The 57,671-nt window shown below is 69.2% G+C and carries 48 protein-coding genes (2 of these 48 running past the window's edge); 32 read left to right on the top strand and 16 right to left on the bottom strand.

The annotated features are described in order from the left end of the window. The 3 genes from ACFOSH_RS16770 to ACFOSH_RS16780 form a co-directional block, all read left to right on the top strand. Positions 1–1,647: the 3' portion of an ABC transporter family substrate-binding protein gene (locus ACFOSH_RS16770; protein WP_378239839.1), read on the top strand. Its footprint begins 159 nt before the window's first position; 1,647 of the gene's 1,806 nt are visible here — the last part of the coding sequence; its start codon lies beyond the left edge, outside the window; the stop codon is at positions 1,645–1,647. 181 nt (positions 1,648–1,828) lie between these two features. Then, complete coding sequence (locus ACFOSH_RS16775; RefSeq protein WP_378239971.1) at positions 1,829–2,845, top strand: ABC transporter permease; 1,017 nt, start codon at positions 1,829–1,831, stop codon at positions 2,843–2,845. Beyond that, positions 2,838–3,773: an ABC transporter permease gene (locus ACFOSH_RS16780; RefSeq protein ID WP_378239840.1), complete on the top strand. Its 936-nt coding sequence runs from the start codon at positions 2,838–2,840 to the stop codon at positions 3,771–3,773. The genes ACFOSH_RS16775 and ACFOSH_RS16780 overlap by 8 nt, the downstream gene beginning before the upstream one ends. 291 nt (positions 3,774–4,064) lie before the next feature. On the opposite strand, the gene ACFOSH_RS16785 is transcribed toward ACFOSH_RS16780, so the two are convergent. Beyond that, complete coding sequence (locus tag ACFOSH_RS16785; protein ID WP_378239841.1) at positions 4,065–5,846, bottom strand: ABC transporter ATP-binding protein; 1,782 nt, start codon at positions 5,844–5,846, stop codon at positions 4,065–4,067. A 158-nt stretch (positions 5,847–6,004) separates the two neighbouring features. Between ACFOSH_RS16785 and mshB the strand changes: the two genes are divergently transcribed. From mshB to ACFOSH_RS16800, 3 genes are read left to right on the top strand one after another with little or no spacing between them, the layout of a single operon-like run. After that, positions 6,005–6,847: an N-acetyl-1-D-myo-inositol-2-amino-2-deoxy-alpha-D-glucopyranoside deacetylase gene (mshB, locus tag ACFOSH_RS16790; RefSeq protein ID WP_378239842.1), complete on the top strand. Its 843-nt coding sequence runs from the start codon at positions 6,005–6,007 to the stop codon at positions 6,845–6,847. Then, on the top strand, positions 6,844–7,260 hold the full coding sequence (locus ACFOSH_RS16795) for a hypothetical protein (protein WP_378239844.1): 417 nt from the start codon (positions 6,844–6,846) through the stop codon (positions 7,258–7,260). Before mshB ends, ACFOSH_RS16795 begins: the two co-directional genes overlap by 4 nt. Then, positions 7,253–8,044 (top strand): hypothetical protein, encoded by a 792-nt coding sequence (locus tag ACFOSH_RS16800; protein WP_378239845.1) that lies wholly within the window; start codon positions 7,253–7,255, stop codon positions 8,042–8,044. Before ACFOSH_RS16795 ends, ACFOSH_RS16800 begins: the two co-directional genes overlap by 8 nt. Before the next feature lie 9 nt (positions 8,045–8,053). On the opposite strand, the gene ACFOSH_RS16805 is transcribed toward ACFOSH_RS16800, so the two are convergent. Next, positions 8,054–8,815, bottom strand: coding sequence for a site-2 protease family protein (locus ACFOSH_RS16805; RefSeq protein ID WP_378239972.1), 762 nt, complete (start codon positions 8,813–8,815; stop codon positions 8,054–8,056). Positions 8,816–8,986: 171 nt separating this feature from the next. Here ACFOSH_RS16805 and ACFOSH_RS16810 point away from each other — a divergent pair, with 171 nt between their 5' ends. Both ACFOSH_RS16810 and ACFOSH_RS16815 read left to right on the top strand, forming a co-directional pair. Continuing rightward, positions 8,987–9,370 (top strand): WhiB family transcriptional regulator, encoded by a 384-nt coding sequence (locus tag ACFOSH_RS16810; protein WP_007028952.1) that lies wholly within the window; start codon positions 8,987–8,989, stop codon positions 9,368–9,370. A 151-nt stretch (positions 9,371–9,521) separates the two neighbouring features. After that, positions 9,522–12,815 (top strand): glycosyltransferase, encoded by a 3,294-nt coding sequence (locus ACFOSH_RS16815; RefSeq protein ID WP_378239846.1) that lies wholly within the window; start codon positions 9,522–9,524, stop codon positions 12,813–12,815. A gap of 423 nt (positions 12,816–13,238) precedes the next feature. Here ACFOSH_RS16815 and ACFOSH_RS16820 read toward each other — a convergent pair whose 3' ends face one another. Continuing rightward, a complete protein-coding gene (locus ACFOSH_RS16820) occupies positions 13,239–13,670 on the bottom strand; it encodes a metallopeptidase family protein (RefSeq protein WP_016337110.1) in 432 nt (143 codons plus the stop codon). Positions 13,671–13,786: 116 nt separating this feature from the next. Here ACFOSH_RS16820 and ACFOSH_RS16825 point away from each other — a divergent pair, with 116 nt between their 5' ends. From ACFOSH_RS16825 to ACFOSH_RS16850, 6 genes are all read left to right on the top strand, one after another. Further along, positions 13,787–14,140 carry a DUF3499 domain-containing protein gene (locus tag ACFOSH_RS16825; protein WP_083255246.1) on the top strand — a complete coding sequence of 118 codons (354 nt, stop codon included), beginning with the start codon at positions 13,787–13,789 and terminating at the stop codon, positions 14,138–14,140. Between the two features lie 72 nt (positions 14,141–14,212). Continuing rightward, the gene (locus ACFOSH_RS16830) at positions 14,213–15,568 is read left to right on the top strand and encodes a phosphomannomutase/phosphoglucomutase (protein WP_378239847.1); all 1,356 of its coding nucleotides are present in this window, start codon (positions 14,213–14,215) and stop codon (positions 15,566–15,568) included. A gap of 52 nt (positions 15,569–15,620) precedes the next feature. After that, the gene (locus ACFOSH_RS16835) at positions 15,621–15,842 is read left to right on the top strand and encodes a Trm112 family protein (protein ID WP_005150815.1); all 222 of its coding nucleotides are present in this window, start codon (positions 15,621–15,623) and stop codon (positions 15,840–15,842) included. Beyond that, positions 15,826–16,917, top strand: a complete 1,092-nt coding sequence (locus tag ACFOSH_RS16840) for a hypothetical protein (protein WP_378239848.1) — start codon at positions 15,826–15,828, stop codon at positions 16,915–16,917. Before ACFOSH_RS16835 ends, ACFOSH_RS16840 begins: the two co-directional genes overlap by 17 nt. A 70-nt stretch (positions 16,918–16,987) precedes the next feature. Continuing rightward, positions 16,988–18,211 (top strand): mannose-6-phosphate isomerase, class I, encoded by a 1,224-nt coding sequence (gene manA, locus ACFOSH_RS16845; RefSeq protein WP_378239973.1) that lies wholly within the window; start codon positions 16,988–16,990, stop codon positions 18,209–18,211. A 211-nt stretch (positions 18,212–18,422) separates the two neighbouring features. Continuing rightward, positions 18,423–18,932, top strand: coding sequence for a hypothetical protein (locus ACFOSH_RS16850; protein WP_378239849.1), 510 nt, complete (start codon positions 18,423–18,425; stop codon positions 18,930–18,932). Positions 18,933–18,992: 60 nt separating this feature from the next. Here ACFOSH_RS16850 and ACFOSH_RS16855 read toward each other — a convergent pair whose 3' ends face one another. Further along, a complete protein-coding gene (locus ACFOSH_RS16855; protein ID WP_378239850.1) occupies positions 18,993–21,998 on the bottom strand; it encodes an AfsR/SARP family transcriptional regulator in 3,006 nt (1,001 codons plus the stop codon). A 156-nt stretch (positions 21,999–22,154) separates the two neighbouring features. Here ACFOSH_RS16855 and ACFOSH_RS16860 point away from each other — a divergent pair, with 156 nt between their 5' ends. The 3 genes from ACFOSH_RS16860 (at position 22,155) to ACFOSH_RS16870 (ending at position 25,977) form a co-directional block, all read left to right on the top strand. Beyond that, positions 22,155–23,069: a cation diffusion facilitator family transporter gene (locus ACFOSH_RS16860; protein WP_378239851.1), complete on the top strand. Its 915-nt coding sequence runs from the start codon at positions 22,155–22,157 to the stop codon at positions 23,067–23,069. 462 nt (positions 23,070–23,531) lie between these two features. After that, positions 23,532–25,052 (top strand): amino acid permease, encoded by a 1,521-nt coding sequence (locus ACFOSH_RS16865; protein WP_378239852.1) that lies wholly within the window; start codon positions 23,532–23,534, stop codon positions 25,050–25,052. 223 nt (positions 25,053–25,275) lie between these two features. Next, positions 25,276–25,977, top strand: coding sequence for an LPXTG cell wall anchor domain-containing protein (locus tag ACFOSH_RS16870; protein WP_378239853.1), 702 nt, complete (start codon positions 25,276–25,278; stop codon positions 25,975–25,977). Positions 25,978–26,022: 45 nt separating this feature from the next. Here the strand turns inward: ACFOSH_RS16870 and ACFOSH_RS16875 are convergent, their stop codons facing one another. Beyond that, positions 26,023–28,317: a hypothetical protein gene (locus ACFOSH_RS16875; protein ID WP_378239974.1), complete on the bottom strand. Its 2,295-nt coding sequence runs from the start codon at positions 28,315–28,317 to the stop codon at positions 26,023–26,025. A 92-nt stretch (positions 28,318–28,409) separates the two neighbouring features. Here ACFOSH_RS16875 and ahcY point away from each other — a divergent pair, with 92 nt between their 5' ends. Then, the gene (ahcY, locus tag ACFOSH_RS16880; protein ID WP_378239854.1) at positions 28,410–29,924 is read left to right on the top strand and encodes an adenosylhomocysteinase; all 1,515 of its coding nucleotides are present in this window, start codon (positions 28,410–28,412) and stop codon (positions 29,922–29,924) included. Between the two features lie 67 nt (positions 29,925–29,991). On the opposite strand, the gene ACFOSH_RS16885 is transcribed toward ahcY, so the two are convergent. After that, the gene (locus ACFOSH_RS16885; protein WP_378239975.1) at positions 29,992–30,975 is read right to left on the bottom strand and encodes a hypothetical protein; all 984 of its coding nucleotides are present in this window, start codon (positions 30,973–30,975) and stop codon (positions 29,992–29,994) included. 340 nt (positions 30,976–31,315) lie between these two features. Here ACFOSH_RS16885 and ACFOSH_RS16890 point away from each other — a divergent pair, with 340 nt between their 5' ends. The 3 genes from ACFOSH_RS16890 (at position 31,316) to ACFOSH_RS16900 (ending at position 33,365) form a co-directional block, all read left to right on the top strand. Further along, a complete protein-coding gene (locus ACFOSH_RS16890; RefSeq protein WP_378239976.1) occupies positions 31,316–31,885 on the top strand; it encodes a papain-like cysteine protease family protein in 570 nt (189 codons plus the stop codon). After that, positions 31,882–32,649: a hypothetical protein gene (locus tag ACFOSH_RS16895; RefSeq protein ID WP_378239855.1), complete on the top strand. Its 768-nt coding sequence runs from the start codon at positions 31,882–31,884 to the stop codon at positions 32,647–32,649. The genes ACFOSH_RS16890 and ACFOSH_RS16895 overlap by 4 nt, the downstream gene beginning before the upstream one ends. Positions 32,650–32,732: 83 nt before the next feature. Then, positions 32,733–33,365: a dTMP kinase gene (locus ACFOSH_RS16900; protein WP_378239977.1), complete on the top strand. Its 633-nt coding sequence runs from the start codon at positions 32,733–32,735 to the stop codon at positions 33,363–33,365. Here the strand turns inward: ACFOSH_RS16900 and ACFOSH_RS16905 are convergent. The 4 genes from ACFOSH_RS16905 to ACFOSH_RS16920 all read right to left on the bottom strand — a co-directional run bounded on the left by ACFOSH_RS16905 (position 33,362) and on the right by ACFOSH_RS16920 (position 39,101). Continuing rightward, a complete protein-coding gene (locus ACFOSH_RS16905; RefSeq protein ID WP_378239856.1) occupies positions 33,362–34,483 on the bottom strand; it encodes an aromatic ring-hydroxylating oxygenase subunit alpha in 1,122 nt (373 codons plus the stop codon). The two genes, ACFOSH_RS16900 and ACFOSH_RS16905, sit on opposite strands and share 4 nt — an antisense overlap. Further along, the gene (gene solA / locus ACFOSH_RS16910; RefSeq protein ID WP_378239857.1) at positions 34,480–35,625 is read right to left on the bottom strand and encodes an N-methyl-L-tryptophan oxidase; all 1,146 of its coding nucleotides are present in this window, start codon (positions 35,623–35,625) and stop codon (positions 34,480–34,482) included. The genes ACFOSH_RS16905 and solA overlap by 4 nt, the downstream gene beginning before the upstream one ends. After that, positions 35,622–38,048 (bottom strand): GcvT family protein, encoded by a 2,427-nt coding sequence (locus ACFOSH_RS16915; protein WP_378239858.1) that lies wholly within the window; start codon positions 38,046–38,048, stop codon positions 35,622–35,624. Before ACFOSH_RS16915 ends, solA begins: the two co-directional genes overlap by 4 nt. 267 nt (positions 38,049–38,315) lie before the next feature. Further along, positions 38,316–39,101 carry an IclR family transcriptional regulator gene (locus ACFOSH_RS16920; RefSeq protein WP_378239860.1) on the bottom strand — a complete coding sequence of 262 codons (786 nt, stop codon included), beginning with the start codon at positions 39,099–39,101 and terminating at the stop codon, positions 38,316–38,318. A gap of 153 nt (positions 39,102–39,254) precedes the next feature. Between ACFOSH_RS16920 and ACFOSH_RS16925 the strand changes: the two genes are divergently transcribed. The 8 genes from ACFOSH_RS16925 to secA all read left to right on the top strand — a co-directional run bounded on the left by ACFOSH_RS16925 (position 39,255) and on the right by secA (position 50,491). Next, positions 39,255–39,572 (top strand): bifunctional 3-phenylpropionate/cinnamic acid dioxygenase ferredoxin subunit, encoded by a 318-nt coding sequence (locus ACFOSH_RS16925; RefSeq protein WP_378239861.1) that lies wholly within the window; start codon positions 39,255–39,257, stop codon positions 39,570–39,572. After that, positions 39,569–40,705, top strand: a complete 1,137-nt coding sequence (locus ACFOSH_RS16930) for an NAD(P)/FAD-dependent oxidoreductase (RefSeq protein WP_378239862.1) — start codon at positions 39,569–39,571, stop codon at positions 40,703–40,705. The genes ACFOSH_RS16925 and ACFOSH_RS16930 overlap by 4 nt, the downstream gene beginning before the upstream one ends. 111 nt (positions 40,706–40,816) lie before the next feature. Then, complete coding sequence (mtrA, locus tag ACFOSH_RS16935) at positions 40,817–41,494, top strand: MtrAB system response regulator MtrA (protein ID WP_005150760.1); 678 nt, start codon at positions 40,817–40,819, stop codon at positions 41,492–41,494. Positions 41,495–41,501: 7 nt separating this feature from the next. Next, on the top strand, positions 41,502–43,220 hold the full coding sequence (gene mtrB / locus ACFOSH_RS16940; protein WP_378239863.1) for an MtrAB system histidine kinase MtrB: 1,719 nt from the start codon (positions 41,502–41,504) through the stop codon (positions 43,218–43,220). Next, complete coding sequence (locus ACFOSH_RS16945; RefSeq protein ID WP_378239864.1) at positions 43,217–44,944, top strand: LpqB family beta-propeller domain-containing protein; 1,728 nt, start codon at positions 43,217–43,219, stop codon at positions 44,942–44,944. Before mtrB ends, ACFOSH_RS16945 begins: the two co-directional genes overlap by 4 nt. Positions 44,945–45,539: 595 nt before the next feature. Then, positions 45,540–46,178 (top strand): ComF family protein, encoded by a 639-nt coding sequence (locus ACFOSH_RS16950; protein WP_378239865.1) that lies wholly within the window; start codon positions 45,540–45,542, stop codon positions 46,176–46,178. A 543-nt stretch (positions 46,179–46,721) separates the two neighbouring features. After that, positions 46,722–47,411: a ribosome hibernation-promoting factor, HPF/YfiA family gene (gene hpf / locus ACFOSH_RS16955; RefSeq protein WP_378239866.1), complete on the top strand. Its 690-nt coding sequence runs from the start codon at positions 46,722–46,724 to the stop codon at positions 47,409–47,411. A gap of 248 nt (positions 47,412–47,659) precedes the next feature. Further along, positions 47,660–50,491 (top strand): preprotein translocase subunit SecA, encoded by a 2,832-nt coding sequence (secA, locus tag ACFOSH_RS16960; RefSeq protein WP_378239867.1) that lies wholly within the window; start codon positions 47,660–47,662, stop codon positions 50,489–50,491. Positions 50,492–50,542: 51 nt separating this feature from the next. Here secA and ACFOSH_RS16965 read toward each other — a convergent pair whose 3' ends face one another. Further along, positions 50,543–51,043 carry an Rv3235 family protein gene (locus ACFOSH_RS16965; protein ID WP_378239868.1) on the bottom strand — a complete coding sequence of 167 codons (501 nt, stop codon included), beginning with the start codon at positions 51,041–51,043 and terminating at the stop codon, positions 50,543–50,545. A 112-nt stretch (positions 51,044–51,155) separates the two neighbouring features. On the opposite strand from ACFOSH_RS16965, the gene ACFOSH_RS16970 reads away from it, so the two are divergent. Further along, complete coding sequence (locus ACFOSH_RS16970) at positions 51,156–51,560, top strand: HAD-IA family hydrolase (RefSeq protein ID WP_378239869.1); 405 nt, start codon at positions 51,156–51,158, stop codon at positions 51,558–51,560. On the opposite strand, the gene ACFOSH_RS16975 is transcribed toward ACFOSH_RS16970, so the two are convergent. After that, complete coding sequence (locus tag ACFOSH_RS16975; protein ID WP_378239870.1) at positions 51,535–52,320, bottom strand: TrmH family RNA methyltransferase; 786 nt, start codon at positions 52,318–52,320, stop codon at positions 51,535–51,537. The two genes, ACFOSH_RS16970 and ACFOSH_RS16975, sit on opposite strands and share 26 nt — an antisense overlap. Positions 52,321–52,354: 34 nt before the next feature. On the opposite strand from ACFOSH_RS16975, the gene ACFOSH_RS16980 reads away from it, so the two are divergent. Both ACFOSH_RS16980 and ACFOSH_RS16985 read left to right on the top strand, forming a co-directional pair. Next, on the top strand, positions 52,355–53,761 hold the full coding sequence (locus ACFOSH_RS16980) for a WS/DGAT/MGAT family O-acyltransferase (protein ID WP_378239871.1): 1,407 nt from the start codon (positions 52,355–52,357) through the stop codon (positions 53,759–53,761). Further along, positions 53,758–54,249, top strand: a complete 492-nt coding sequence (locus ACFOSH_RS16985; RefSeq protein WP_378239872.1) for a DUF6912 family protein — start codon at positions 53,758–53,760, stop codon at positions 54,247–54,249. The genes ACFOSH_RS16980 and ACFOSH_RS16985 overlap by 4 nt, the downstream gene beginning before the upstream one ends. Positions 54,250–54,258: 9 nt before the next feature. Here ACFOSH_RS16985 and ACFOSH_RS16990 read toward each other — a convergent pair whose 3' ends face one another. The 4 genes from ACFOSH_RS16990 to ACFOSH_RS17005 all read right to left on the bottom strand — a co-directional run. Continuing rightward, the gene (locus ACFOSH_RS16990; protein ID WP_378239873.1) at positions 54,259–55,143 is read right to left on the bottom strand and encodes an NAD-dependent epimerase/dehydratase family protein; all 885 of its coding nucleotides are present in this window, start codon (positions 55,141–55,143) and stop codon (positions 54,259–54,261) included. A 61-nt stretch (positions 55,144–55,204) separates the two neighbouring features. Beyond that, positions 55,205–55,999 carry a hypothetical protein gene (locus ACFOSH_RS16995; protein WP_378239874.1) on the bottom strand — a complete coding sequence of 265 codons (795 nt, stop codon included), beginning with the start codon at positions 55,997–55,999 and terminating at the stop codon, positions 55,205–55,207. 72 nt (positions 56,000–56,071) lie between these two features. Further along, the gene (locus ACFOSH_RS17000) at positions 56,072–56,749 is read right to left on the bottom strand and encodes a hypothetical protein (RefSeq protein WP_378239875.1); all 678 of its coding nucleotides are present in this window, start codon (positions 56,747–56,749) and stop codon (positions 56,072–56,074) included. Positions 56,750–56,905: 156 nt separating this feature from the next. Continuing rightward, positions 56,906–57,671 carry the 3' portion of a hypothetical protein gene (locus ACFOSH_RS17005; RefSeq protein WP_378239876.1) on the bottom strand. The gene runs 107 nt beyond the window's last position, so only the last 766 of its 873 coding nucleotides appear in the window; the start codon falls outside the window, past its right edge — the gene reads right to left on this strand; its stop codon occupies positions 56,906–56,908.

The raw sequence follows: 57,671 nt of genomic DNA on the forward strand, positions 1-57,671 counted from the left end.
TTCAAGCTCGCGGACACCAAGGGGTACGAGGGCACCGTCACGGTGGGTATCGACGACGGGTACTCGGGCTACAACAACGACACGCCCGACACCAACACGTCGTACAACACCTACATCCTGACGGCCGTGCTCGCCGGCGCCGATGTGCTCGACGGCAACAACAAGGTGCTGCTGAACAACGACGTCTTCGACAGCTGGGAGGTCACCTCCAAGTCGCCGCAGACGGTCGTCTACAAGATCAAGCCGAACGTGAAGTGGTCCGACAACGAGGCGTTCGACTGCGACGACATGTACCTGTCGTGGCTGGCGCACTCCGGCAAGGCGAAGACCGCCGACGGCAAGCAGGCCTTCCTCGCCGCTTCGACGACCGGCTACCAGCTGATCGACCAGGCGACCTGCAAGGACGACCTGACCTTCGAGACCAAGTACACCGAGCCGTACCTGGACTACAAGGGTCTGTTCAACTCGACCGCGATCATGCCGGCGCACATCGTCGAGAAGCGGTCGAACATCCCCGACATCACCAAGCTGACGCCGACCAGCGACGCTGCTCAGCTCAAGGCGGCCGGTGACTTCTGGACCAACGGCTTCAAGGCCTTCAAGGCCGAGGACATGCCGGCTTCGGGCCCGTACAAGATCACCGCGTTCGACGCCAACCAGAAGGCCGTCACGCTCGAGAAGAACCCGAACTGGATCGGTGGCAAGGGTGGCCCCTCCAAGATCGTCGTGAAGGCGATGGAGGACACCAAGGCCATGGCGACCGCGCTGCAGAACGGCGAGATCGACGTCGCCGCTTCGACCCAGCCCGACGCCACCGCCGCCGGCACCATGAAGGGCCTTTCCGCCCAGGGTGTCACCTACGGTTCGGCCTCGCAGCTGACCTTCGAGCACATCGACCTGAACTACAAGCGCATGTTCAAGGACAAGAACCTGCGTAAGGCGTTCTTCGAGGTCGTCAACCGCCAGGAGATCACCGACAAGCTCCTGAAGGAGGTCCAGGCCGACGCGACCCCGCTGAACAGCATCGTGTTCATGCCGGGCGAGCAGGGCTTCAAGGACCTGTACAGCAGCAAGGCCGGTCTGGGCGCCCAGGCCGCGGCCAAGACGCTGACCGACAACGGCTGGGTCAAGGGTGGCGACGGTATCTTCGCCAAGGACGGCCAGCGCGCGTCGTTCAAGATCTCGCACAACCAGAACACCCGCCGTCAGCAGACCGTCGAGATCATCATCTCGCAGGCCAAGGCCGCCGGTATCGAGATCACGGACGACCAGGACGCCAACTTCCTGAAGGGTGGCCGTCTCGCGGCCAGCGACTACGACGCCGCGCTCTTCGGCTGGTCCGCCGCTCCGTTCAAGGCCGAGCAGAAGTCGATCTACATCACCCGTGTCGACGACAGCAGCCAGAACTACCAGGGCCTGTCGAACCCGACGATCGACTCGTCCTTCGAGGCGGCCGTGAAGGCCACCGACGAGGCCGTGCAGCTGGAGAGCTACCAGAAGGCGGACCAGGCGATCGCGGACGAGTACGCGACGCTGCCGCTGTTCCAGACCCCGTCCATGTGGGCGTTCAAGGGCATCGACCGCACTTACATGCAGTCGTACAACGGTGTCCTGTGGAACGCCGGTGAGTGGGAGCAGAAGAAGTAGGGCTTCCGCCCCGCTTTTTCACCACTCGCTTACGCGATCCTGGTGGTAGGGGGCCCGGCCACAAGCCGGGCCCCCGTACCCGCCGGAAGTAGCTGTTGACCGTAGGGTTACCGCCACTACGGTGGACAACCGGGCAGCGGTCCAGCACTTCGGCGACCAGGCCCGGATGAGGAGCAGTTCGTTGAACCTGGTGATCTACATTCTTCGCCGTCTGGCGATATCGATTCCCGTCCTGTTGGTCGGGACTTTCCTGTGTTTCGTCATGGTCGCCGGCACCGGTGACCCGCTCGCCGAGATGAAGAGCAACCCGGCCATGAGCAAGGAAGCCATCGCCCAGATGGCCTCGCAGCTCGGGCTGGACCAGAGCATCGTGCCCCGGTACTTCACTTGGCTCGGCAACTTCGTCACCGGCGACTGGGGCGTTTCCATCGCACAGGGCAACGCGCAGGCCCCGGTGTTCCCGAAGGTCATGGCCGCGTTCGAGGTCACCTTGAAGCTCGTCGTCGGAGCCGAGATCCTCGCGCTCATCCTCGGCGTCCTCGTCGGTGTGATCGCGGCGGTCAAGCAGTACTCGATCATCGACTACATCGCCACCACGCTGGCGTTCCTGCTGTTCTCGATGCCGATCTTCTGTGTCGCCATCGTGCTCAAGCGGTACGCGATCGAGTTCAATGGCTGGGTACGGGATCTGGGACTGTCCGATGTGCTCGGTAATCCCTGGATCCGCACCACGAGTCCGGAATCGCTGAATCTGGACGGACCAGGCGGCTTCCTGGCGAGTTATATCGGCGCGTATCTGCTGCCGACGTTGTCCATCATGGCGATCAGCTTCGCCGCCTACAGCCGGTTCCAGCGCGCTTCGATGCTGGAGACGCTGAACGCGGACTACGTGCGGACGGCGCGCGCCAAGGGACTCGCCAACAGCCGGGTCATCTTCCGCCACGCCTTCCGGAACGCGCTCATCCCGGTGACCACCCTGTTCTCCGTCAACTTCGGTGCCGTGCTCTCGGGCGCGATCATCACCGAGACGGTGTTCAACTGGAATGGCATGGGCAAGCTGCTCGTCGAAGCCGTGACCAAGAGCGACACGCAGGTGATGATGGGGTGGCTGGTACTCATCGCCAGCAGCATCATCGTCGCCAACCTGATCGCCGACCTGATGTACGGCATCCTGGACCCGAGGATTCGCGTTGGCTGACTTGAACTCCCTCATCGAGGCGGACGACTCCGCGGCCGCCGCCGCGGGCAAGACACCCGCGGAGGCGATGCCCGAGCCGCAGAGCCAGGGCAAGCTGGTCCTGCGCAAGTTCCTGCGGCACAAGCTGGCGATGATCTGCACGGGTATCCTGCTGCTGCTCGTGCTCACCGTGCTGATCATGCCGATCTTCTGGCCCTACAGCTACGAAGACAGTTCCTTCCCCTCCTTCGCCAAACCCAGCGGGGAATACCCGCTCGGCACGACGCAGGTCGGCAAGGAAATGGTGTCGCAGATCCTGCGCGGCACCCAGTACTCGCTGCTGATCGCGCTCATCGTGTCGCTCGTCGCCACCACCATCGGAACCGTTTTCGGGGCCATGGCGGGGTACCTGCGCGGCTTCACCGACTCGGCGATCTCGCGCGTGACGGACCTGTTCCTGATCGTCCCGCAGATCGCCGCCGCCGCCATCCTGGCGAAGGTGTTCGGTGGCGGTACCTGGTACATCGTCGCGATGGTGCTGGCGGCCTTCGGCTGGATGCCGATCGCCCGTATCGCCAGGGCCGAGTCGATGTCGCTGTCCCAGCGCGAGTTCGTGGACGCCGCCCGCGCGTCCGGTGCCGGGACGCTCCACATCGTGTTCAAGCACCTGGTGCCGAACATGGTCGGCCTCATCACGGTCAACGCGACCCTCGCGATCGCGCAGGCCGTGCTGATCGAGGCGGCGCTGTCCTTCATCGGGCTCGGGGTGCAGCTACCGGACACCTCGCTCGGTCGCGTGATCCTCGAGAACTACGCGCAGCTGCAGGCGCGGCCGGCGTTGTTCTTCGGCCCGTTCGTCGTGCTGGTGCTGATCTCGCTGACGATCAACTTCATCGGTGACGGTCTGCGGGACGCTTTCGACCCGCGGCAGCGGAAGATGAAGGCGTAGTTCATCTCCGCGCGCTGACGTAAACGCGCCGAAGGGGCGTCGACCCGCTTCAACCTCAGGTTGAGCGGGGAGGCGCCCCTTCATCGCGTTTACGTGGGCCTCCGGCCCAAAAGAGGGCGCGCGGGGTGAAGTCTCCGGTCGGGCGCTGGCGCGCCCTTCCCGAAGACGCTGAGGTGCTGTCAGCCTCGGTCCCGGGACACTCGCGCAGGTTCCCCGACCGGTTAACGCACGAAAAGGCCCCCTTCGCGGCGTCCAGCGCGGCGAAGGGGGCCTTTTCCGTACCTCTGAGGGTCAGTCGGCCACCGGGGCGAGCTTGCCCGCCTGCCAGGCCGCACGCCGCTCGGCCTGCAGCACCGGGTCCGCGACCGGGGCGGCCGACAGCAGCCGCCGGGTGTAGTCCTCGCGCGGCGAGTGCAGCACCTGGTCACGCGTGCCGACCTCGACCAGCTTGCCGTGCTGCATCACCGCGACACGGTCGGCGAGCAGGTCGACGACGGCGAGGTCGTGGCTGATGAACAGGCAGGCGAACTGCAGCGAGCGCTGCAGGTCCAGGAACAGGTCCAGCACGCGGGCCTGCACCGACACGTCTAGCGCCGAGGTGGGCTCGTCCGCGATCAGCAGCGCCGGGTCGAGCGAGAGCGCCCGCGCGATGGCGACGCGCTGGCGCTGGCCGCCGGACAGCTCGTGCGGGTACCGGTTGCGGTAGTGGCCGCCGAGCTCGACCTTGTCCAAAAGGGACGCGACGCGCTCGTTCAGCGCCTTGCCCGACAGGAACTTGTGCAGCACCATCGGCTCGGCGATCGACTCGCCGATGGTCATCTTCGGGTCCAGCGTGGACGCCGGGTCCTGGAACACGATCGAGAAGAAGCGGCGCAGCGGGCGCAGGTCCTTGTTCGACATGTTCGTGATGTCCTGGCCCGCGATCGACACGGTGCCCGAGGTCGGGGTCAGCAGGCGGATCGCGCAGCGGCCGACGGTCGACTTGCCGGAACCGGATTCACCGACCAGCCCGACGATCTCGCCCTTGGCGATGCTCAGCGAGACGTCGTCCACCGCGCGGTTCTTCGCCTGGCCGCGACGGCCGGGGTATTCCAGCACGAGGTTCTTGATCTCGAGCGCGGGCGCGTTCTCCTCGATCACGGCCGCGAGTTCGCTGTCTTCGAGGCGGATGTCCTCGGCGATCTTCGTGGCCTCGTCGCTGTCGGCGGAGATGCCGGCGTCGTCGAGCAGGCGGCGTCCTTCGGGGCGCTGGCCGAGCACCGGCACCGCGGCGAGCAGCTTGCGGGTGTAGTCCACCTGCGGCGACGCGAACAGGTCGCGCACCGGCGCCTCTTCGACGATGTTGCCCTGGTACATGACGACCACGCGGTCGGCGAGGTCGGCGACGACGCCCATGTCGTGCGTGATCAGCACGATGGCGGTGTTCAGGGTGTCGCGCAGCTTCCGCAGCAGGCCGAGGATCTCCGCCTGCACGGTGACGTCGAGAGCCGTGGTCGGCTCGTCGGCGATGATCACCTTCGGGTCGCACGAGATCGCCATCGCGATGACGACACGCTGGCGGAGACCGCCCGAGAGCTGGTGCGGGTACTGCTTGAAGCGCAGCGGCGGGTTCGGGATGCCGACCATCTCCAGCAGCTCGATGGCGCGCTTGTCGGCGGCTTCCTTCGAGATGTCCTGGTGCGAGCGGAGCGCCTCGCGCAGCTGCCAGCCCACGGTGTAGACCGGGTTCAGCGCGGTCATCGGCTCCTGGAAGATCATCGCGACCTGGTTGCCGCGGATCTTCTGGAGATCCTTCTCCTTGAGGTCGGCCAGGTTGCGGTCGCCGAGGCGGAGTTCACCCGCGATCCGGCTCGTCTTCGGGAGCAGCCCGAGCACCGACATCGAGGTCACCGACTTGCCGGAACCGGACTCGCCGACCACCGCGACGATCTCGCCAGGCTTGACGTCGAATCCGATGCCCTTGACGGCGTCGACCACGCCGTCGTCGGTCGGGAACGAGATGCTCAGGTCGGAGATGGACAGAACCGAACCCGACACGCCGCCGAGGTCCGACGATGCTGCTTCAGTGCTCACCAAGATGCCCTTCGTGGGGGTACATATGGTCACGGCGCACAGGCCGCGACTCGCGCGAGGATAACCGAGAGTCGCCCGACTAAGGTCGGTGCTCTCCGGCTTCCGTTCCCGACACCCTATAAAGGAAAGCCCGCCGTGTTCGAATTAGTCTTCAAGCCGTGATCTCAGACCGGCCGAAATTGCTCCTCGTCCACGCCCATCCGGACGACGAGAGCATCACCACCGGCGGCACCATCGCGCGCTACACGTCCGAAGGTGCCGACGTGACCGTTGTCACGTGCACTCTCGGTGAGGAAGGCGAGATCATCCCGCCCGCCCTCGGCGGGCTCGGTTCGTGGGCTTCCGATCAGCTCGGCGGCTATCGCGCGGGCGAGCTGGCGTCGGCGCTGGCCGCGCTCGGGGTCACCCGGCACCGGTATCTCGGGGGCATCGGCCGCTGGCGTGATTCGGGGATGGCAGGGACGCCGTCCGCGGCGCATCCGCGCGCGTTCTCCGGCGGCGACCTCGACGAGCAGGCCGCTCAGCTCGCGGAGATCCTGGACGAGGTCCGCCCTCAGGTCGTCGTCACTTATGACGCTTTCGGGGGGTACGGTCACCCCGACCACATCCGCGCGCACGAGATCACCATGGCCGCGGCGCCGAAGGCCGCGTCGGTCGAGCGGGTCTTCCATACTGTTTCTTCTCGCGACGCCGTCGAGGCCGGGCTCGCCGCACTTCGCGGGGTGTCGACGTTCCGGGTTCCCGAGGACGGCGAACTCCCGGTGACGCCGGACGAGACCATCACGACCGTTCTCGACGTCAGCGCGCACAACCCGGCGAAGGCGGCCGCGCTGCGGGCGCACGAGACCCAGGTCAGCGTGCCCGCGCCGCCGCATCTCGCGGACCACTTCGCGCTGAGCAACGACGTCGCGCAGCCGATCACCTCGAACGAGTACTTCGTGCTCGTCCACGGGACGGCCGAGGGCGCCGGGGCGGACCTGTTCGGGGGACTCGCGAAGTGACCGCGCCGCTCACTTCGCGGCAGCGTTTGCTGCTGGCCCTGCTGTGCTTCGACGCGTTCTTGCTCGGGTTGCTCGAACTGTTCTTCTTGCCGCTCCGCCTCGATGGGATCGTGCTGCCGAAACTCGGGGATCTCCCGATGCCGGCGACCGTGGTGCTCGCGGTGATCACGACGCCACTGTTGGTGAGGACGACCGCCAAAGTGGTCCGGCCCTCCTTTTCGGTGATTCCGCTCCTCGTCTGGGTACTCGTCGTACTCGGGATGGGTGTGACCGGGCCCGGTGGTGATCTGGTGCTGGTACAGGACTGGCGGGCGCTGCTGCTGATCGGCGGCGGGGCCCTGCCGGGAGCACTGGCGCTGGGCGGCGGTCTGGGCACAGCGGCGAAGGTCGCGAAGGGAGGCAGCGGTGGGTGAAGCGATTTCGGACCGTCAGGTCGTGGCGGTGCTACGGCCGTTCGTCCGCGCCTGCGGGCCGATGGTCGACGCGCTGCGCGACGCGGATCCGTTCGGCCTGCAGGCCAGGGGACGTCGCCACGAAGATCTGGACGGCGTCGAGCCGGGGCTGAAGGACAAGCTGCTCGACGGGATCACCTCGGTCAAGGTGCCCGGCACCGCGGCCTGGGCGGAGATGTCGAACTACCAGCGGACCCATTGGTGGGTGAACCGGGTCGGCCGGGTCACCGCGCTGGTCACCGCGATCCCCGGGATCGGCGGCGCGCTCGCCGACCGGCTGCCCGTGCAGGACGCGCTCGGCTCGGCGTCGCAGGGGGTGCTGCTGTGCGCGATCGCGGGGGAGTACGGCGTGACCGATGTCGGCGCCCGGGTCCGGCTGATCGCGTGGGTGCTCTTCGAACGCGACATCGATCCGGTGATCGCGGCGGGCAAGCACGCCGAACATGACGAAGCCGCCGAAGATGATGAAGCGGCGAAGCTCACCGAAGAACTCGACGACGCGAAGAAGAAGCACGGCAAGGTGACCCTGAAGGCGGCCGCGGGCACGCTGTGGCGGCTCGGCAGGGGACTGCTGGGCATCGTCGAAGAACTGGAGAAGCGCCCTCGGGGCCGGCTTTTCCACCGGGCGCTCGGGAAGCTGCCGGTGGTCGGCATGGCGGGCGACTACCTCGGCGAGCGATCCGGCCTCAAACGCGTCTGGAAGCGCGCGCACGAGTGGTTCACCGAGCACCCCGGCGGCCAGTGACCGGCGAGGTCACTTCCAGAACATGAACGCGTCCTGTCCGTACTGGGCCGCGAGCTTGAAACCGCCGACGGAGTCGAAGATCGCGTAGGACCCCTGCCACAGCAACCGGCTCGCGTCGTCCACGAGGAACAGCACGGCGAACAGCACGAGCGGCGCCCAGGGCCGGGCCTTCGCGCCGAACTCGCGCGCGCCGGGCGAAAGGTACGGCTCGATCGCGCCCCAGCCGTCGAGACCGGGGATCGGCAGGATGTTCAGGATGAACGTGACGATCTGAAGCAGCGCCAGGAACGACAGGCCGATCACGAGTCCGTTCGTCATCGGCACCAGCGCGACGACGAGGGTCAGCACCACACCGACGGCGAGGTTGCTCAGCGGCCCGGCGAGCGACACCCATGACTGGACACCGCGGGACCGCAGGCGCCCGTGTTCGATCCACACCGCGCCGCCCGGCAGCGGGATGCCGCCGATGATGAGGAACACCAACGGCAGGATGATGGACAGTGCCGGATCCGTGTATTTCCGGACGTCCATGGACAGGTAACCCTTGTGGGCGACGCTGTGGTCGCCGCCGCGGAACGCCACGATCGCGTGCCCGAACTCGTGCAGCGTCAGTGACGCCACCCAGCCGCCGGCGACGAGCAGGACCACGCCGGTGATGATCAGCGGGTCGTACTTCTGGCTGGAAATCGTGGTCGCGTCACCGAAAGCCGCCAGTACACCGCCCAGGACGGTGACGGCGAGGATGCCGAGGAAGATCGGGCTTGGCCGCACTGCTGATCTCTGCACCCCACCAGTCTTCCGTATGCCCGATGTGAAGTTCTCGGCGTGTCCCCTTGCGCGATGCGGCCCGAGTATCCCCCGAACTCGCTACTCCGCTTGACCTGACCGCACTACACGGGTGTAATCACAGTGATGTCATTCGTCGCTGGAAGGGGGCGGCGGATGGTGTTTCAACACCGCCAGCCTGGGGAGTGCGTGGACAGCGAGGAGGCGGACGTGCGGTTGGAAGCAGATGGAAGGGAATGGGGGCAAGTCGTGGGTTGGGGTGAGGTCCCGGAGCAGCAACTGGGCGATCTCACCGAGCTTTTCGACGATGCCTCCGCGGAAGAGCAGGACTGGCAGGAACGGGCCCTCTGCGCGCAGACGGACCCGGAGGCGTTCTTCCCTGAGAAGGGCGGCTCCACCCGCGAAGCCAAGCGGATCTGCCTCGGTTGCGAGGTCAAGGACGAGTGCCTCGAGTACGCCCTCGCGCATGACGAGCGGTTCGGTATTTGGGGCGGGCTCTCCGAACGTGAGCGTAGGAAACTGAAAAAGCGAGCTGTGTGACGGCGATCTCCGGCACCCCCAGTGCGCCGGAGATCGCTTCCTGCCCGGTTCCACCCAGCGTTTGTTCTCATACTGTGGGGCCACCAACGGGTGACAGGGTCGCGTCGTAGGGTGGCGGCACTCGACTTCGCCGCCACCTCTGGAGTGCCCGTTGTCCCGCACCGCCGCGTCATCTGTGCCGCGCACGGCTCCCGTTCTGGCCATTGTGGTCTGTCACGACGGCGAGAACTGGTTGCCACTGGCGCTTTCCGCGCTGCGGCGCAGCGGTGTCCGGCCGCGGCACGTGCTCGCCGTCGACACCGGGTCCACCGACCGGACGGCCAAGATCCTCGCCGACGCGGCGGCTGCCGAGGGAGTCGCCGGCGAAGCGCCGGTCCTTGACGGAATTCTCACACTTTCGAGTGACATCGGTTTCGGCGCCGCCGTCGGCGAGGCCGCCCAATACGCCGTCGAACGCTGGGGTGATCCCGGCGGCTGGCTCTGGCTGCTGCACGACGACTGCGCGCCGGAACCCGACTGTCTCGAAAACCTGTTGGCAGCGGCGGAAAACGAGCCCTCGGCGACAGTGCTCGGTCCGCTCGCGGTGGACTGGAGCGACCCGCGGCTCATCGTCGAAGCCGGGTTGTCGACCGACGCCATCGGCCATCGGCAGCAGATCTCACCCGACGAGACCGACACCGCGGTGCTCGCCGTGCCGAGCGCCGGATCACTGGTGCGGCGCGAAGTCTGGCACGACCTCGGCGGCTACGACCCCGGTTTTCCCTTGCTGCGCGAGGATCTCGACTTCGGCTGGCGCGCCAACGCCGCGGGCGGCCGCGTGCTTTCGGTGCCGTCGGCCCGGCTCCGGCACGCTCGCGCGCTCAGCACCGGGCAGCGGGAACCGGACGCGCTCGGCCTTTCCCTCGCGACGGCGAACCGCGCGCACGGGCTCCGGGTGTTCCTCGTCAACTGTTCCCCGCTGTCCTTCTGGTTCGGTCTGGTCCGGATCCCGTTCTTCGCGCTGTTCCGCGCGCTCGCGTTCCTGCTGCTGCGACGCACTGGCGAGGCGGGCGCGGAACTCGCGGCGGCCTGGTTCCTGCTGCGCGGTCGTGGCGGGCTGCGCGCTGCCCGCGCCGAACGCCGGAAGACCGACCGGCCGGGCGACGTCCGAGGACTGTTCACCGGGCGGATGACGCGGGTGCGCAACGCGGTCCGCGCCGGTGTCGTCGGCCTCGTCCGGCGCGGCGTCGAACGGGACTTCGCGCTCGGGACCGTTCCGGAGAGCGCGGATCAGGAAGGGGCCTGGATCCCGCCGGAGGCGTTGCAGGCCGGACAAGATCGCCCGGTGGGTCCCGGCGCGCTGCCCGCCGGGGCGATGCGCGGGGTCGGCTCGCGGGGGACGGGGCTGCGGCGGCCCAGCGCGATCGTCGCGGTCGCCGTCCCCGAGAAGCCCGCTGCGAGCGGCCCGAAACCGTCGCCGGTGCCGCGCGACGGCGGGCGGCGGCCGGAACCGGAACTCGTGTTCGTCGAGGTCGACCGGAAACGGGTGCTCGGCGCGACCGTGTTCGCCCCACCGGTGCTCATGCTCGTCGTCCTGACCGCGCTCGCCTTCGCCGTCAACGGATCCCGGCTCGGGCTGGACCTCTTCGGCGGGAAACTGCTGCCGATCGGCGGGCTCGGCGAGGTCTGGTCGTCGTACCTGGCGCCGTGGCACGCGATCGCGGGCGGGACGGCGAGTCCCGCGCCCGCGACGTTGCCGGTGCTGGGCACCCTCGGTGCGATCTTCGCCCCGATCGGCGGCCCCGCGGCGCTGGTCGCGATCCTGCTCATCGGTGACATCCCGCTCGCCGCCCTGAGCGCGTACGCGGCCACTCGGCACCTTCGCGTGCGTCGCTGGGTGCGTGCCGTCGTCGCGGCGGCTTACGGCGTGCTCCCGGCGGCCACCGCTTCGGTCGCGCAGGGGCGGCTCGACGTCGTCGTCGTGCACCTGCTGCTGCCGCCGGTGATCGCGGGCATCGTGGGGCTGCTGGTCCGCGCGGACTCGCGATGGCTGCACGTTTCCGCGCTGAGCGCGATCGGGCTGGCGCTGATCGGCGCGTTCTCGCCGCTGGCGCACGCGCTGGCGCTGGTCGGACTGGTGATCGGGTTCGTGGTGCTGCCGTCGCCGACGGGGCTCGCGCGGCGGATCGCGTCGGTCGGCATCGTGGTCTTCCTGCCGCTGGCGCTGCTGCTGCCGTGGCCGAGTGTGCTGCTGAGGCATCCGGAACTGCTGCTGCACGGGCTCGGCGGCGGTGCGACGGCCGCGTCCGGGGCCGATCTCGCCGGACTGGACCCGGGCGGACCCGGCGCGTGGCCGATCGGGGTGGCGCTGGTCGCGGCCGCGATCGTCGCGCTGGTGGTGCGGCCGTCGAAGGGCGCGGGCGCCGGTGTCGCGGTCGTCGTGCTGGGGGTGCTCGGGCTCGTGGCGGTGCGGTTCGTGGCGGTGACGCCGATGTCGGGCGGCGCGCACGCGACCGGGTACGCCGGGGTGCCGCTGCTGGTGATCGGCGCGGGCCTGCTGTGGACGGTGCTGGCCACCTGGCAGCGGGGTGGGTCCGGTGTCGACCCCGCGCCGTGGCTGGCGAAGGTCACGGCCGTGGCCGGGGTGCTCGTCCTGCTGGCGCTGGTGACCGGTGCGGCCGTCGCCGGGCGGGAAGGCCCGCTGCGGTCGGGTGAGCGTCCTTCGCTGGCTTCGGGGATTTCGGCGGAACTGGCCGTGACAGGGCGTTCGGTGCTGGTAGTGGGTTCTGCTCAAGAGGGTGTCCGGCAGACCGGTGGGCGGTTGCCGTTCTACGGCGACGACGAACTCGCGCCGACACCCGGCAGCGCCGATCGGCTGGCCTCGTGGCGCCGGGACCTTCTCCAGGGCTCGCCGGACGCGGTCAAGCAGGCCTTCGCGGCGGCTTTGGCTTCGGGAGCGCTGTATGTCGTGCTGCCCAGTGGCGCCGACGGCGGTGCTTTCGTCGAACTCGCGCGGGACCTGGTCGCTCCGGCGGAGCCGACCTCCGACGGGCGTCCGGTGCTTCGCCTGCTGCCCGCCGGTGGGCAGGTGGCGTTGATCTCGCCGGAACTGGCGCAGGCGGCCGTGACCGGGAAGGGCGCGCCGGGGGCGTCGCCAGGGGTGGCGCCGGTGCAGGCCGGGTTGCCGGACGTGCGGGTGCGTGTCTCGGAAGGGCCGACAGGGCGACTGCTGGTGCTGGCCGCGGAGTTCGAGGCGGGCTGGCAGGCGAGCGTGGACGGCAAGGCCGTGCCGATCGTGCGGGCTTGGGGGCATCAGGTGGCCGTCTCGGTGCCTCCGGCGCCTTCGGAGGTCGTGGTGGAGCACCAAGGGACCACACGGAACCTGCTGCTGCTGGCGCAGGTGGCGGCGGTGCTGTTCACACTGCTGACTGCTGTACCTACGCGGCGGCGGCCTTCGCAATCTTGAGCGGTTTGGCTCGGTGTCGCTACCGCTTGCCGCTGCCGCTACCTCCGCTGTTGCTTGCGCTTGCTGCCTGCTGCCGCTTGCTGCCGCCGTCGCTCCCGCTGCTGTCGTCGCTGTCCTGAAGGCCCCCTTTGAGACGTTGAACGTCTCAAAGGGGGCCTTCAGGACAGCGCTACCCCTTCAGAACTCACCCGTCGCCCCAGCCCCTGCCCCCCGCTGAGGCCCAATGCCACAGTGGGAGCACCTGAATCGCGCCCGGAACACCTGGAAGCAGAGTTGTCCACAGCCTGCTCCACTTGTGGACAACTCGGGGCTCCAGCGCCGTTTTCGCAGGTCCCGTCGGTGTCTCGCGGTACGCTGGGCTGGGGACGCCCCCCGGGGAAGGGTGGGGGCTGGGCTGGGGTGGGTGGGAGAGGCGAGCGGGGGTTATTCGCCTTCGATGACGTCGGGTTCGACGCCCAGGTAGCCCGCGACCTGTTCGACGAGGACGTCGTGGACGAGTTCCGCGAGTTCGCCGGGGTCCTTCGCGCGTGCTTCGAGGGGGCGGCGGTAGAGGACGATCCGGGCCCGCGTCGGCAGTCCGGCGCGGTCGACGCCGGCGGGCACGAGCCGCGAGAGCGGGACGGCGCCGTCGTGCAGCACTCCGTCCACTCCGGCCGGTGCGCCATCCGAGCGAACTTCGGGAACGTCGTCGACGGCGACGTCGAGCTTCGTCAGCTCGTGCCGCCACCGCGCTTCGATCGGTTCGAGCGCGTCCAAAACCAGCGCGTCGAACCTCTCTGCCCTGCTAGCGGCGGCAGGAAGGGTCGACGGATACAGCGCTCCGCGCAGGCCCCGGCCGTGCCGGTCCCGGCGCATCCGCCGTCGCTGTCGGGAATCACGAGCCGTCGCCACGATCCGAAGGGTACGCGCTCGGCGAGTCGAAGCGCGTGTCGCCGGTACACCTGGCCGAGGACGCGCTATCGTTCTCGATCGTGCGGAGCGTACGAAAGTGTTCGCGAACGGGTTGTCTCGAGCCCGCTGTCGCCACGCTCACGTATGCCTACAGCGATTCGACAGCCGTCGTGGGGCCACTGGCCACCGCGAGCGAGCCGCACTCCTATGACCTCTGCGAAGCCCACGCCCTCCGGCTCACCGTGCCCAAGGGTTGGGAAGTCGTCCGGCACGAGGGCGCCTTCGCCGCCCCCGACCCCTCCGCCGACGAGCTGACCGCGCTGGCCGAGGCCGTGCGCGAAGCGGGCCGCTCGGACAAGCCCGCGCCCGGCCCCGAACCCGAGGGTCCCTCGGGCAGGCGCGGCCACTTGCGCGTCCTGCCCGGCCGAGCCTGACGCAAGGGCCCGCCGGTAGGCTTTCGAGCGCGCCAGAGGGCGTTGTAACGAGACTATTGGCGGGGAGCAGGCGTGCCAGACCTTTCGGGCATCGTGAAGGCCTACGACATTCGCGGCGTGGTCGGCGAGCAGCTGGACGCGGCGCTCGTACGTGACCTCGGTTCGGCGTTCGCCCTGCTGATCAAGCCGGAGTCCGACTCCGTCGTGATCGGCCACGACATGCGCGACTCGTCCCCCGAGCTCTCCGCCGCGTTCGCCGACGGCGTGACCTCACAGGGGCTCGACGTGGTGACGATCGGCCTCGCCAGCACCGACCAGCTGTACTTCGCGTCCGGATCGCTGAACCTGCCGGGCGCCATGTTCACCGCCAGCCACAACCCGGCGAAGTACAACGGCATCAAGCTGTGCCGCTCGGGTGCCGCACCGGTCGGCCAGGACTCCGGTCTCGCGGAAATCCGCGACACCGTCGAGCAGGGCGTGCCCGCCTTCGCCGGCCAGCGCGGTTCGGTGACCGAGAAGGACGTCCTCGCGGAGTACGCGGCGTACCTGCGCAAGCTCGTCGACCTGTCGAGCAGCCGTCCGCTGAAGGTCGTCGTCGACGCCGGCAACGGCATGGGCGGCTACACCGTCCCGACGGTCTTCGCGGGCCTGCCCATCGACATCGTGCCGATGTACTTCGAACTCGACGGCAACTTCCCGAACCACGAGGCCAACCCGCTCGACCCGAAGAACATCGTCGACCTCCAGGCGAAGGTGCGCGAGGAAGGCGCCGACGCGGGCCTGGCCTTCGACGGCGACGCGGACCGCTGCTTCGTCGTCGACGAGCGCGGCGAGCCGGTGTCGCCGAGCGCCATCACCGCGCTGGTCGCGATCCGTGAGCTGGAGAAGGAGCCGGGCGGCACCATCATCCACAACCTGATCACGTCGAAGGGGGTCCCGGAGATCGTCGCCGAGCACGGCGGCAAGCCGGTGCGCACCCGGGTCGGGCACTCGTTCATCAAGGGCGAGATGGCCAAGACCGGCGCGATCTTCGGCGGCGAACACTCCGCGCACTACTACTTCCGCGACTTCTGGCGTGCCGACACCGGCATGCTGGCCGCGCTGCACGTCCTCGCCGCCCTCGGTGAGCAGACGGGCCCGCTGTCCGAGCTGACGGCGGAGTACTCGCGCTACGCGGCCTCCGGTGAGATCAACTCGACCGTGGACGACCAGGTCGCGCGCATGCTCGCGGTCAAGGACGCCTTCACCGCGCGCGACGGCGTCGAGATCGACGAACTGGACGGCCTCACCGTGCAGCTTCCCGGCGGCGGCTGGTTCAACCTGCGCCCGTCCAACACCGAGCCGCTGCTCCGCCTGAACGTCGAGGCCGCCGACGCCGAGGCGGTCCGGGCCCTGACCGAAGACGTACTGGCGATAGTCCGTGGGTAACGAATGTGGCGTGAAAACACACATAGAGATGTCCCACAGGTAGGAGTAACCCATGGCCGTCACGCTTGACGCACAGTTGCTGGAGATCCTGGCCTGCCCGTCCCCCGATCACGCACCGCTGCGGACGGGGACGACGGCCGACCCGGAGGCAGACGCGCTGACCTGCACGGAATGCGGTCGGGTGTATCCGGTCCGTGATGGAATCCCGGTACTGTTGCTGGACGAAGCCACCGAGCCGACGACCCCGGATGGCGCCCATGCCGACGGTCCCTGACGATTCCCTGCTCGACGATCCCGCGCGGTTGGCCGAGGCCGACACCGCGGGGCTGCTCCGTGCCGCCGCGATGGCGGGCGCCCAGGTCCGGGCGACCGTCGAAGCCGCGGCCGAGCTCGAATTGAGCGATCGCCTGGATGTCGGGCGCCCGCGCTCGCTCGTGCTGATCGACAGGCCAGGTGTCAGCCGGACGCTGACCCGCCTGGTCGCCGCTCTGCTGACCCCGTCCTGCCCGGTGCCGGTGGTCGTCGCCGAGGTCGTGCCCAGCTGGATCGGCGCGCTCGACGTCGTCTTCGCGCACACCGACGACGCCGGTGACCGCGAGCTGGCCGCCTCACTGGAGCGCGCCGCCCGATTCGGGGCGACCGTCGTGCTGTCCGCGCCTGCCGAAGGCCCGGTCGCGGCCAGCGTCGCGGGCAAGGGACTGCTGCTCGCGCCGAGGCTCCCGGTTCCGCCGGAGATGGCCTTCCCGCGCGGGCTCGCCGCCGCCCTGCTGACCGCGAACGCGCTCGGCCTGCTGGTAGCCGATCTGGAACAGCTCGCCGACCAGCTCGACGCGGAAGCGGAGAAGGACTACCTGGCGAGGGACTCGTTCGCGAACCCCGCCAAGGCGATGGCGCTGAAGCTGGCCGATCGCCAGCCGCTCCTGTGGGGGCTGGACCCGGTCGCGGTCGCCGTCGGCGAGCACGCGGCCCACGCGTTCGCCGCCCACGCGGCCGTCGTCTGTGACGTGGAGGACTATCGCCAGGCGCTGGCGAGGCCCGCTTTGCGGCGTGCGGCATTGTCCGGGGGCGTGGAGCGCGATATCTTCGCGGACCCGGAGGAGGGGGTCGGCTCGACGCCGAGGGTGTTGCTCCTCTCGGTTCGGACGGGGCCCGCCACGGAGGCGGCCCGCTATCAGGCGGAAGACCTGCTGCCCGGTGCGGACGTGATCGCCCCGGCCGAAGAGATCGAAACGGACGAGATCGTGCGTGCGGCCGTTCTCGCGCTGCGTTTCGAGCTGGCCGCGGTCTATCTCGGGCTGGCCGTCGGCAGCATCGGCGGCGCCGGGAGGTACACGCCTGCAACGGCGTGAGCCCCGCGCGCGACGTAAGACATGAGGGCCGGCACAAACAACCCGTGCCCGGCGAGGAGTTGAGGTGACAGTGGAGCTGCTGCGCAATGCCGTGCGGCCCTACGCGTGGGGTTCCAGAACGACGATCCCCGAGCTGCTGGGGCGACCGGTTCCGGCGCCGCATCCGGAGGCGGAACTGTGGATGGGCGCCCACCCCGGTGACCCGTCCCACGTCATCGGCCCGGACGGCACCGAGCGGAGCCTGCTGGAGCTCGTCGAAGCCGATCCGGTCGGCCAGCTCGGCACGAGCTGCGCGGACCGCTGGGGCGGCAGGCTGCCGTTCCTGCTGAAGATCCTCGCCGCCGAAGAGCCGCTTTCGATGCAGGCGCACCCGTCCGCCGCGCAGGCGGCCGAGGGGTACGCGCGTGAGGAGTCGGCGAGGATCCCGCGCGACGCGTCGAACCGCAACTACCCGGATCCGACGGCGAAGCCGGAACTCGTCTGCGCGCTGACGGAGTTCCACGCGCTGGCGGGTTTCCGCGACCCGGAACGCACGATCTCGCTGCTGAAGGCGATCGAGACGCCCGGGCTGGCGAAGTACGCGGTACTGCTGGAGGCCCAGCCGGATCCGGCCGGGCTGCGCGCGCTGTTCACCACCTGGATCACCCTGCCGCAGGCCGCGCTCGACGAGTTGCTGCCCGAGGTCCTCGATTCGTGTGTGAAGCACGTCCGGGAACGCGGCGAGTTCGACGTCGAATGCCGGACCATCCTGGAGCTCGGCGAGTCGCATCCGCGGGACGCCGGTGTGCTCGCGGCGCTGCTGCTCAACCGGCTCACCCTCAGCGCGGGCGAGGCGATCTACCTGCCCGCCGGCAACCTGCACCTGTACCTGCACGGCACCGCCGTCGAGATCCTGGCGAACTCGGACAACATCCTGCGCTGCGGGCTTACCCCCAAGCACGTCGACGTGCCGGAGCTGCTGCGTGTCGTCGACTTCGCCTGCGGCGAGATGCCGGTCCAGCGCGGCGAACGCCAGGAGCGCCTGTCGGTGTACCGCACCGACGCGCCCGAGTTCGAGCTGTCGCGGATCGAGTGGGAGGCCGGGGACGACGGCGAAACCGCCGTCCACGACGTCGGCCCGCAGATCCTGCTGTGCACGGCCGGCGGCCTGCTGGTGACGGCCGACGACGGCGAGCAGGTCGAACTCCGCCGCGGCCAGTCGGTGTGGCTCCCGGCCGCCGACCCCGCCGTCCGCGTGCGGCCGCTTTCCGGTGAGCGCACCCAGGTCTTCCGCGCCACCGCCGGCACCTGCTGACACGCTCGACCCTCGCAATTCGGCACCTGGTTGCGGTACTTGCACGCGCAAGTACCGCAACCAGGTGCCGAATTGCGTTGTCTGGGCAAGCGTTCCTTGGCCGAACTGTGTGCGTTCCGTGTGGCGGGTTGCGCGACCATCATCCTTACGGGTGACCCGGCGATTGTCGTCGGCTTCTCCCGGATGACGATGGCCGAGGAGAGCAGCAGCAGTGACTTCCCATCCCGACGCGGCGGGCGGGCGCGCCTACCGGGTGCCGGTTTCCGTGCACCCCGCCGTCCTGCTCGCCGCGCTCGGAATCGCCGTCGTGGCCGCGCTCGTGCCTGTCGTCGACTTGGCGCTCCCGCTTCCGGACGGCCAGGACCTGGCCGTCCCGGCGCCGGCGCTGGCGGGGTTCGCCGGTGACGCGATCGAGTCCCTCAAAGCCGCTGGGTCCGGACTGCACGGCCTCGCCGCCGACGCGGAGAGCAGGCTGAACATCCCGCTGGTCGTGCTGATCACGCTCGGCGCGCAGGTGCTGCTCACCGCCGCGCTGGTGGTGAGCGGCACCCAGCCCATCCGCGTGATGCTGACCGTCGCCGGGCTGATCAACGTGTTCGCGGTCGCCCGGCTCGAACCCGCCTCGCCGCCGATGTGGGACGCCGCCGCCAACGGGGTGCTGGTGATCGCGCTGGCCTGGTTCTCCGCCGGACGGCGTGAACCGTCGCTCGGAGCAAAGTGAACCAGGGGAAGTGATCGGACTTCCGGGTGGTGCTCGTCTGAGGGGTCGGGCACCACTCGGTCAGGCCGGGGCGGGTTCGGTGAGCGACAACAGCAACCGGACGAGGGTCGAAGCGTTGGCGTCGTGGGGGACTTCCAATCGCTTCGCCTCTTCACCCGCCGCCTCGGCCGCTTTTGTTTCCCCGACGGCCTCGTACGCCCTGCGCAGCACGTGCAGGGTGAGGCCCGTCGCGGGTTTCCCGCCCATGGCGCGGAATTCGTCGAGGCAGTGGCGCAGCACGGGAATCGCGCGATCGGCCCGGCCTTCGCCGATCCAGCTCGCCGCTATCGCGCGCGTGCAGGAAAGCTCCCTCGGCCGTTCTTCGATCGCGCCGGCGATCCGCCGCGCGTTCTCGTAGGCCTTCACCGCGCCGACGCGCTGTCCGGCGCCCGCGAGGATCGCGCCCTGGGTGCGCAACGACTTCGCCAGCGCCGATTTCGCCGTCGTCCGGCGCAGCACCCGGACCGATTCCTCGATCTTCTCCAAAGCCTCCTCCTCGCGGCCGTCGAGCATCAGCGACCACGAAAGCCCTTGCAGGGCAACGCCGAGCTGGCGTTCGTCGCCGCCTTCGCGCGCGTGCGCGAGGCTTCGGCGGTCGATCTCGAGCGCCTCGGTGACCTTGCCGAGCCGGTGCAGCGCCGCGGACTCCGCGTGCCGCGCGTACGCCCCCGGCCCGGTTTCCTCCACAGTGGACAGTTCACGGGCCTGGGTCGCGGCGTGCAGGGATTCCCCGGCCCTGCCGAGACCGACGAGGCAGCGCGCCAGATTCGTCTCGACCCACGCCCGCGCGGAAACGTCACCCAGTTCCGCCAGCTCCTTCGAACATTCGCGGTAACCCTCGACGGCGCGTTCGTACTCGCCGCGGACGTGCAGCAGCACCGTCAGGTTCGCCTCGGCGATGACCGCGATATGCCTGTCATCCGCCTCGCGAGCGGCGTCGCGCAAGGTCTCGTACGCCGTCCGCATGTCGGTGCAGTGGCTGTGCAGGTACAGGTACGCGCTCAGCCTTTCCAGTATCCGCAACGCTTTTCGCAGCCAGCCGACGGCGCACAACGACGAGACGGCGGCGACCAGGTTGGCCCGCTCCACGGCGAACCAGGTGCCGGGATCGAGCAGCAGTCGCTCGACCAGTTCACCGGACAGGGGCTGGGCGGGCACGTCCTGATCCGACAACGGCATCGGCACCGTCCTCGGCAGGCGGCGGGCCGCCGTGTCGGCGAGGCACAGTGCCGCGTCGGACACCTTCGTGACCGTGGCCACCCGCTCGGCGTGGGTCTCCAGCTCCCGGCCGAGTTCGGTGGCGAACACGCGCACGAGGTCGTGCACGCGGAACCGCTGCTCGCCCGTCGGGTCGAGACCGGTGGCCTGGAGCAGGCTGGCTTCGACGAGCTCGTCGATGGCCTCGTCCGCGTCCTCGGTGTCGATCAGGACCGACACCGCCCAGGCGGGAAGGTCGTGGGTGCGGCAGCGGCCGATCAGCCGGAACGCACGGCGCGCCGCCGGGCTCAGCGCCTGGTAGCTCAACGCGATGCTGCCGCGCACCTGGAGATCGCTGACCTGGAGTTCGTCGAGGCGGGAGACCTCGTCCTCCAGCCTTCCGGCGAGCTTCCCGAGCGGCAGTCCCGGCCGCATGGCGAGCCTGCTGCCGGCGATCCGCAGCGCCAGCGGGAGATTGCCGCAGGCCTTGGCGATCCGCTCCGCGTCCGCGCGTTCGGCGCCCACCCTGTCCGGCCCGGCCAGCCGCGCCAGCAGGGTCATCGCCTCGTCGCCGGACAACGGCGCGAGGTGGAGACGATCCGCCCCGGCGAGCCCGGAAAGCCGCAGCCTGCTGGTGACCAGGACGGCGCTGCCCGGCGTTCCCGGCAGCAGCGCGCGGACCTGATCGGGGCCCGCGGCGTCGTCGAGCACCACGAGGACCCGCCGATCGGCGAGACGGCCGCGATAGACCGCCGCCCTGGCCTCGACGTCGTCCGGGATGGCGGGACCCGTGACGCCGAGCGCCCGCAACAGGTCGCCGAGGACGTCGGCGAGTTCGCGGGTTTTGGAAGCGCCCGCCAGCGGGACGAACAGCTGCCCGTCCGGGAAGGACCGGCGGAGCCGGTGCGCGGTGCTGACCGCGAGGGTGGACTTGCCCGCGCCGGGTTCGCCGGTGATCACCGCGACCGGGACGCCCGCGCCGTCGCCGAGCAGCCCGGAGAGCTGCGCGATCTCGCCTTCGCGGCCCGCGAGATCCGCGATGTCCGGGGGCAGCTGGCAGATCGGGAAGACCTGCGCCACTCTGACCGACGGCACCGGATCCTCGCCGCGCAGCACGGCGGCGAGCACGCGGCGGACCTCGGCGCCGGGCTCGACGCCGAGCTCCTCGACGAGGGTGGCGCGAAGATCGCGATGGACGGCCAGTGAGTCGGCCTGCCGCCCGGCGCGGTGCAGCGCGATCATCAGCTGCGCGGCCAGCCGCTCGCGCAGCGGATGTTCGGTGATCATCGCCTGGAGTTCGCCGGTGAGCTCACCGTGCCTGCCGTCGGACAGTTCGGCGTCGACACAGTCCTCGAAGGCGGCGAGCCGTTCCGACTCGAGCCGGGCGACGTCCGCGTCGAGCCGGGGGATGCTCAGCCCGGACAGCACCGGCCCGCGCCATTCCGCCAGCGCCCGGCGATAGTGCCCGGCGGCCGCCGCCGGATCGCCCGCGCGCGCCGCGGCCTTCCCCGCCGCGACGGCTTCGCGGAACGAGAGCAGATCGAGGTCGCCGGGTTCGACCGCCAGCCGGTAGCCGTGCGGGTCCCGCTCGATCTCCAGCCCTTCGAACCGCGCCCGCAGGCGAGAGACGTAGGTGTGCAGGTTCGAGGAGTAGGACTTCGGCGGCCCCTCCGGCCAGAGGGCCTCGACCAGGGCATCGACGGGGACGGACGAGTTCGCGTTCAGCAGCAGGACGGCCAGCAGGGCGCGCTGATGATCGCCGCGCGGCGCGGTGTGCCGCCCGTGCGGGCTCTCGATCGTCAACGGTCCGAGCACGCCGAATCGCGGCACGGGCACCTCCCAGGTCCAGGGAGTGGCGACACTAGCGAGGGGTTCCGACAATTCTGTGACCTGTCCCGCCCGGCGCGTACCGGCTCATCTGCACTGCTAGCCTTCGAACCCGGCATATCGGGACACCATTTCTTCGGGACACCAGGGGAGTCGCACGTGTCTGCAGGTGGCGGAACCAAGGCGATCATCGCCGCACTCGTGGCGAACGCCGGAATCGCGGCCGCGAAATTCACCGGCTTCCTCATCACGGGGTCGTCCTCGATGCTCGCCGAGTCCGTGCACTCGCTCGCGGACACCTCGAACCAGGGCCTCCTGCTGCTGGGCCAGAAGACCTCACAGCGCAAGGCGACCCGCACCCACCCGTTCGGCTTCGGACGGGACCGGTACTTCTACTCGTTCATCGTCGCGCTGATGCTCTTCAGCCTCGGCTCGGTGTTCGCGCTGTACGAGGGCATCCACAAGATCAGCGAGCCGGAGGGGCTGACCTCGCCGCTGGTGGCCGTCGGCATCCTCTTGGTCGCGATCGGACTGGAGTCGTTCTCCTTCTACACCGCGATCCAGGAATCGAAGAAGATCAAGGGCGACGCGGGCTGGTGGGCGTTCATCCGCCAGGCCAAGACCCCCGAACTGCCGGTGGTCCTGCTGGAGGACGCGGGCGCGCTGCTCGGCCTGGTGTTCGCGCTCGCGGGTGTCGGGCTTTCGGTCGTCACCGGCGACCCGATCTGGGACGGCATCGGCACCGCCATGATCGGCCTGCTGCTCGGCGTCATCGCGATCATCCTGATCATCGAGATGAAGAGCCTGCTGATCGGCGAAGGCGCCTCCGAACCCGACCTCGACACGATCATCGACGAACTCGCCGCGGGCAAGGTCGAGCGGGTCATCCACATCCGGACGCTGTACATCGGCCCGGACGAGATGCTGGTGGCCGCGAAGCTCGCGCTGGTGCCGGGGCTGGAGACCGGCGAGGTCGCGCAGGCCATCGACGACGCCGAAGCGCGTGTGCGGGCGAAGGTCCCTACGGCGAAGCTGATCTACCTGGAGCCGGACCTGGACCGCTCGCTGGCGTGAGCCTGGGCGAGAGGTCGGCAGGGTGGGTCGTGAGTGGCAAGTGGGGTGAGAGCCAACAGTGTCTTAGGTACCCGCAGCCTGGCGGTTTCGCGTGATTGGAGGGGCAACACACTGACTGGGTGGGCGACTCGCGATGAGACCCCAGACCGCCGCGTGTCGCCCGTCCAATCACGCGTGTCGCCCACCCAGTCACGCGAAGCACCGACTCGGCCGAACTGGTCGTGAGTGGCGTTTCGGGTGAGAGCACGACTTGCCACTCACGACCCACCCGGCCGCCCACCTGCCGCCGCCTGCCTGCCCGACCGCTTGGGGCCGAGCCCCGCGACCGCCGTCCGGGGCAACTGTCCGTACTCCGCCGATTACCGGCGCGACCTCCGCGTACTTCGTTGCTCTCCCACCGCGCTGCCGTCACGACCGGGCGATAGGGTCCTTTGAACCGCAGTCAGGTGTAGGAGGTCAAGGGTGCCCGGAAACGGTCTGTGGCGTACGAAATCCATCGAGCAGTCCATCGCGGACACCGACGAACCGGGGACCAAGCTCAGGCGGAACCTGAGCGCGTGGGATCTGACCGTCTTCGGCGTCGCCGTCGTCATCGGTGCCGGTATCTTCACGCTCACCGCGCGCACGGCGGGCGACTACGCGGGGCCGTCGGTCTCGCTCTCGTTCATCTTCGCGGCCATCGCCTGTGCGCTGGCGGCGCTCTGTTACGCGGAATTCGCGTCCACCGTCCCGGTGGCCGGGAGCGCGTACACGTTCTCTTACGCCACGTTCGGCGAGTTCATGGCGTGGATCATCGGCTGGGACCTGATCCTCGAACTCGCGGTCGGCGCGGCCGCGGTGTCGAAGGGCTGGTCGGCCTACCTCGAAACCGTGCTCTCCTACATTTTCGGCAAGGGCACGAAGACGACTTTCGAGATCGGCGGTGTCCCGGTCGACTGGGGCGCCCTGATCGTCGTGCTGGTGCTGGCGACTCTGCTCGCCGTCGGCACGAAGCTGTCTTCGCGGTTCTCGATGGTGATCACCGGGATCAAGGTCGCGGTGGTGCTGTTCGTGATCGTGCTCGGCATCTTCTACATCAAGAGTTCCAACTACAGCCCGTTCATCCCGGAGGCCCAGTCCGGCGCCGAGTCGTCGGCCACCGGTGTGGACCAGTCGCTGTTCTCGGTGATCGCGGGTAGCAGCAGCAGCTCGTTCGGCGTCTTCGGCCTGCTGGCCGCGGCGTCGCTGGTGTTCTTCGCGTTCATCGGTTTCGACATCGTCGCGACCACCGCGGAAGAGACCCGCAACCCGCAGAAGGCCGTGCCGCGCGGCATCTTCGGCTCGCTCGCGATCGTCACGGTGCTCTACGTCGCCGTGTCGCTCGTGGTCGTCGGCATGGTGAATTACAAGGATCTCGCGACTTCGGCCGGAGACGGCGGCAAGAAGACGCTCGCGTCCGCGTTCGCGGTCAACGGTGTCGACTGGGCGGCCAACATCATCTCCGTCGGCGCGCTCGCCGGTCTGACGACCGTCGTCATGGTGCTGATGCTCGGCCAGATCCGGATCATCTTCGCGATGTCGCGTGACGGTCTCATGCCGCGCGGCCTGGCGAAGACCGGCGCGAACGGGACGCCCAAGCGGGCGACCATCGTCGTCGGCGGACTGGTCGCCGTCGCCGCGACCTTCTTCCCGGCGGACAAGCTGGAGGAAATGGTCAACGTCGGCACGCTGTTCGCCTTCATCCTCGTTTCCGCGGGCGTGATGGTGCTGCGCAGGACGCGACCGGATCTGCCGCGTGCGTTCCGGGTGCCGTGGGTGCCGCTGATCCCCATCCTGGCGATCCTCGCCTGCCTGTGGCTGATGCTGAACCTGACCGTTTTGACCTGGTTGCGGTTCATCGCGTGGATGGTGCTGGGCGTTGTCGTCTACTTCGCCTACAGCCGTCGCCATTCGCTGCTCGGCAAGAAGAACAAGGAGGAGAAGGCGGAGTCCGTATCGGACTGATCTTTCTCGTTTCGGCGGCCCACCATTCCCTTGTGGATGGTGGGCCGCTTTGTCGGGGGCCCCGGTTTCGGTGTGAAATCGGTGTGCGATAGCGTCCGGTCTCTCGCCTCACCCTGTCGGGTGAACGGAACTCGTGTAGAAGCACCGCGAGTTGACCGTCATCCCTCGAAAGAGGCACCGCGCTTTGCTCGTTTGTCCCCCGATCGGTACAGGAGAGCTCTGAATGCAGATCATGTCCGGACGGCGCGTCCGTTCCGCCGTCACCGTCGTCGCGCTGGCGACCGCCGCCCTGCTCGGCACCGCCGGCTCGGCGCTGGCTTGTCACTCCGACGACGAACACGCCAAGCCGATCCCCGGCACCATCAGCAAATGCGAGCAGGTCAAGGCCGGCGGTTCGGCTCTGTCCGACTCGGACTTCAAGTTCACCGGCGGCGTCGGTGAGCGGCGGCTCAACATCACCGGCGTCGGCGAGGGCGTCAAGGTGACCGCGATCGTCGTCCTCGGTGGCGATGACGGCTACAACGTCTACGAGCCGGGCAAGCGCAAGCTCTCCGAGACCCCGCCGTGGACCGAGCTGCGCGCGCCGTTCAACCGCGACGGCGGCAAGGCGAACATCGACAAGTGGTTCGCGTGCGGTGAGAAGACCAAGCCGACCGAGCAGCCGAAGCCGTCCGAGCCGACGAAGACCTCGACGGCCAAGCCGCCGACGACCGCGCCGACCACCACGGAGAAGCCGTCCGAGACCTCCGCTCCGTCGAGCACCGCTGTTCCCGCCCCGAACGTCGGCGGTAACGGCGCCAACGGCGGCGGCCTCGCGGACACCGGTTTCGACAACGCCTGGCTGCTGTGGGCCGGTGGCCTGCTGGTCCTGGCCGGTGCCGGCGTCCTGGTGCTGCTGCGCGTGCGCCGCGGCAAGACCGACTGAAGCTAGTCCAGTGACTGAAGGCCCTCTTCCTCGCGAAGGGGGCCTTCAGCGCATTTGGGGGAAGTCCCCGAACAGCGATCCCTGCTCGCCCCAAGGGTTGGCCGGGCGGGGGCGGCCGAGACCGGCGGCCATCGCGACGGCGTTGTCCCATTCGGCGTCGACGACGTAGTCCGTGTGCTTGAGGACGCCGGGCGCCCAGCGGTGGCGTCCGGTCGGCCCGCGCATCGGGTCCGGCAGCCAGTGATCGCCGCCGAGCACCAGGACACCCTGATCGTCGGGCTCGGCGGCCAGCGGCCCGGTCCCGCCGCCGGGCAGGTAGCCGTCGCCCAGCAGTTTCCCGGACACCACGCGATGCCGCCACGTCGTGACGCCGCCGCCGAAGACGTCCGTGCCGCGGCACAGCGACCGCCAGCGGCCGTCGAGATCCTCGTACAGCCCGGCCAGTTGCGTCGGCGGCAGCATCGCGGGGAAGGCGCGCTGGTAGCCCCATTGCAGCGGTGAGCCCGCTGTCAGCAGCCCGACGCGTTCGCGGTCCTCCGGCGGGAGATCGGCGATCACGCGCGCCGCGGCCAGCACGGTCAGCAGGCTGCCGAGGTTGTAGCCGGACAGCACGACCCGCGTTCCCGGATCGGCCAGATGTTCCTTCACCCGGTCCGCGAGTTCCGGGACGACCTTGAGCGCGTAGCTCGGCGGGACGGTCGGATGGGCGGCGCGCGGCCAGAAGCACACGAGGTCCGCCAGCGCGCCGAGGTGACGGCTGCGCGTGGGCTTCGTCGCGGCGGCGAACACGACGCGGAGCAAGCCCGCCGCCAGTGCGCCCAGCGCGAACACGCCGATCCCCGAAATCGGCGTGAACCAGTTCGCCAGCGGGCCGAAACCGAAGCGCAGCACGAGGAGCGCGCCGCCGCCCGCCGCCATCGCCAGCGCCACCGCGAGCGCGAGATGGTGCAGATGCTTGCGTTCCCACGAGGCACGGGCCCAGACGCGGGCGGCCTCCTCTTCCTGCGCCTTGCTGATCTCCATCAGCGCGACGACCTCCGGGACGCCGCGGCGCAGCCGTCGCAGCGGGACGGCCACCGCGAAGCCCAGCACACCGAGCACCAGGGCGAGCGCGAGCCCGGCGCCCCACAGGACTGTCACCAGGACATAGGTGTCGGGCAGCCGGAGATCGGTCGCGCCGACCAGTTGCCTCAGCGCGACAGCGAGTCCCGCGCCGAAGCCGCCGCCGAGCAGCCCGGCGAGCGCGACGACCGGCGCCGCGGCCCAGCCGCCGAGCCAGGGCCGCAACCGTCGCGGCAGGTGCTTCCAGGCCGACCGGCCGAACAACGCGGCCGGGACGAGGATCAGCGCGAACAGCACGGTCACCACGACCATCGACGCGCCCAGCGCCTCGACCGTCCCGTCCGCTCCGCCGAGCCCGCCGCCCGAAAGCCCCGCGGGCAGCGGTGTCCGGCGCACGACGGCGATCCCGACCAGCACGACCGCGAACGCGATCAGCCCGCCCCGGATCACCGGCCCGGCCGAGAAGCCGACCGTCGAGGCCAGCAGCGAGGCGACGGCGAGCGCCATCGCGCAGATCCAGACGATCAGGTCGAACGTCGTCGCCGGCAGCCGGAACGGCCCGCCGAGCAACGGGAGCGCGACACAGGTCAGCGCGGCGATGGTGTGCAGCGTGCGCAGGCCCGGCGTCCGCGGCAGGTCCTGTGGTTGCAGCGGGCTCGAACTGTGCGAGCGGTGCAGCCGGTTCCGCGAGCGCCAGTCCGAGGACGGGATCCGGTCGAGCACGAAGATCAGCGCCAGCAGTGGGACCACTCCGATCGCCGTCCGCAGCGGTGCGAAATCGCGCAGGAACGACGGCGCGCCCGGCAGGCACGTCGATCCCGGGGCGAGGCACTGCGCGGCGAACAGATCGAGCGAGACCACCGCGAGCTGGCTGATCAGCAGCATCGTCAGCAGCAGCGAGGCCACCCGCAGCAGCCCTCGGCAAGCCGTGCCGAGCATCGCCGCGAACCGGTTGCCCTCCGGGACCGGTGGCAGCATCCAATGCGCCACGTTCGCCAGCGAGAACGGGAACAGCAGCGCCCAGGTCGCCTTCGCCGCGCCCCCCGAGGTCATCCCGCTCCACAGGTAGCCTTCGAGGATGCGCGGGATCGAGCGGCCGAGCGCGGGCAGCACCGGACCGGGAGCGGGACGGCGCAGCCGGTCCGACGGCCGGATCAGCCTGCCGATCCCGTCGCCCGCGACGTCGACCACCGACGTCGAATCCAGCAGGCTTTCACCGCTCGTGCCCACTAGCCCGGGTACGCGTATTTCGACGACGCGGGTATCGGGACCCGGCATGACCACGGTGAAGGCCTCCAAACCGTTCCAGTGGGCGTTGAGCCGACAACGGTACTGTTCCGATGTCATCCAACCTTGGAGGAAGCGCGCATATGACCCCCGAAAGCGTTGCCGAGCGGCACGACACCCGCAACGGCATCGAGTTCGCCGTCGCCGATCTCGAGGCAGCCGAGTTCGGCCGCAAGGAGATCCGCCTCGCCGAGCACGAGATGCCGGGCCTGATGGCGCTGCGCCGCGAGTACGCCGAGGTGTATCCCCTGCGGGGAGCCCGGGTTTCGGGCTCGCTGCACATGACGGTACAGACCGCGGTGCTGATCGAAACCCTCGTCGCACTGGGTGCCGAGGTCCGCTGGGCCTCCTGCAACATCTTCTCCACGCAGGACCACGCCGCCGCGGCGATCGTCGTCGGCCCGCACGGCACCATCGAGGAGCCCAAGGGCGTGCCGGTGTTCGCCTGGAAGGGCGAGTCGCTGGAGGAGTACTGGTGGTGCACCGAGCGGATGCTCACCTGGGACGGTGAGGGTCCGAACATGATCCTCGACGACGGCGGCGACGCCACCATGCTGGTGCACAAGGGAACCGAGTTCGAGAAGGCCGGTGTCGTCCCGTCCCCGGACGAGGACACTTCGGACGAGTTCCGCGTTTTCCTCCAGCTGCTGAGCGCCTCCGTCGAGGCCGACACCGGCAAATGGACCAAGATCGGCGAAGGCGTCCGCGGTGTCACCGAGGAGACCACGACCGGCGTGCTGCGGCTCTACCAGCTCGCCGCGGCCGGTGAGCTGCTGTTCCCGGCGATCAACGTGAACGACGCCGTGACCAAGTCGAAGTTCGACAACCGCTACGGCATCCGGCATTCGCTGATCGACGGCATCAACCGCGGCACCGACGTCCTCATCGGCGGCAAGGTCGCGGTCGTCTGCGGCTACGGCGACGTCGGCAAGGGCGCCGCGGAATCGCTGCGCGGCCAGGGCGCGCGGGTGATCGTCACCGAGATCGACCCGATCTGCGCGCTGCAGGCGGCGATGGACGGCTACCAGGTCAAGAAGCTGGAGAACGTCCTCCCCGAGGCCGACATCATCATCACGACCACCGGGAACAAGGACGTCGTGCTCGTCGAGCACATGGCGCGGATGAAGCACCAGGCGATCCTCGGCAACATCGGCCACTTCGACAACGAGCTCGACATGGCCGGTCTGCAGCGCTACCCGGGCATCCGGCGCATCAACATCAAACCGCAGGTCGACGAGTGGGTGTTCCCTGCCGGGGGTCCGGGGGCCGCCCCCCGGGATGAGCACAGCTCGGACGGTAAGAGCATCATCGTGCTGTCCGAGGGCCGTCTGCTGAACCTGGGCAACGCGACCGGGCACCCGTCGTTCGTGATGTCGAACAGCTTCTCCAACCAGGTGATCGCGCAGGTCGAGCTGTTCACCAAGTACGAGGAGTACGACAAGGAGGTCTTCCGCCTCCCGAAGAAGCTCGACGAGAAGGTCGCGAAGATCCACCTCGACGCGCTCGGCGGTGAGCTCACGAAGCTGACCAAGGAGCAGGCGGAGTACATCGACGTGGACGTCGAAGGTCCCTTCAAGACCGACCACTACCGGTACTGAGCGCTGCTATGAAAGGTCCTTTCCTTGCGAAATTTGCGAGGAAAGGACCTTTCATAGCGCGTGAGCGCTACTCCCACTCGACCTCGATGCCGGCCAGCCCCGGTCCGGCGTCGCTGAAGAAGCCGCTGGTCACGCCGCCCATGTCGCAGGGCAGCTCTTCGGACTCGACGGGGACGGCGTCGTCGCGCGTCCGGAACTGCCGCGTGCAGCGGGCGGGCAGCGCGCCGAGCGCGAACTTCAGCTGCACCAGATAGCTCGAACACTGGTCCCGCAGCATCCGGAAGTACCCGGGCGACGCGGCGCCGGAGTCGTCGTGGACCCCGAAGCAGAACACGTGGATCTCGCCCTCGGCGAGCTTCCGGTCGAAGAGCAGTTCGGTGGCCATCGTCTCGGCCTCGGCGTTGCGCCGGATCCGGCCGACGCGGCAGCCCTCGTCGGTGACCAGTTCGACGTCGCCGATGTCGCAGCCGGGGTCGCCGTTGTAGACGGTGACGTACCGGTCCGGACCGTGGCGCCGCGCCCGGCACACCAGCCGGGTGTGCAGGGCGACCTGCCGGTGGGCGGCGTCGAAGGTGATCGTGTCGTGCACCGACAGCATTTCGAGGTCGGCGTTGTAGCGGTTGGACGACGGGTACGCGCCCAGTTCGGCCAGCAGCTGGTCGACGATCGAGCCCATGTCGCCGGACCGGATGTCGTGGAACGACGCGGCCATCTGATGCCCGCGCGCCCGCGTCGTCCGCGGTCCGATCAGCACGACGAGCGCGTCGGCGGGCAGTTGCAGCACCGATTCCAGCGCGCGGACCGCAGGGAGCGCCTTGGGTACTTCCGGCTGGCGCAGTCCGCGCTGCCAGTAGCTCAACGTCGACTGTCCGATTTGGACGCCGCGGAGCCCGAGGTGGGCACGGAGCCTGGCCAGTGACAGGCCGCGATAGGCGATCGCCTGCCGGAGCGCGTGGTGGAATTCGCCGCTACGCAGGGCCTCGACGAGTTCCCTTGGCAAGGATTCGAGCGGCTGGCGGCGCGTGCCGTCGATGATCGTCGGGGTGTCCACGTCGGAGACATGTTTTCCCGCCGAGGACGAATCAGTCCTGGCCGAGGCGAGCTTTCCCGCCGAGAACGCATCGCCACCGTCTCGTGTCACCGCTCGTCCCTTCACCAGACCAGTGTGTGCGCTGAGCGTGAACACCGCGGAACGTTCACGTTAGCAGCGCACTGTGAACACTACGTCCCCCGTTCGGGGTGGTTGACCCCGGAAGAGTGACCGTTCCGGGGTGTGGAAACGCCCCGGAACGGTCCGTTCCGCCGAGTGCCCATCTTGCTCTGTGTGAGCCTGCTGTTCACCGTTGTGACCACATTGGTTCGCCATGGTGACCAGGAGGCCCGTTGTGCCTGTGTTCTCGAACAGGGTTTGCGCCGCCGGCGCCGCGAGTCTCGCGGCGTGGCTGGCGATCCAGACCCCGGCGAGCGCGCTGCCCCAGCCGCCTGCCCGCCAGAACGCCGTCGCCATGCAGGTGCAGGAGAAGTCCCAGTGGTGCTGGGTGGCTTCCGGCAACACCATCGCGGCACACCACGGTGTGACCGTCACCCAGAACGAATTCTGCCGGATCGCCCACGGCGAGCGACGCCGGGAGTGCGCGGACGAGCCGGGGACGCTGGGCGACGTCCGCCGCGCCTTCGGCAAGCTCGGCTTTTCGGCCCCGGGGAGCTACGTCAAGGGGCGCATCCCCTACTCCGCCGTCCAGGCGCAGACCGGGAACGGCAACCCGGTCCAGACGCGGGTCGGCTGGGCCTCGGGCGGTGGCCACATGCACGTCCTCTACGGCTTCGACGCCGGCCGGAAGTGGGTCTCGTGGGGGGATCCACTGCCCACCGGGAACCGCTACAACTGGTCGGCCTACGACTTCTACGCCGGCAACAAGTCCTTCACCTGGACCCACACGCTCACCGGGATCCGGCGATGAGCGCGCGGCGGTTCCCCGTGCTCGCCGGGCTGGTCGCGGTCGCGCTGCTCGTCTCGGCGCCCGGAGCGCGCGCGGACAGCCTTTCGAGTGAAGATCTCGCCGCCGCGAAGGCGGCCGCCGACGACCCCACGCTGCGTGCCGAAATCGGTCGCTTCTTCACTCAGACGGGTGGATCGAGCCACGCGCCGTCGGTGAGTGTCGTGGACGAGTCCTTCCCCGTTTACGAGCTTTCGAGGGATTTCGTCGCCGGTGAAGGCGCGATCGCCGGGCGGCTCGCCTACGTCGCCGTCCCGGTGACGGCGTCCGACGGGCAGACCGCGACAGTCTGGTCGGTCCGCGGCGACGACGGCGCCTGGCGCGTCGGCAACATCGCGTCGGGTGACCGGGAGAGCGAACTGGCCCGGCGGCTGCCCGCCGGCGCGACGCTGCTCCACGAACCCCAGGTCGACGCCTGGTACGCGCTGCGCGACGGCCGGGTGACGCTGCTCGACTCGGGCGCCGGCGACTACACGGCTGGTGCCACGGCCACCCTCGCGGAGTACCAGAAGACGGTCTCCGGCCGGTACGGCGACATGCTCGCGAACTCTCCCTACGCCCAAGAGGGCAAGGCCGGCGGCTATAACGCCCAGGTGATGCCTCGCGGCGACGGCGGCCCCGCGCCCGACGCGCAGGACACCGGCTTCGTCCCGCTGCTGATCTTCGGCGGCCTGCTCCTCATCGGTGTGGCCGGCTTCTTCCTGCATTCGAAGAGGCGCATCCCCTAGCGGACCGGTGGGCCGGACGTGAGCTGACCCGTCTGGCCCGCCGGTCGACCACGGCGCCTTAAGGTGTTCCCGTGGGACGACTCGTGGTGATCGAAGGTCTGGACGGCGCGGGCAAGCGCACCCTCGCCGAAGCGCTGACAGGTGCGCTGAACGCGGCCGGGGCGAGCGTCACGTCCATCGCGTTTCCGCGTTACGGCGAAAGCGTGCACGCCGACCTCGTGAAGGAAGCGCTGCACCGCGGCCACGGCGACCTCGCCGACTCCGTGTACGGCATGGCGATGCTCTACGCGCTCGATCGCCGGGGCGCCGCCGACGAGATCCGCGCCCGCCTCGGCGATCACGACGTCGTCCTGCTCGACAGGTACGTCGCGTCGAACGCGGCGTACGGCGCGGCCCGGCTGCACCAGGGCGCGGACGGCGAGTTCGTGCGCTGGCTCCGGGAACTGGAGATCGACCGGTTCGGTCTGCCGATGCCCGCCGCGCATCTGCTGCTCCGGGTCACCGCCGACGTCGCCGCCGGCCGCGCGCAGCGCCGTGCGGAGAGCGACGCCGACCGCGCGCGGGATTCCTTCGAGACCGACGACGCCCTCCAGAAGCGCTGCTCGGTGGTCTACGACGAACTCGCCGCGACGGCCTGGCTCGCGCCTTGGCACGTTCTCGACGGCGTCGCCGGTGTCGACACCGCTGCTTTGGCTACCGAACTCCTCCGCGCTTAGTCCTCTGAACGCCGGTCCTCCAAACGCGCGAGCAGCCAGGCGTGGAACTCGCCGATGTGGTGTTCGGACGGCATCAGCACCCCGCCGTCGCGGTAGGCGCGGGACGCCATCGCGGGCTGGCAGCGTTCACAGGCGTCGAAGTCCTGCTCGTTGACGCGGTGGAACAACTCCACCGACCGGGACACGTCCCGCCCCGACGCCACGACCTCGCCGGAGTAGAGCCAGTCGCATTCGACGACCGTCCGGTCCGGCGCGAGCGGGTACATCCGGTGGAAGATCACGTGGTCCGGCACCAGGTTCACGAACACCTGCGGCCGGATGGTGACCGCGTAGTACCGCCTGTCCTGTTCGTTCGCGACACCGTCGAGCCGCTCGAAGCCCGAGCCGCGGTCAATGGTGAACCCGTCGACGTCCTCGCCGAATTCGGCGCCGTGCCCGACGAAGTACTGCGCCGCGTAGCCGTCGGCGAACTCCGGCAGCACCTCGGTCAGTTCGGGATGGATGGTCGCGCAGTGGTAGCACTCCATGAAGTTCTCGACGATCAGTTTCCAGTTCGCCTTGACGTCGTAGGTGATCCGGCGCCCGACCGAGAGCCGGTCGAGGCCGTAGTGCCCGATCGACTCCAGGTCGCCCAGCCGTTCCCGCACCGCGCCCTCGACGTCGACCTCGAACGACGGCGGGTCCGAGGCGAGGCAGACCCACGCGTAACCCAGCCATTCCCGCAGACGCACGGCATGGAGCCCGTACTCGGTGCGGTCGATGCCGGGGAGGTTCGCCAGGTTCGGCGCCGCGATCAGCTTCCCGTCGAGTCCGTACGTCCACGCGTGGTACGGGCACTGGAACGCGCGTTTCACCGTGCCCGCGTCCTCGGTGCACAACCGGGCGCCACGATGACGGCAGATGTTGAGGAACGCGCGCAGCCCGCCGTCCCGCCCCCGGCTGACGAGCACACTCTCGCGTCCGATTTGGACGGTCCGATAGTCGCCCGCCGACGGAAGGTCCGCCGAGCGCACCGCGCAGAACCAGCCGCGCTCGAAGATCTTTTCCTGCTCCGCCGCGAAGATCCCGGCATCGGTGTAGTACCGGCCGCCCAGGGTCGGGATCAGTGTCCGGGTCATCTCGCCACCCGGGTCAGCCGGGCGGGGTCGAACAGGGCGATCGGATGTTCGGTGGCGCCGTCTGCCACCAGGTCGGCCAGCACTTCGCCGATCACCGGGACGAACTTGAAGCCGTGCCCGGAGAACCCGCAGGCGACCACCACGCGTTCGTGCGCGGGATGGCGGGCGATGACGAAATGCTCGTCGGGGGTGTTCGTGTACATACAGGTCGCCCCGCGCAGGAACGTGCCCGGCAGCGACGGCATCTTCCGGCCGACGAACTCCGAGATCTCACCGACCTCTTCGGCGTGCACCGTCCGGTCGATGGTCTCCGGCGTGCAGGTCTCGCCGCCGCGGAAGAACGCGACCTTCACGCTCCCGGCGTCGTCGTGGGACGGGAAGCCGTAGAACTGGCGGCCGCTTTCGCCTTCCCAGACGTAGATCGGATGCCGTCCGGCGCGGAACGGCTCGGCTCCGCCCGACGGCGCGAACCAGTACTGGACCTGGCGTTCGATGGTGAATTCGACGCCGAGTTCGCCGAGCAGTCCCGGCGCCCAGGCTCCGGGGCAGATCACCAGCTGCCCCGCGGTGTAGAAGTTCTGCGACGTCCCGACCCGGACCCCGGTGGACGTCTCCTGCCACGAAAGGACCTTCTCCTCGTGGTGCAGATCCGCCCCCGCTCGCGCGGCGAGCTGGAGATGCGCCGCCACGCTGCCTTCCGGCACCACGAAACCGGCGTTCTCCTCGTACAGCGCGATCTCGTGCTCCTCCGGGCGCATCGTCGGGAACCGCCGCCGGATCTCCGCCGCGTCCAGCAACTCGTGCGGCAGCCCCCATTCCCGGGCGCTGGCCAGGCTGCCCGACACCGTCCGCGAGCCGGGGGCGCCGAGCATGATCCCGCCGCAGCGGGTGAAGATCTTCCGGCCGGAGTCCCGTTCGACGCCGTCCCACAGTTCGTGCGCCCGCAGCAGCAACGGGACGTACGCGGGATCCTCGAAGTACGACTGCCGGGTGATCCGCGAGCCGCCGTGGCTGGATCCCAGGTTGTGCACCGGCGCGAACCGGTCGATGCCCAGCACGCGCTGTCCCCGCCGGGCGAGCCGGTACGCGGCCGCGCTGCCCATCCCGCCGAGGCCGATGACGATGACGTCGTAGTGGGTCATACGGCGCTCCTGATCCGGGTCATGCCGGGGTCGAACAGCGGTTCACTCGCCACGACGGCGGGGATCCGCTCGCCGAAGTACTCGATCTCCAAGGGCGTTCCCGGCATCGACAGCTCGGCCGGAAGCCACGCGTACGCGATGTTCTTGCCGACTGTGTAGCCGTACGCGGCGCTGGTGACGTATCCGGCGGGACGGCCGTCGGCGAACACCGGTTCCTTGCCGAGCACGACGGAATACGGATCGTCGACGGTGAGGCAGGTCAGCTTCCTGGTGGCTGTCTCCGCCGAGCGGCCCGCCAGCGCGTCGCGTCCGATGAAGTAGCCCTTGTCCATCCGCACGGCGAAACCGAGCCCGGCCTCGTACGGGTCGTGCTCGGCGGTGACGTCCGTGCCCCACAGCCGGTAGCCCTTCTCCAGTCGCATGCTGGAGAAGGCGTCCCGGCCGGCGGCGATGATCCCGTGCTTCCGCCCGGCGTCCCAGAGCGTGTCCCACAGCTCGCGGCCGAGATCGGCGCTCGTGTACAGCTCCCAGCCGAGTTCGCCCACATAGGACAGTCGCATCGCGGTCACCGGTACCAGGCCGACGTACGCCTGTTTCGTCTTGAAGTACCCCATCGCCCGATGCGAGAAGTCTGTTGTGGACAGTGACTGCAGGACAGCTCTGGCGAGCGGGCCCCAGAGCCCGACGCAGCAGGTGCCCGGGGTGGTCTCGTGGATCTGCGCGGCGCCGTCGCCGGGGAGATGCCGCCGTAGCCAGTCGATGTCGATGTTGCCGTTGACGCCCACCTGGAACCGCTCGGCGCCGAGCCGGGCGACGGTCAGGTCGCTGCGCACGCCGCCGTCCTCGTCGAGCAACAGCGTGTAGGTGACCGAGCCGGGCTTCTTGTCGAGCTGGTTCGTGGTCATCGTCTGCAGGAACGGCAGGGCGCCCGGGCCGGTGACCTCCACGCGTTTCAGCGAGGTCATGTCGAACATCGCGACCCGTCGCCGCGCGACGAGTGCTTCGGCGCCGCCGATCGGGGACCAGTACCGCGCGGCCCAGTCGTTCCGCTCCGGGATCAGGGCGACTTCCGGGAGGTTCGCGTTCGCCTCGTACCAGTGCGGCCTTTCCCAGCCACCAGCTTCGAGGAAGAACGCGCCGAGCGCGGACTGCCGCTCGTAGAAGGGACTCGTCCGCAGGGGCCGCGGTTCTTCCATGGACTGCAAGGGATGGACGACGTCGTAGACTTCGACGAAGCTCTGGCAGCTGCGCGCCATGACGTAGTCCGGGGCCAGCTGCACCCGCTCGAACCGGGCGAGGTCGCAGCCGTGCAGATCGGCGCCGGGCTGCCCGTCGACCAGCCACCGCGCCATCGCCCGCGCGACCCCGGCCGAATGCGTGATCCAGACGGCTTCGGCGACCCAGAAGCCGTCGAGGTCCGGATGCTCGCCGAGCAGCGGCATACCGTCCGGGGTGAAGGAGAACAGGCCGTTGATGCCCTCTTCGACCTTGGTCTCGCCCAGCGACGGGAGCAGGTCGACGGCGGCGGCCCAGGACTCCTCGAAGTCCGCGGGTGTGAACGCGAGCTCCGAAGGCATGCCCTCGCCCGCGCCGATCTCCTCGGCGGGCAACGGCATCGGCCGGTGCCCGTACGCGCCGATGCCGATCCGGTCGACGTGCTCGCGGAAGTAGAGGTCGGCGTCCTGATGCCGCAGGATCGGCAGGGTCATGCCGGTGAGCTGCGGCAGGGGAGCTGTCCGCGCGTACTGGTGCGCCATCGGGACCAGCGGGATCGCGAGGTCCACCAGTTCGCCGAGAACCGGCCCCCACATCCCGGCGCACGAGAGGACGATGTCCGCGCGGAAGCTCCCGGTCCCGGTGGTGACGCCGGTGACCCGGCCGCCCGCCCGTTCGACGCCGACGACCTTCTGACCCGCGAGGAACTTCGCGCCGCGCCCGATCGCGCGGCGGGCCTGCGCCTCGGCCGCCCGCAGGGGTCCGGCCAAGCCGTCGGAGGGGATGTGGAACCCGCCGAGCACCTTGGCCGGGTCGAGCATCGGATGCAGCACGGCGCATTCGCCCGGCTCGATCAGCCTGCTTTCGACGCCCGACGCGGTCGCCCAGCCGTGCCGCCGCTTGAGATCGGCGAGCCGTTCCGGTGTCGTGGCCACCTCCAGCCCGCCGACCTGCCGGAAACAGGGGGCGCCGTCGAGGTCGAGCGCGCCGTACTTGGCGACGGTGTAGCGGGCGAACTCGGTCATCGTGCGGCAGGCGTTGGTCTGGAAGACCAGGCCGGGGGCGTGCGAGCTGGAGCCGCCGGTGGTGAACAGGTCGCCCTGCTCCAGCACGGTGAGGTCGGTCCAGCCACGTTCGGTGAGTTCGTCGGCGAGCGCGCAGCCGACGATGCCGGCGCCGATCACGACGACGCGGGGTCCTGGGGGCATGGTGAGGGGAACCTCCTGCCTGCCCGGTCGGGTCCACAAAGGACACGCGGGCATCGGGGTGACAGGCACTGTTGCGGATGAGGCACATTGTTCCGTCTTCAGCAACAAAGTGCGGCACCTGCGGGCGCGCTGTCAAGAGCCCGAAAAGGTCGCTCTCTTCACCTTGCGCTGTCGACCCCGCGTGCCATGAAAGGTCCTTTCCTTGCCAAATTTGCAAGGAAAGGACCTTTCATGGCACGCGCGACGGGGGTGAAAGGGCCGGTCAGGTCACTCCAGGAAGTACCCGAGCTGCGCCGAGAGATCCGCGGACGCCTCGGTCAGCGGCCGCACGATCTGCCGCACCCGCTGCTTCGAAAGCCGGTACGACGGGCCGGAAGCGCTCATGGCCGCGACGACGTCGCCGCCGGGCCCGTGCACCGGCACCGCGACCGCGTGCATCCCCAGCTCCAGCTCCTCGAAGCAGGCCGCGTACCCGTCCTCGGCGATCCGCTCCAGTTCGGCGGACAGCTCGTCCGGATCGACCGTGGTCCGCGGGGTGAACTGTTCGAGTTTCCGCCGGAGCAAACGTTTGCGCTCGACGTCGCCCATGTACGCGAGCAGGATCTTCCCGCTGGACGTCGCGTGCAGGGGAGTGCGCTGGCCGGTCCAGTTCTGCGTGGTGATCGCGGCCGAGCCGCGGGCCTGGCTGACGTTGATCGCGACCCCGTCGTCGGCGATCGCGATGTTGACCGTCTCGCCGAGCGTCTCCGCCAATCCCTGGCAGGTCTGCCTGCCGAGCTTCGCCAGGTCCATCCGGCCGGTGGCGGCACCCGCCAGCCGGACGATGCCGAAACCGATCGCGTATTTGCCGCGTTCACCGAGCTGCTCGACGAGGCCGCGGTTCTCCAGGACGCTCAGCAGGCGGGAGGCCGTCGACTTGTGCACGCCGAGCTCACCCGCGATCTCGGTGATCCCGGTTTCCCCGTTGCGCGCCAGCAGTTCCAGCACGCTGATCGCGCGGTCGACGGATTGCACCTGACTGGGTGTTGCGTTCCCCGCGTCCTGGTTCCGCATGACGCAACAGTAGCCGTTTCGCTCGCATCCGCTCGGCTGAGTGGGCGAATCCCTTGACGCATCGACCCCTCGGGGGCGATTGTTGCGCAGAGCACGTTCCGTCTCGTAATACGCAACATCAACAAACCGTCGGTCCTTTCCCCGGAGGCCCCGATGATCCGTGCCTGCCCCGTCTCCGAACTGCCCGAGGGCGAAGCTCTCCGCCTCGAAGGTTCCGTGCCCGTCTCGGTCTTCCACGCTGAGGGCGGCTACTACGCCCTCGACGACACCTGCAGTCACCAGGACGCGTCGCTCGCCGACGGCTGGATCGAGGGCTGCTACGTCGAATGCCCGCTGCACGCCGCGCGGTTCGATCTGCGGACCGGCGTCCCGAACTGCCTGCCCGCGAAGAACGCCGTGCGCACTTACCCGGTCGTGGTCGCCGACGGGGTGATCTACGTGGACACCCGGGTGCGGCAGGACGTCGCTTGAGAACCGTCGCCGTCGTCGGCACCTCCCTGGCGGGACTCCGTTCGGCGCAGGAGTTGCGCGCGCAGGGTTTCGCCGGACGGCTGGTGATGATCGGCGCCGAACCGCCGTACGACAGACCGCCGTTGTCGAAGGATTTCTTGCTGGGCAAGGTTTCCGCCGATGATCTCGCGCTCGCCGGGCAGGACGACCTCGACGCGCTGGACGCCGAATGGCATCTCGGTGTCCGTGCCGGGAAGCTCGGCCGCGAAGGCGTGACGCTCGCCGACAGCACCACGATCGCCGCCGACGGCTACGTCATCGCGACCGGCGCCGTGGCCAGAACCCTTGGCGCGGCAAGGAACCTGAACGGCGTCCACACCCTGCGGACGCTCGACGACGCAGTCTCGCTGAAACAGGCTCTCGCGGCAGGGCCCGCTTCGGTGGTCGTCATCGGCGCCGGATTCATCGGCGCGGAAGTCGCGTCCGCCTGCCGCTTGCTCGGCCACGGCGTCACCGTGATCGAGGCGATGGCCGTCCCGCTCGCCCCGGTCCTCGGCGCGCGGATGGGCGCGGTGTGCGGGGAACTGCACGCCGAAAACGACGTCCGGCTGATCGCGGGCGTCGCCGTCGCCGGGTTCGCCGGAGCCGGACACGTCACCGGTGTGCGGCTCGCCGACGGCCGGGAGATCCGCGCCGATCTCGTCGTCACCGGAGTGGGGGCGCGTCCGGCCACCGGATGGCTCACCGGCTCCGGGCTCGCCGTCGACGACGGGGTGCTGGTCGATTCCGGCTGTGTCACAGCGAATCCCCGAGTGATCGCGGTGGGTGACGTCGCGCGGTACCGCTGCCGTCTGCGCGGAAGGCGGGTCCGCGCCGAACACTGGACGGCGGCCGGCGAACAGGCGGGCGTCGCCGTCGCGAACCTGCTCGCCGGAGCGACCGTCACGCATTTCGCACGACACGGTTACTTTTGGTCCGATCAGTACGGACGGCGGCTCCAATTCGCCGGAGTGGCCACAGAAGACGTCCGGATCGTCGAAGGAGATGTCGCGTCGAAGCGGTTCGTCGCGACCTATCACCGCGAAGACGTCCTGACCGGAGTCTTCGCGATCGACTCCCCGCGGCCGTTCACCAGGCTCCGGCGCTCCCTCTAGGGGCCGAAGACCCTACTCGGATGGAGCAATTTGCCCGTTTCGATGATCTTTCTGGTGGTCACATCGCCGGGTCGTGCGCCCGCGCGGGGAAACTAGTGCGAACATAGGTTTATGAAGGCACGCGTTCTGGTCGTCGACGACGACCCTGCTCTCGCGGAGATGCTCACCATCGTGCTGCGTGGGGAGGGGTTCGACACAGCCGTCGTAGCCGACGGCTCTCGGGCGCTGCCCGCGCTTCGTGAGCTGAAACCGGACTTGGTCCTCCTCGACCTCATGCTGCCCGGGATGAACGGCATCGACGTCTGCAAAGCGATCCGGGCCGAGTCCGGCGTGCCGATCGTGATGCTCACCGCCAAGAGCGACACCGTCGACATCGTCCTCGGGCTCGAGTCGGGCGCCGACGACTACGTGGTCAAGCCCTTCAAGCCGAAGGAGCTCGTGGCCCGGGTCCGCGCCCGGATGCGCCGCACCGAGGCCGAGCCCGCCGAGTCGCTGACGATCGGCGACCTCGCGATCGACGTCCCCGGCCACGAGGTGACGCGGGAGGGCAAGGCCATCCCGCTGACCCCGCTGGAGTTCGACCTCCTGGTCGCGCTCGCCCGCAAGCCGCGTCAGGTGTTCACCCGCGAGGTGCTCCTCGAACAGGTTTGGGGATATCGCCACGCCGCCGACACCCGCCTGGTGAACGTGCACGTCCAGCGTCTGCGCTCGAAGGTGGAGAAGGACCCGGAGCACCCCGAGGTGGTGTTGACGGTCCGCGGCGTCGGGTACAAGGCCGGCCCGCCGTGATCACTCCATGACCGGAAGCTTGCCCAGGCTCGCCCAGACCACGATGCGCCACGTCCGGCGCATCGTGGTTTTCGTGCGCCGCAAGATCGTCGCGTTCAACGAGCTGTGGCGGTATTCGCTGCAGTTCCGGGTCACGGTGTCCACACTGGCGCTGTCGTCGGCTGTGGTGTTCGTGCTGGGCATGGTGCTGCAGAACCAGATCACCGACCGGCTGATGGAGACCAAGCAGAACGCGGCGATCGCGCAGACCCGGGCGGTCGTCGAGACCGCGGCCGGTGAGCTGGTCGGCGTCGGCACCGAAGGCACGGAAGCGCTGACGGCGCGGATGAACAACGCGCTGAAGAAGATCTCCAGCTCGTCGACCTCACAGGACGGCGCGGGATCGACGGCGGGCACCTTCGAGCCGGTGCTGTCCGCGGGCGGACGCGACCAGTCGAGCAGGCCGGTGGCCGCCGGCCCCTACGACAAGGTGCCCGTCCGGCTGCGCCAGTTCGTGGAGACCGAGCAGCTCAGCTGGATGATCCACACGGCCACCGAAGCCGACGGCGGCAAGACGACGTATCTGATCGTCGGCGCGCCGGTGAGCACGATGATCAACCCGCTCCAGCTCTACCTGCTGTACCCGCTCACCAGCGAGCAGAACACCGTCTCGACCGTGCAGAACACGCTGCTCGTCGGCGGTCTCGTCCTGCTGCTCCTGCTGGCGGGCATCACGAACCTGGTCACCCGGCAGGTGGTCCGGCCGGTCCGGCAGGCCGCCGCGGCGGCCGAGCAGTTCGCGGACGGAGACCTCGACCAGCGCCTCGCTGTGCTCGGCGAGGACGATCTGGCCAAACTCGCCGTGTCCTACAACGGGATGGCCGCGAGCATCCAGCGGCAGATCCGCCAGCTGGAGGACTTCGGCGGGCTGCAACGCCGGTTCACCTCCGACGTCTCGCACGAACTGCGGACCCCGCTGACCACCGTCCGGATGGCCGCCGACGTGCTGCACGCGTCGCGCGAGCAGTTCCCGGCCGGGCTCGCCCGCTCCACCGAACTGCTGGTCGACGAACTCGACCGGTTCGAGGCCCTGCTCGGCGACCTGCTGGAGATCAGCAGGCTCGACGCGGGCGTCGAGGAGCTTTCGGCCGAGCTGATCGACGTCCGGCCGATCGCGACCAGGGCCGTCGAACAGGTCCGGGTGATCGCGGGCAACGCGGGCAGTTCGGTCGAGCTGATCCTGCCGGACGAGGAGGCGCCCGCCGAGGTCGACGCGCGCCGCGTCGAGCGGATCCTGCGCAACCTGCTGGCCAACGCGGTGGACCACAGCGAAGGGAACCCGGTGGTGCTGACGCTGGCGGTCAACGAGACCGCTGTCGCCATCACCGTGCGAGACCGCGGAGTCGGGCTTCGCCCCGGCGAGGCGGAACTGGTGTTCAACCGGTTCTGGCGGGCCGACCCGTCCCGCAACCGCCGGACCGGCGGCACCGGTCTCGGCCTCGCGATCAGCCAGGAGGACGCCCGGTTGCACGGCGGCGTCCTCGACGCCTGGGGCGAGACCGGCCACGGCGCCTGCTTCCGGCTCGTGCTGCCGCGAGAGCAGGACACGCCGATGGGGGAGAGCCCGCTGGTCCTGCCGCCACCCGATCACAAGGCGACCGACACGCACGGCTCGTCGTCCGGACTGCTCGAAGTCCGGCCGGCGCCCGACGCGATCTTCGCCGAGCCCGAGGAGGTCGGCCGGTGAAACGGCTCTTGACCCTGCTTGCGGTGTTCCTGCTGGTCGCCGGCTGCGCGAACATCCCGCTCGAAAACCAGCCCGCCGTCGTCCCCGGGGACAAACCCGGGCAGGCGCCGGTGGACGTCCCCGAACCGGCGGCCGGGATCGACTCGCTGACCGTCATCCGCCAGTTCATCCGCAACTCGGCGACCCCGGGCACGGCCAACGCCGACGCGCGGGTGTACCTCGACGACGAGGCCCGGCGAAACTGGAAGCCGTCGCCGGGGCTGACGATCATCGACAACACCTTCGGCACCGTCTACGACCCTTCGTCGTCGACGGGGAACCCGGACGAGCAGGTGGTGAACGTCCGCGGCTTCAAACTCGGCAACCTGAGCCCGGACAGCGCGTTCATCCCGGTGAAGGCCGAGTACTCGCAGCAGTTCAAGCTGCGGAAGCAGGCCAACGGCCAGTGGCGGATCGTGGACCCGCCGCAGGAACTCGCCGTCACCGACATGGATTTCGCGACCAACTACTTCCGGGTGCCGATCAGCTTCTACTCGCCCGACTCCGGCACCTTCGTCCCCGACCTCCGGTACGTCGCGGCGAAACCGCAGGCAGGGCTGCCGGGCCGGGTGATGGACCTGGTGCTGCAGGGTCCGTCGGAAGGGCTGAAGGGCGCTGTCAAGGATCTGCTGGGCGACCATGTCACCACCGACACCAACGTGCGCAGCACGGACGACGGGACCCTGGACGTCGCCCTGACCGGGATCGGCGGGGCCAGCCTCGCGGACCGGAGCCTGATCGCGGCGCAGATCGTCCTCTCGTTGCAGACGGTGACGCTGAGCCGGATCCGGCTGCTGGCCGACGGCACCGCGCTGGTGCCGGAACACGAATACCTGCGCTCCAGCGAACTGCCCAACTACAACGTGGACATCGCGCCCAACTCGGAGCTGCTGGGACTGATGACCGTGAACGGGCGGGTCCGGTCGCTCGGCGACGGGGCGCCGGTCGGCGGGCCCGCGGGCAACGGCGGCTACAAGGTCATCAGCGCCGGGCAGTCCGTCGACGGCAAACGGCTCGCGGTGGTCGAAGAGCGCGAAGGCAGGCAGTGGCTCCGGGTCGGCGACCTGGGCCGCGACCTCGCTTCGGTGGACCTGTTCGGCGGCAGGCTGAGCCGCCCGACCTGGCGTCCGGTCGCCCGCGGCGGCGGGGTTTCGGGCGAGGTCTGGACGGTCGTCGACCACAACACCGTCGCCAGGGTCACGCTGGCCGCGGACGGCCGCTGGGTGAAGGCCGGCGTCGACGCGACCATGCTCACCGGCCTCGGCCAGGTCACCGAACTACGACTTTCGCGCGACGGGTCACGGCTGGCCGCGGTGGTCAACGGGCAGCTGGTGATCGCCTCGATCGTGCGGACGGCGGACTCGGTGGCGCTGCGGGCGCCGCGGAAACTGCAGGAACGCGACCTCAAGGACGTCGTCGACGTCGACTGGGCGACCCAGGACCACCTGATCGCCGCGACGTCGTCGAACTCGCTGCCGGTGGTCAAGGTGCCGCTGGACGGGCAGCGGATGGACACCTTCAACAGCTCGAACCTGACCCCGCCGGTGCACGGCGTCACCGCGGCGCCGAGCAGGCCGAACCTGGTCGCGGACGCGGGCGGGCTGTGGGTCGCCTCCGAGCTGGGCGAGGTCTGGCGGCCGCAGGCGCACACCGTCACCGACGCGGATCCGTTCTACCCGGGCTGAGCGGCGCTCGCGGTCTGGTTTGGTCCCGGTCCGTGAAGGTCTCCTTGCCGACCTTGAGGGTAGGGAAGGAGGCCTTCGCTACCCTCCGGGTCGTCACGTTCGCCCCAGGTGCACCAGCAGTTACAGCGGCTGCGCGTGAAGGCCCCCTTGCCTCGGCTGAGCCGAGGGAACTCGACCTTCGCACCTTGCCGGAGTACGTGAAGGGGGCCTTCACGTACTGCAGGTGGGTGAGGCGGCGGTGAGTGGTGGGTCGGGGTGGTCGTGAGTGGCAAGTGCCGTTCTAACGACACTTGCCACTCACGACCACCCCGACCCACGCCCACCCGGCGGGAGCAAGGGACCTTTAGTAACGCCAGCTTTCCTAGCAATGCTAGTGAATGTGGTCCGTGCCGCTAAGCGTCGCGAAGGCGCCTTCTCCTCAACAGGCATCCGACCTTCTTCCCAGCTGCCCTCCCCAGGCACGCCACCGACCCCCGGCAACTTCTCCTCGACTGCCGTCATGACAGGTCCGGTTAGGACGAAAAGTGTCCTAAGGGGACCCCTCACGACACGTCGGGACCAGAAACTGTCGGAGCCTCCAGCGACCCTCGAAGACATGACCAACCTCCTCGACCTCCTCATCCCCGCCCGGTGCGCGTCCTGCGGAGCCCCCGGCGCGCCCTGCTGCGCGACCTGTCAGACCGCTTGGGGTTCGCTCAGCGAGATCACCCGTGCGCCGACGGCCGGTCTCGTGCCCGTCTACGCCTTGGCCCGCTACGCCGACGACGCGAGGCGCCTGATCCTCGCCTACAAGGAACGCGGCCGCCGCGACCTCGCGCCGTCCTTCGGGCGGGCCGTCGCCGAAGCCCTGCCGCAGTTGCCACAACAGCCAGGGCCGCCCTGTCTCGTCCCGGTCCCGTCGAGACGGCACGCATCGCGAGTCCGAGGTGGACCGCATGTCCGGCGCCTCGCCGAAGAATGCGTGAAAGCGCTGGCGGGCAAGGGAAAACCGGCGACAGTGGCGCCGCTCCTCAGGCTCACGGCCGGGGTCCGCGACGCCGTGGGACTCACCCGCGCCGAACGGGCGGTGAACCTCGACGGCCGCATCCGCCTGGTCCCGGGAGCCCGCCCGGAGAGTGTCGTGCTTCTTGACGACGTCATCACAACCGGAGCGACGGCCGCCGCTTGTGTGCGCCTATTGGGCATAAGCGGAATTCACGTTTCCGCGGTGGTCGCACTGGCCGCCGCCGGGTGATCGAGGGGTCACCTACAAGAGTGATGAATGATCGGGAACGGGAATGGGTACAAGGTCGTTGACGGGATATGAGGCAGCTTCCGGGGAACACTCCAACGGCTCGCCACTCCACCGGGGTGGCGGCGGATTCCCTTGGTGGCGTCACCCTCGGCTTTTTCCTGTCCGAAGGTTTGCGCCGTCCGCGTGAAAACAAATCACGGGGACGACGCCCGGCAGGCCGGATTGTCCCGCTGGACACGCCGCTGTCGTCGCGTGCGGTGACGAGGTCTCACGTCCTGATATCCCCCGGCTCGGGGGCTGTTGCTCGCGGCGTGTTGCAGCTAACGTGCAGCGCTATCAGCAATCCCGGCAGGCAGGGAGGTGACCAGCCCATGTCCCTGGCGCCGGAGCCGCGCTGAGTCCGCACCCGGACATCCGCCACGAGACGTCGTGACCGCATGCCGAGTTCCCTCATCGCCCGCGATCCGGGCTTCGTCCCCGCTTTACCGGCGCCCTAGTGAACACATCTACAGCTCGCAGTCATTTCAGCGAGGGAGGTCGTGTATGGACATCGTCGTTAAGGGCCGCAACGTGGAGGTGCCCGACCACTATCGGGCACTCGTCAGCGAAAAGCTGGCCCGGCTAGAGCGCTACGACAAGAAGGTCATCCGTTACGACGTGGAGCTCTTCCATGAGCCCAATCGCCGTCAGTCGAAGAACTGCCAGCGCGTCGAAATCACCGGTAAGGGCAGGGGCCCCGCCGTACGCGCCGAAGCGTGTGCAGGCGACTTCTACGCAGCGCTGGATTCCGCACTCAACAAGCTCGAGAACAGGTTGCGGAAGACACACGACCGCCGGCGCGTGCACTACGGCCGCAGCCGTCCGGAATCCGTCGCCGAGGCGACGTCGATGGCGGCCGCCGGTGGGACGACCACCGACACCCGACATCTGGCGGGTACCGCTGTGCTCGAGGCGCCAGAGGCCGAACCCCTGGCCAACGGTTTCGCCGTCGAGAGCGGTGAAGAGTTCGAGATGCCCCAGCAGCGCTGGGATGACGGGGTTGACGAACATCAACCCGGTCGCGTCGTCCGCGAGAAGAAGCACGACGCGGAACCGATGACGGTCGACCAGGCTCTCTACGAGATGGAACTGGTCGGTCACGACTTCTATCTGTTCAACGACTCCGACGCCGGGTGCCCGAGCGTCGTCTACCGGAGGCGAGGCTTCGACTACGGCGTCATCCGGCTGAGCTGAGCCGGTCCCTCCGACAACCCATAACGCCTATGAAGCGGCCCGTACGCGCACGCGTGCGGGCCGCTTCCTGTCCGGATCAGGCGTGATGCGGGCCCGCCGGGTCAGGTACCGACCGACGGTGCGTGCGCGAACACCGAGGTGTTCCCTACGATGGGGGCGGACGGCGGTGCGAAACCCGGCGCCGCCGTGTAAGAGACTGCCCGGGACCGGCTCGGGTGCGATCACAATCAGCTAGTGAGGTCGACCGGATGGTGCTGAACCGCCTGCTCCGCGCGGGCGAGGGCAAGATGGTGAAGCGGCTGCGCAACATCGCCGATCACATCAACACCCTCGAAGACGACGTCAAGGAACTTTCGGACACCGCTCTGCGGGCCAAGACCGACGAGTTCCGTAAGCGGAACGCGGACGGCGAGTCACTCGACGACCTCCTGCCGGAGGCGTTCGCGGTGGCGCGGGAAGCGGCCTGGCGTGTGCTCGGCCAGCGGCCCTACGACGTCCAGCTGATGGGCGGCGCCGCGCTGCACCTGGGCCAGGTCGCCGAGATGAAGACCGGTGAGGGCAAGACCCTGACCCAGGTGCTTCCCGCGTACCTGAACGCCATTTCCGGCAAGGGCGTGCACGTCATCACGGTGAACGACTACCTCGCCAAACGTGACGCCGAGTGGATGGGCCGCATCCACCGTTTCCTCGGCCTCGAGGTCGGGGTCATCCTGGCCGACCAGACGCCCGAGGTCCGCCGCCAGCAGTACGCCGCCGACATCACGCACGGCACGAACAACGAGTTCGGCTTCGACTACCTCCGCGACAACATGGCGTGGAGCCTCGAGGACTGCGTGCAGCGCGGCCACAACTTCGCCGTCGTCGACGAGGTGGACTCGATCCTCATCGACGAGGCGCGGACCCCGCTGATCATCTCGGGCCCGGCGGACCAGTCTTCGCGCTGGTACGTCGAGTTCGCGCGGCTGACCCCGCTGATGAAGGTCGACATCCATTACGAAGTCGACATCCGCAAGCGCACCGTCGGTGTCAGCGAAAAGGGTGTCGCCTTCGTCGAAGACCAGCTGGGCATCGAGAACCTCTACGAAGCCGCGAACACGCCGCTGGTCGGCTACCTGAACAACGCGCTGAAGGTCAAGGAGCTCTACAAGCGCGACAAGGACTACATCGTCCGTGACGGCGAAGTCCTCATCGTCGACGAGTTCACCGGCCGCATCCTGCACGGCCGCCGCTACAACGAGGGCATGCACCAGGCGATCGAGGCCAAGGAAGGCGTCGAGATCAAGGCCGAGAACCAGACGCTCGCCACGATCACGCTGCAGAACTACTTCCGGCTCTACGACAAGCTGTCGGGGATGACCGGTACCGCCGAGACCGAGGCGTCCGAGTTCCACCAGACCTACAAGCTGGGTGTGGTGCCGATCCCGACCAACAAGCCGATGGTCCGCGCCGACCAGGCCGACTTGATCTACAAGACCGAGGAAGCCAAGTTCGAGGCCGTCGCCGAGGACATCGCCGAGCGGCACGAGAAGGGCCAGCCGGTGCTGGTCGGCACCACGAGTGTCGAGAAGTCCGAGCACCTGTCGAAGCTGCTGCTCAAGCTGGGTGTCCCGCACGAGGTCCTCAACGCCAAGCACCACGACCGGGAGGCGCTGATCGTCGCCCGCGCGGGGCGCAAGGGCGCGGTCACGGTCGCCACCAACATGGCGGGCCGCGGTACCGACATCGTGCTCGGCGGCAACCCGGACCTCATCGCCGACGAGGAGCTGCGCGAGCGCGGCCTCGACCCGGTGGAGCACTCCGAGGAGTACGAGGCTGCCTGGCCGAAGGTGCTGGAGCAGATCCAGGCGGAGACCAAGGCCGAAGCCGATGAGGTCCGCGAGGCCGGCGGTCTGTACGTCCTCGGCACCGAGCGGCACGAATCGCGCCGGATCGACAACCAGCTCCGCGGTCGTTCCGGCCGTCAGGGCGACCCTGGCGAGTCCCGGTTCTACCTTTCGCTCGGTGACGAGCTCATGCGCCGCTTCAACGCGACGATGGTCGAGCGGGTCATGACCACCATGCGGCTGCCGGATGACGTGCCGATCGAGCACAAGATGGTCTCCAAGGCGATCAAGAGCGCGCAGACGCAGGTCGAAATGCAGAACATGGAGATCCGCAAGAACGTCCTCAAGTACGACGAGGTGATGAACGAGCAGCGCAAGGTGATCTACGCCGAGCGCCTGCGCGTCCTCGAGGGCGAGGATCTCCGCGAGCAGATCGAGCACATGCTGGTCGACGTCATCAACGCGTACGTCAACGAGGAGACCTCTTCGGGCTACGCCGAGGACTGGGACCACGAGAAGCTGTGGACGGCGCTCAAGACGCTGTACCCGGTGCAGGTCTCCTGGGACGCCCTGACCGGGGACGACGACCTCGACGCCGAAGGGCTGCGTAAGGCGCTGCTCGAAGACGCTCACCGCGCGTACGACACTCGCGAGGCCGAGATCGACGCCAAGGTCGGCGAAGGCGCGATGCGCAGCCTGGAGCGCCAGGTGATGCTCACCGTGCTCGACCGCAAGTGGCGTGAGCACCTCTACGAGATGGACTATCTCAAGGAGGGCATCGGCATGCGGGCCCTGGCACAGCGCGACCCGGTCATCGAGTACCAGCGCGAGGGCTACGACATGTTCCGCGCGATGCTGGAGTCGCTGAAGGAGGAGGCCGTCGGCTTCCTGTTCAACCTCCAGGTCGAGCAGGCCGAGCCCACCGCCCCGTCGCCGGAGTCCGCGTCCGCGCTGCCCGCCGGTGTCGGCTCCGGGAACGGCCAGGCCGCCAACGGCGATGGACGGCACGCCCGTCCGACGCCTCCCCAGGGTCCGGCGACCGACACCGAATCCGTGCCGTCCGCGTTGCGGGGCAAGGGTCTCGGCGGCGGTTCGCAGTCCGGGCTGACGATGTCGGGCCCGTCCGAGGACGGCGGCGTCGAGTCGCATTCGGACAGCGCCGACAGCGACAGCGGCGACCAGAGCGGGACCCGCCGGGAGCGTCGTGCCGCGCAGCGCGCCTCCCAGAAGAAGGGCAAGAAGGGCCCTCGCCGCTAAGACGAGCCGAAGGGGGTCTTCACCGCACGCGATGCGGTGAAGGCCCCTTTGTCATGCCGTGAGACGGAGCGAGGAAACGCGTCGCGGCGGTTTCAGCAGGTGGAAGCGGGTGCACACCCAGCCCGACGGCGTCCGCTCGAAGCGCGCGGCCAAGGCGAGGCAGCGATCGTTCTGTTCGACCGTCGCGCAGGCCTCGACGACGCCGTCCGCCGGATGGCACAGGTGGATCGATTTCGGCCGGTAACCGCCCGGCGGACGGCGACGGCCGCTGTCGAGCAGCGCGCTGTGGAGCGCCGGGTCGAGGATCGGCCGCACCTGGACCGACGGGCGCCGCCCGTCGCAGGCTTCGAGGATGGTGGTCAGCAGCCTGCCCACCTGCCGCCTGTCCGGCGTGTCGGGTCGCGGCCGAGGTTCCTCCACGATCTGTTCGCCCGCCAGCGGCAGATCCAGCACGAGCTGGTTGTCCGGCTGCGCCACCCGGTGCACCAGCCTGCCCGCGACCCGATACGGCGGCTCACACGGTTTCAGGCGTCTCAATACGTACGAAGTCATCAGGCAGTCCCCCTCCGCGGCCCCCTCGGCCACGCCCAGCAACTAAGGGACCGGTAGCGGGCCGCGGCGCGACACGAACCGCCCGAGAGGATGAACCGGGCGGTGATCGCTTGTGTACGGTGAGCCGGTGCTGAAAGGGCTGGTCATCGACTACGTCGGGGTGCTCACGGACGACGGCGCGGACGAGCTGTACGCCTTCCTGCTGGCCGTCAGGGGACGCGGCATCAAAACGGCCTTGCTCTCGAACGCGCCCGAGGCGTCGGGCGAGGCCAAGAGGGCGCTGAACCCGTTCTTCGACGCGCTCGTCTTCTCCGGCGAGGTCGGCGTGGCCAAACCCGAACGCGAGGTCTACCTGCTCACGGCGAGCCTGCTCGACCTGCCTGCCGACAGGTGCGTGTTCGTCGACGACGCCGCCCACAACGTCCGCGCCGCGGTGGGGGCCGGGATGGCGGGCGTGCACCACACCTCGGTCGAGGAGACGTTGACCGAGCTCAGCGCCTTGTTCCCGAAGCCTTAGTCGTAGCGCGGCGGACCAGCTCGAACGAGAGCACGGCGGCGGCCGCGGAGACGTTGAGCGACTCGACCTCGCCCGGCATCGGGATGGACACCCACTCCGTCACCAGTTCGCCGACCTCGGCGCCGACCCCGTTCGTCTCCCCGCCCAGCACGAAGGCCGCGCGCTGCGGCAGTTCGACGTCGAACACCGAACTGTCGGCCGAAGCGCCCAGCGCGAAGATGCCGTACCCGGCTTCGGTGAGCATTTCGGCGGCCTCGCGCGCGCTGCCGCACCGCAGCACCGGCGCGCGGAACGCGACCCCGGCCGAGGCCTTGACCACCATGGGGTCGAGGGCGGCGACGCCGCGCCGCGGCACCACGACACCTTCCAGCCCGGCGGCGGTCGCCGTGCGCAGGATCATCCCGACGTTCGCCGGGGTGGTGATGCCGTCGAGCAGCAGCACCCTCGACGGCGGTCTGCCGCTGTCCAAGGCCGCGTGCAGCGACCGCATCCGCGGGGCGACGACGTCGGCCAGCACCCCCTGGTCCTGTTTGCCGTTGCCTGCCAGCACCTTGACGCGGTGCGCGCTCGCCCGCTGCACCGGCACCCCGGCGGCCTTGGCGGCGCGCTCGATCTCGGCGGCGTTCTGTCCCCGCACGGTATCGGCGAGAATCACCTTGTCCACCTCGAGAGCCGCGTCGTCCAATGCCTCGAGCACCGGTTTCCGGCCGTACACCGTCAGGAACCGGTCCTTCGGCGAGATCGCCGCCTCATCACCCACACCGGCGAGTGTCCCACTATGTAAGGATCGGCCCATGCCCGACCGCCTCTCCGCGCTGGACGCCTCGTTCCTCTACGTGGAAGACCATTCGACCCCGATGCACGTCGGCGGTGTGGCGATCTTCGAACGACCGCGCGACGGCTTCACCTACGAGCAGCTGCTGGACCTGATCGGGCAGCGCCTGGCGTTCCTGCCGCGCTACCGGCAGCGGGTGCTGGAGGTGCCGGGGCACCTCGCCCGGCCGGTGTGGGTCGACGACGTCGACTTCGACCTCAACTACCACGTGCGCCGGTCCGCGCTGCCGCAGCCGGGCTCCGACGGCCAGCTGTTCGACCTCGTGGCGCGGCTGATGTCGAGGCGGCTCGACCCGGGACGGCCGCTCTGGGAGGCGTACTTCGTCGAGGGGCTCGCGGGGGACCGCGTCGCGCTGGTGACCAAGACGCACCAATCCGTGGTGGACGGGCTCGGCACCATCGAGCTCGGGCAGCTGATCCTCGACGCCGCCCCGCAGGAGCCGGAACCGTTCGACGACAACTGGCATCCGCGCCGGGAACCGAGCCGTACCCAGCTGATCCTCGACGCCGTCGCCGAGACCGTGCAGCGGCCGACGGAACTGGTGGAGAACGTCCGGTCCATCGCCCACGACGCCACCGCGATGGCCGGCAAGGTCACCGGAACGGTCGGCGACGTCGCGTCGGCGCTGAAGACCATGGTCAAGCCCGCGCCGTCCGGGCCGCTCAACGTCCGTACCTCCGGCGGCCGCATGTTCGCCGTGGTCCGCACGCGGCTGGAGGACTTCCGCAAGATCCGCGCCGCGCACGGCGGCACGGTCAACGACGCCGTGCTGGCGGCGATCACCGGCGCGCTGCGGGAGTGGCTGCTCTCCCGCGGCTCGAACCTGACCGCGACCACCACCGTGCGCGCCCTGGTGCCGATGGCCGTCCGCGACGCCGAGACGGCCGAGTACTCGACGCCGGCGCTGGTCGGGAACCAGGTCGACGCCTACCTGGTCGACCTCCCGGTCGGCGAGCCGAACGCGGTGCTGCGGCTGCAGCACATCGGCCACGCGATGGCGGACCACCTCGACTCGGGCCGTTCGGTCGCCGCGCGCGGGCTGCTGACCGTCGGCGGTTTCGCGCCGGCGACCCTGCATTCGCTGGGCGCGCGGGCGGCCGGATCGATGTCGGGGCGGATCTTCAACGTGCTGATCACGAACTCGCCGGGCCCGCAGGTGCCGCTCTACGCGGGACAGGCGAAGATGGTGGAGATGTTCCCGGTCATGCCGCTGGTGCGCAATCAGGCGCTGGCGATCGGGGTCACCTCGTATCACGGGGGTGTCTACTTCGGACTGAACGGCGACCGCAAGGCCGTGTCCGATGTGGACCTGCTCGCCGGGATGATCGAGGAATCGTTGGAAGAGCTGAAGGGTGCGCACTGGTGAGGGTCTATCTACCCGGGACGATCGCGATGCTGCGCGACCTCGAAACCGCCGGTGAGCTCCGGGCGCGCAGCGGCACGGGCTTCGCGCTGACACCGGCGCTGCGGGAGTCCTACGCCAGCGGGTCCGACGAAGAGCTCGAGTACGCCGCGCTGCTCGACGCCGCCAGGGCGTCGCTCCGGCTGATCGCGGCCGAGGAGAAGCCCGAGCCGCGGCGCGTGGTGATCTCGGCCGACCTCGACGAGGTCACGCTGCGCCCGGATCTCGACGCCGCCGTCGTCAGGCTGTCCGGGCCGGTGAAGATCGCCGACGTCGCCGCGATCCACGTCGACGCGGCCGAGGCCGCCGAGTCCGTGCGGGCCGCCGCCGCGGTGATCGACCAGGCCGACCTCGGCGACCCGGACGCGGAGTTCACCCTCGGCGACGCCGAAGACCACGAACTCGCCTGGTACGCGCCCCAGGAACTCCCCTTCCTGCTGGAACTCCTCTAGGACCCCACGCTAGAACCACGAAGGGCCGGGCGTGGGACGTGCGGGCCGCCAGCCGGTCGCTTCGGTGAGCCGGGTCGAGACGACCCGCTGCGAACGCGCCAGCACCGCCATCGACCCCACCCGGTTCGCCAGCCACTTCGGCAGCGCGCGCGGCCGCCGGACCCCGGCCGCGGCGGCCATCGCCTCGCCGAGCTCCTGTTTCCGCATCGGATCCGCGGCCAGGTTGTAGACGCCACTCGGCGCCCGCAGCGCCGCGATCGCGCCTGCCGCGGCGTCGTCCGGGTGGATCGCCGCGGTCCAGTCGGTCCGGCGGCCGATGATCAGCGGCGAACCGCGCCGCGCGGCCGTCAGCATCATCGTGGTCATCGGGTCGTCGGAGACCAGCAGCCCGATCCGCAGCCGGACCGCGGCGCGTCCCTCGTCCGCCAGTTCCGCGATGTTCGCGTGCGCCACCGTCGAAGACGCGATGTGGCCGTGCGCCGCGAGAGGCGCGTCCTCGTCCAGTTCCTTGTCGCCGCCGTCGGCGTAGACGAACGAAATCCCTTCCTGCACAACGATTCCCAGCTCGCCGACCTGTCGCGCGGCGGCCGCGAGCGTCCGGCTCCCGTCGACCCGCAGGCGGTCGTTCTCCGCCCAGCCCGACGCCGTCATCGCGTGGCGCGCGTCCGGGATCCGGGTCGCGACGTTCACCACCGCCTCGTGCCCGCTCAGCGCCCCGGCCAGGGAATCGACGTCGAACAGCGAACCCGTCACCGGTTTCGCGCCGGTGCCGCGCACGGCCGCGACCCGGTCTTCACCGCGGGCCAGCCCGCTCACCTCGTGGCCCTCGGCCAGCAGCCGCCGCACCAGCGGCCGTCCCAGCACCCCGGTCGCCCCGATCACCATCACGCGCATGTTGGTCCCTCCTGTCCGCCTTCACGAGCTGGACGAGACAGGTGCGGGGAACGTGACAGGCTCAGCCCACTGGGATCTCGCCGATCTCCTCGGGCGGCGGCGCCTGGATGTCGGCCTGCGTGCCCCATTCGCGGTAGCGCGTGACGATCTTGGCCATCGCGCTGTCCGGGACGCCCGAAGCGGCGAGGACGGGGGAGAGGTCGAGCACGATCTGCACCGGCCGGCGCGCGTCGTCGAGCCAGACCTCCATCGGGATCTTCCCGAGCTTGCCGTTCAGTTCGCCGACGGCCTCCGCCGACAACCCGGCGGGCAGATCGCCGCCCAGCGCCGCCATGTCGATGTCCAGCCGGTAGTGCTCGGTGGACACGCCGTCGAGTTCGGCGTGCCCGGATTCGGTGAGCGTGCCCGCCCGCCGGACCTGGTCGAGCGCGCGGCCGGGGTCGTTCTGCTTCGCCAGCTGGTCGATACTGCCGCCGGCGACCTGCGAGAACGGGTCCGCGCCGTCGGAGGAGACCTTGACCCAGGGCTTACCGCCGGGGATGTCTTCACGGGCGCTCGCGGGGACCTTGGCGAAGACGATCTTGTCGACCAGCCGGAGTTCGAGCGGCTCGCCGAGGAAGTCCGTGGTCATGGCCAGCGCGGTGCCCGTTCGCGCGGCCCGGGCCTGCCCCTGGCTCTTCGAGCGCGTCGAGCCCGCCGTGACGTCGGTGGTGAACTTCGCGGCCTTCCCGTCGATGGCGGACGCGGCTCCGTCGGCGAGCGCGCGGGCGTCGGCGAACGAGACTGTTTCGCTGTCACACGCGCCGAGCAGTGCGCCGAGTGCGAGCACGACGGCGGGCAGGGCCGTTCTCCGCATGAGGACCTGCTTTCAAGGGCGGGTGCTCAAGCGAAACACAACCAGGGGCCTCGCCCCGATCGGGGGAACGGCTCAGCGGCTGTCGCCGATCGCCTCGGGCGGCGGCGCGATGATCACCACGTCGGAGGCCCAGCTGTCGTAGTTGACCGTGGTCTTGCCGGTGGTGACCCGCACCGGGCGCTGTTCGGCGTCCAGCCACACCTCGGCCGGCGCTCCGCCGAGGTCGAGGACGTAGTGCGTGGTGGCCGTCCCGTTCAGGTCGGCCTGCTCGGATTTGGTGACCTTGCCGGACTTGGAGATCCGGTCGATCGTGCGCGTCGGATCCATCGTCTCGACGACGTCCGTCATCAGCGCGCCGTTGGCCGCGGAGAGCGCGTCCTTGCCGTCGGCGGTGAGCTTGACCCATTCCTTGTCGGTCTTGAGCTCCTGCACCTGGGCGTCGGACAGGTGGTAGTAGAGGACGCCGTCGGCGAAGATCAGGTCCCGCTTCTCGCCCCCGACCTCGGCGACCATGGAGAACTTGCTGTTCGCTCCCTCGTAGAGCCCGGAGCTGGTCACCACGACCTTACGGCCGTCTTCGGCAGTGGTCTCCAGCGCGATCTTGGACGACCGGGCCTTCTGCGTGCCCGCGCCGGCGACCGAGGCCAGCTGCGCCGCGTCGGTGGCGGCCGCCGCCGGTTTTTCCTCGCCGGAACAGCCTCCCAGCAGCAGGAGAGCGGTACAGACGATGGCGAATCCGGTGGCACGCATAGGACTCCCTCGGGTGAATGGTCTGTACCACTACCGTAGCGCCTATCGCGTGAATTTCCACCGTCCGTTGGTCCGGAAACGCGTGAAGGCCCCCTTCCCTCGGCTGAGGTTTTGAATGACCAGCCGAGGGAAGGGGGCCTTCACGCGCAACGAAAGCTAGATTCCCTGCTTCGCCATTTCGGCGTAGTCGCCCACCTCCGCGGCGGGCGGCGGAATGACCTCCACCGGCGTGCCCCAGTCGCTGTAGGTGTAGGTCGACTTGGCCTCGGTGGTCTGGCGTCCTCCCACCGAGTTCATGAACGAGGTCATGTCCATGGTCATCTTCAAGGGAAGCTGCTCGGCGTTGAACCACAGTTCGGCCGGGATCCGCAGATCCTTGCCTTCGAGCCGCTTCTCGATCTTCGCGCGCTCGTCGGCGGGGGCCTCGTCGCCGAGGAACAGGTCGAACTGCTTCTTGGCGTCGAATTCGACGAAGTAGTGGTTCACCGGGACGCCGTCCAGCTGGGTCTGCTCAGACCTGAGGATCTTGCCGGTCTTTTCGACCAGCTCCAGCTGCTTCATCGGGTCGCCCATCTCGAACGACCTCTGCATGGCCTTCCCGATGGCCTTCATCTGGGGATCTTCGCTGTTCAGCTCGATCTTCCCCCAGTTCTTGTCCGTCTTGAGCCCGGCCTTCACCGTCGGGGCCAGCTTGATGAACAGGGTCTGGCCCACCAGACGCATGGTGACCGCTTCACCGGCCGAAGTGATGTTCGCGTCGATCTTCGAAGCGGGACCGTCGTAGAACGCCATCACGGTGCCCGTGACCTTTTCGGCGCCGAGCATGGCGTCGATGGTCGTCTTGGAGGACTTGGTCTTCCGCGTCCCCTGCTTCGCGGCCTCGACGAGGCCGAGCGCGTCGGTGAACGGGGTGGCCAGCCCG

It is taken from the genome of Amycolatopsis speibonae, from assembly GCF_042647925.1.
Taxonomy (GTDB): domain Bacteria; phylum Actinomycetota; class Actinomycetes; order Mycobacteriales; family Pseudonocardiaceae; genus Amycolatopsis; species Amycolatopsis speibonae.

Bases quoted from the DNA above. Each gene is read 5' to 3' on its own strand.
- ACFOSH_RS16950 (WP_378239865.1), top strand. From the start codon at position 45,540: ATGACCAACCTCCTCGACCTCCTCATCCCCGCCCGGTGCGCGTCCTGC.
- ACFOSH_RS16840 (WP_378239848.1), top strand. From the start codon at position 15,826: ATGCCGACGGTCCCTGACGATTCCCTGCTCGACGATCCCGCGCGGTTG.
- solA (WP_378239857.1), bottom strand. From the start codon at position 35,625: ATGACCCACTACGACGTCATCGTCATCGGCCTCGGCGGGATGGGCAGC.
- ACFOSH_RS16995 (WP_378239874.1), bottom strand. From the start codon at position 55,999: ATGCGGAGAACGGCCCTGCCCGCCGTCGTGCTCGCACTCGGCGCACTG.
- ahcY (WP_378239854.1), top strand. From the start codon at position 28,410: ATGACCCCCGAAAGCGTTGCCGAGCGGCACGACACCCGCAACGGCATC.
- hpf (WP_378239866.1), top strand. From the start codon at position 46,722: ATGGACATCGTCGTTAAGGGCCGCAACGTGGAGGTGCCCGACCACTAT.
- ACFOSH_RS16980 (WP_378239871.1), top strand. From the start codon at position 52,355: ATGCCCGACCGCCTCTCCGCGCTGGACGCCTCGTTCCTCTACGTGGAA.
- ACFOSH_RS16925 (WP_378239861.1), top strand. From the start codon at position 39,255: ATGATCCGTGCCTGCCCCGTCTCCGAACTGCCCGAGGGCGAAGCTCTC.
- mtrB (WP_378239863.1), top strand. From the start codon at position 41,502: ATGACCGGAAGCTTGCCCAGGCTCGCCCAGACCACGATGCGCCACGTC.
- ACFOSH_RS16990 (WP_378239873.1), bottom strand. From the start codon at position 55,143: ATGCGCGTGATGGTGATCGGGGCGACCGGGGTGCTGGGACGGCCGCTG.
- secA (WP_378239867.1), top strand. From the start codon at position 47,660: ATGGTGCTGAACCGCCTGCTCCGCGCGGGCGAGGGCAAGATGGTGAAG.
- ACFOSH_RS16920 (WP_378239860.1), bottom strand. From the start codon at position 39,101: ATGCGGAACCAGGACGCGGGGAACGCAACACCCAGTCAGGTGCAATCC.
- ACFOSH_RS16965 (WP_378239868.1), bottom strand. From the start codon at position 51,043: ATGACTTCGTACGTATTGAGACGCCTGAAACCGTGTGAGCCGCCGTAT.
- mtrA (WP_005150760.1), top strand. From the start codon at position 40,817: ATGAAGGCACGCGTTCTGGTCGTCGACGACGACCCTGCTCTCGCGGAG.
- ACFOSH_RS16905 (WP_378239856.1), bottom strand. From the start codon at position 34,483: ATGACCCGGACACTGATCCCGACCCTGGGCGGCCGGTACTACACCGAT.
- ACFOSH_RS16915 (WP_378239858.1), bottom strand. From the start codon at position 38,048: ATGCCCCCAGGACCCCGCGTCGTCGTGATCGGCGCCGGCATCGTCGGC.
- ACFOSH_RS16870 (WP_378239853.1), top strand. From the start codon at position 25,276: ATGCAGATCATGTCCGGACGGCGCGTCCGTTCCGCCGTCACCGTCGTC.
- ACFOSH_RS16820 (WP_016337110.1), bottom strand. From the start codon at position 13,670: ATGCGCCGGGACCGGCACGGCCGGGGCCTGCGCGGAGCGCTGTATCCG.
- ACFOSH_RS16810 (WP_007028952.1), top strand. From the start codon at position 8,987: ATGGTGTTTCAACACCGCCAGCCTGGGGAGTGCGTGGACAGCGAGGAG.
- ACFOSH_RS16835 (WP_005150815.1), top strand. From the start codon at position 15,621: ATGGCCGTCACGCTTGACGCACAGTTGCTGGAGATCCTGGCCTGCCCG.
- ACFOSH_RS16875 (WP_378239974.1), bottom strand. From the start codon at position 28,317: ATGCCGGGTCCCGATACCCGCGTCGTCGAAATACGCGTACCCGGGCTA.
- ACFOSH_RS16895 (WP_378239855.1), top strand. From the start codon at position 31,882: ATGAGCGCGCGGCGGTTCCCCGTGCTCGCCGGGCTGGTCGCGGTCGCG.
- ACFOSH_RS17000 (WP_378239875.1), bottom strand. From the start codon at position 56,749: ATGCGTGCCACCGGATTCGCCATCGTCTGTACCGCTCTCCTGCTGCTG.